This is a genomic window from Novosphingobium sp. NFX11 (assembly GCF_057376415.1).
Genome location: NZ_CP080384.1, coordinates 2,718,898 through 2,775,717 on the forward strand (window position 1 = coordinate 2,718,898; position 56,820 = coordinate 2,775,717).

Consider the following 56,820-nt stretch of genomic DNA (forward strand, 5'->3'; position numbering starts at 1 on the left):
TCATTCAACAGCAATGAACCGCACAGCGCGTTGCGAAAAATGGCGCGGCAATTTTGCAACGCAGCATGGCAACCGGGCTCGGAGTCGCGCGAAAAGGGGGCTTGCGGGTTCACCAAGAAACCGGAGCATCAGCAAAGGTTAAAGAGGTTATTACGGACTTCGTTAAAGAGGTTAAGGCTTCCTTCCACTGCACTGCAGCAAGCATATTTGGCGAGACTGGCGAAATGTCCGTGTTTGCCGTGCCCCGGCGCGTTCCCGTAGTGTCGAGGCCGCATGCCATCGCACGATTTTTGCATCAGGTTTTGCCGAACCTGTGCCAGCGACGTTCAACCAGGCAAGCTTTTACGGGGGCAATGATTCTGTCGTCCCGGTTCGGACACGACACTTCCGGAACGCGCCTCGCCCACTTGATCGGTGATGGTGCCTTGCCCGACGACGCTGCCCCCGGATAGCCAACGACTTTTCTTTATCGGTGAAGTGCTTGTCTGATCGGCACGATAACAACGCTTGAGCCGTTCATGAAGCGCGCGAACCTTGCCTCGGCTACCTCGAGCAGTAAACTGCTTGCCCTGGTCCGTGGCGTGATCGCGGGCGTAGGGCTCGCGCATCCTCAGGTTTGCTTCGCAATCACGCCCCTTTTTTCAGCAGCACGGTTCGGAGCATCGATAGAGCCACTTCCCCGCGCTGGTTGGTCAACTCGTGCCGGAACACGACGATCCCTTGTCCGGGCCGCGACCTGCTCTCGCGCATCTCGACCACTTCGCTCGCGCAGGTCAGGGTATCGCCGATGAAGGTCGGCTTGGGCGTAACCACTTTGTCGAAGCCCAGGTTGGCGACGAGCGTGCCGACTGTCGTGTCCGCGATCGACAGGCCCACCGCCAGGCTGAAGGTGAAGGTCGAATTGACCAGGATCTGCCCGAACTCGCTGGCTTTCGCGGCCTCAGCGTCGAGGTGCAGGGGCTGCATGTTGTGGGTCATCGCTGAGAACAGCAGGTTGTCGGTCTCGGTGACGGTACGGCTCGGCTGATGCGTCAGGCGGTCACCGACCTGCCATTCATCGAAAAAACGTCCGGCCATCTTATTCGGCCTCCTCGATCTGCACGAGTAGGGCATCGACCTGCACCTGCTGGCCGGGGCTCGCCGCGAGCGCCCTGACGATGCCATCGAACGGCGCGGTCAAGGTGTGCTCCATCTTCATGGCTTCGAGGGTCAGGAGTTTCTGTCCCTTGGTCACCGTCTGGCCCTGTTTTACCTCGACGGCGATGACCTTGCCCGGCATGGGTGCAACGATCGCGCCGGAACTGTCTGCCGCGCCATGCGCGCCGTCGCGTCGCCATGGCGCCAGCAGCCAGGCCTGCCCCTGTTCGGTGACGAGGACGCTGCTGGCAGGCTCGTCGCTCCCATCGTCAATCTCGAGCTCGATCTTCTCGCCATCGAGCAGGAACCACGCGGTTCGCCGCGGCGGCGCGTTCAGCCGCAGGCCCGGCGCGATGCCGGCCGGAACGAGTGACGAAGCGGCCGCACGAAGGGTATCGGCCGAAGGCACCGGCGGCTGCGCCAGAGCCTCGCCGTCGCGCCCGATCAGACCGGTATCGACTTTGCCCGCCGCGAAGTCGGGGTGCTGCAGTGCTTTGACGAGGAACGAGGCATTGGTACGTACCGGCCAGACGGCAGTGTCCTCGAGCATCGCGCCGAGCCGTTCCCGCGCCTCGTCGCGGTCGTCGCCCCAGGCGATGATCTTGGCAATCATGGGATCGTAGAAGGGCGAGACTTCGGCGCCTTGCGTGACGCCGGTATCGATACGCCCTGTTTCCTTGGCTCCCTCGACCTCGCCGAACTGCAGCAATTCGAGGCGGCCGATGCTGGGGAGGAAGCCCTTGGCGGGGTCTTCGGCGTAGAGCCGCGCTTCCATCGCCCAGCCGTCGATCGTCAGGTCATGCTGCGCCAGCGGCAGCGGTTCGCCGCTCGCCACCCGCAATTGCCATTCGACGAGATCGACCCCGGTGATCGCCTCGGTGACCGGGTGCTCCACCTGCAGTCGGGTGTTCATCTCCATGAACCAGATGCGGTCGGCCGAGAGTGCGCCAGAGCCGTCGGCAATGAACTCGATGGTCCCGGCGCCGACATAGTCGACCGCCTTTGCAGCGCGCACGGCGGCGGCGCACAGCGCCTCGCGCGTGGCTGCGTCCATTCCGGGAGCGGGGGCTTCCTCGATAACCTTCTGGTGGCGGCGCTGGAGCGAACAGTCGCGCTCGAACAAGTGGACGACGTTGCCGTGCCGGTCGCCGAAGACCTGCACCTCGATGTGGCGGGGCGAGGCGATGTATTTCTCGATCAGCACGCGGTCATTGCCGAACGAAGCGGCCGCCTCGCGCTTGCAAGAGGCGAGCGCATCGGCGAATGCGTCGGCACTCTCGACGAGACGCATGCCCTTGCCGCCGCCGCCAGCGACCGCCTTGATGAGCACCGGGTAGCCAACCTTGTCGGCCTCCTGGCGTAGCAAGTCGGGTTCCTGGTTCGCGCCCATGTAGCCCGGCGTCACCGGAACTCCGGCCTCGGCCATGAGCGTCTTGGCGGCGTCCTTGAGGCCCATAGCCGTGATCGAGGACGGGTTCGGCCCGACCCAGACCAGCCCAGCGTCGATGACGGCCTGCGCGAACTCTGCGTTCTCGGATAGGAAGCCGTAACCCGGGTGAATGGCCTCGGCCCCGGTCGCCTTCGCGGCGGCGAGAATTTTCTCGCCCACAAGATAGCTCTCGCGCGTGGGTGAGGGACCGATGTGGACGGCCTCGTCGGCCTCGCGAACATGGAGCGCCTGTGCATCGGCGTCGGAAAAACCGCGATGGTGCGGATGCCCATGGCCCGCGCGGTACGGATGATGCGGCAGGCGATCTCGCCGCGATTGGCGATGAGCAGAGAAGTGATCATGGGTGACGCTCCGGGAAGCCGTGGCGGGTATGGAGCGCTGCCAACAGCGGCTCGATTGCGTTGACGAAGCCGCCTTCGGCAAAGGCCAGCGCAGGCAGGTTTTGGTTGTCTTTGCCCAGTACCGCGACGACTTCGCTGCGGGGGCGCGCCCATCCGACGCGCACGACCTCGATGTTCGCGGCGCGATCAGGGAACAGCGAAAGCAGGCCCTCCACCGTGACGCTGTCCTTGCAGTAGAAGCGGCGCCCTTCGTAGGCCGGATCCGGCCAGTCGAAGTCGAGCACGAACAGGGTATCCCTGCTCACATCCGGAACACCCCGAAGCGGGGCGCCTCCTCGATCGGGGCTTCGAGACAGACCGACAGCGCCAGGCCCAGCACGTCACGGGTTTGCACGGGGTCGATCACCCCGTCGTCCCACAGCCGCGCCGTGGCGTAGTAGGGGTTGCCTTCGTCCTCGTACTTCTGCCGGATCGGGGCCTTGAAGGCCTCGGCATCCTCGGGGCTCCAGTTGGCGGCATCGCGATGGACCGTCGCCAGTACCGACGCCGCCTGCTCGCCGCCCATCACCGAGATGCGCGCATTGGGCCAGGTAAACAGGAAACGCGGGTCGTAGGCGCGCCCGCACATCCCGTAATTACCTGCTCCGAACGAGCCGCCGATCAAGACCGTCAGCTTGGGCACTTGCGCGGTGGCGACAGCGGTGACCAGCTTGGCGCCGTGCTTGGCGATGCCCTCAGCCTCGTACTTGCCGCCGACCATGAAGCCCGAGATGTTCTGCAGGAACAGCAGCGGGATGCCGCGCTGGCAGGCCAGTTCAATGAAATGTGCACCCTTCTGCGCGCTCTCGGAGAACAGCACGCCGTTGTTGGCGAGGATCGCCACGGGAAGTCCGTGGATGTGCGCGAAACCGCAAACCAGCGTAGAGCCGTAGAGCGCCTTGAACTCGTGGAACTCGGAGCCGTCGACGATGCGGGCGATAACCTCGTGGACATCGTACGGCGCGCGCACGTCCTCGGGAACGATCGAATAGAGTTCCTCGGCCGCGTATCTGGGCGGCCGGGGGCCTGCACCGCAAGGCCATGGCGATGCGCGGGTCCAAGGTGGCTGGCGATGTCTCGCACGATGGTCAGCGCATGCTCGTCATCCTGCGCCAGATGATCGGTGACGCCCGACTTGCGCGAATGGAGATCACCTCCGCCCAAATCCTCGGCAGTGATGACCTCTCCCGTCGCGGCCTGCACCAGCGGCGGTCCGGCGAGGAAGATCGTTCCCTGATCCTTCACAATCACGCTCTCGTCGCTCATCGCAGGGACATAGGCACCGCCTGCGGTGCAACTGCCCATGACGCTGGCGATCTGCGGGATGCCCCGCGCGCTCATCTGCGCCTGGTTGAAGAAGAAGCGCCCGAAGTGGTCGCGGTCGGGGAAGACCTCTGCCTGGTTGGGCAAGTTGGCGCCGCCGCTGTCGACGAGGTAAATGCAGGGCAGACGATTGGTCGCCGCGATCTCCTGCGCGCGGATGTGCTTCTTGACGGTCAGCGGAAAATAGGTGCCGCCTTTCACCGTCGCGTCGTTGGCGAAGATCATGCATTGCCGTCCCGACACACGGCCGATTCCGGCAATGATCCCGGCACCGGGCACCTCGTCCCCATAAAGACCATTGGCGGCAAGCTGGCCGATTTCGAGAAAGGGCGAGCCGGGATCGAGGAGCCGCTCGACACGGTCGCGCGGCAGCAGCTTGCCCCGGCTCAGGTGCCGCTCACGTGCCCTTGCGTCACCCCCAAGTGCCGCTTTCGCCACCCGTTCGTGCAACTCGGCGGCGAGCGCGCGATTGTGCGCGTCGCGTGCCCGGGCCTCAGGGCTGTCGAGATTCAGGGTGGTCTGCAGGACCGGCGCGCTCATGCCTCTTCCTTCCGTGCGGGCGGCGCCAGTTTGCCTTGGGCCTGCCTTGTCGATTTGCCGCATCTATCTAGACAGCCGTAAAGAAAAGCGGAAATTGAAAGTTTCCGCACCTCGTCATAGACAGTATCTATGATTGATCAGTATCTCCTGCGCTACTTCCTGGCCGTGGCAGAGACCGGCAACTTCAGCCGCGCGGCCAGGCGCGTGAGCGTGACTCAGCCTACCTTGTCTGTAGGGATCGCCAAGCTGGAACGCGAACTGGGCGCGAGGCTGTTTGACCGCGACCGCCAGCGCGTGGCCCTGACCCCCGCCGGCAGCCGCTTTCTCGTACGCGCCCGCCGCATCGCCGCCGAGTACGAGCATGCTCTTGTCGAACTCAGTGAAGTCACCGATCCCACCTTGCTGCGCATTGGCGTGCTCAACACGATTCCCACGCGCCTCGTTGAAGGCTGGCTCACCGCGCACCGCGCGCTAGGTTCAGGCGAGACGCTAGAGATACTCGACGGGTCTGAGCGCGACATCGCCGAGCGGCTAGAGCGCGGCCGCATCGACCTGGCGCTAAGCGTGATCCGCCCGCACCACCCCCGATCTCGCACCCGAAGTGCTTTCCCGCGAACGCTACATGATGGTCCTGCCGCCCGATCATCCGCTGGCGGACGAGAGTGAAGTGCAGGCCGAACAGCTCGCCCGCGACCGCATGGTCCTGCGACGCCACTGCGAGGCCCTGCCCGAGATCAACCGCTTCTTCGTGGAGCGCGGCGTGAGACCGCGTTTCGTCCTCAAGACCACAAGCGACGAGCGAGTGCTGGCCGTTGTGCGTAGCGGTGCCGGGATCGGCATGATGCCCGAAAGCTTCGCCGCGGGTCCCGAGCGCTTCGTGCCGGTGCGCGACTTCAAACTTGTCCGCGAGATCGGACTGCTGCACGCCGCAGCGGCATGCGTGGAACAAGGCAGAGCAAGCCCGCTCATTGCGATGGTCAGAGCCCATTACGGCACAACTGATCTGAGGAGGTCAATCTGATCGCCAGCTATCGACCGTCTGCCGCACGGCACAGACCACCACCTTTGGGCTGTACCGCCGGATACCGCCACCTTGCCAAAAAGCTCTGCTAGGCTCCTCTACGAAAGCTGTAGGCGCGGATCTACGACAGTCCGTACCGACGTTCCAGGGCCGGAGAGATTGGCGATCGCTGCGGCCACGGAGCCGAGCCCGATACGCTCGCCAAGCCACGGTGCCACGTCGATCCGGCCCTCGGCTATTCTGCGCATCGCGAGGTCCATGTCCTGCGGCTCCTCGCCGCCGGCGAACTGGATGTTGAGCCGCTTGTTCTGGGCGGCGAAGACGTAGAGCGGCTCGGGCTCCATGCAGTAGCCGCCCATGACGAGGCGGCCGTCGAACGGCATGCTCTCGATGATCCGCTGCAACATGCCGGGCACGCCGACGTTCTCGTAGACGAGATTGACGCGCCGCCCGCCGAGATCGGGCAGCGGCCCGTAGGGATCGACTTCGCGCGGGTCGATGGCGATGTGCGCGCCCGCCTTCAGGGCCAGGTCGCGCCGGTCGGCGTGGAAGTCGGCCGCGACGATCGGCGCCGCTCCCGCCAGAGCAAGACCCGCGACAACGCCGAGCCCGATCGCCCCGCAGCCCAGCACCAGCGCCACGTCGTCCTTTCCGGGGCGGCCGCGCCGCGCATGTTCGAGGCCCACGGCAAGCGGTTCGATTAAGGCGGCATGATCATCCGGCAGACCCTCGGGCACCTCGAGCAGGAAGTCCTCGTCGAGCAGCATCAGTTCTCCGCACCCGCCCGGACAATCGTGGCTGAAACCGACAACGGCGTGCGCTCCGCCCTGCCGCATGATCGGCACCGACGTCACCCGCCGTCCAGGCGCGACCGGGCGGCGGCTACCGGCGCCGTAGTCGATGACCTCGCCGACGAACTCGTGACCCGGCACGAAGGGACGCGTCTCGTCGAGCCCCGCATAGGGCCCGCCCATGCGGCGCGACAGCTCGATGACGTGACGACCACCGGTCAGGAAGTGGGCATCCGATGCGCACAATCCGCAGGAATGCGTGCGTACCAGCGCCTGCCCCCGGCCCGGTTCCGGGTCGGGCAATTCGCGCACATGCACCGCGCCGTTCTCGATACAGGCCGCCTTCATGCCGCCATCGCCTCGCGCAGCGCCGGCATCGTCGCGGCAAGCAGCCTCAGGTTCTTCCACCCCTCCTCAGGCGCGAGGCCGCCAAGCAGGGGCTGGAAGCCGATGTTGCCACCTTCTGCCGCGCCCACCTTGTCGAGCAGCATCTGCGGCGTCCACGCCGCGAAGAGCCCGGCGTGCCGCAGCTTGGCGGGATCGGTGAGACCCTTGAAGGGCGAGTTGGAGCCGTCGCCCTCGGCTTCGGCCCACTTCGCGTATTCGGTGATCACGTGAACGGCATGCGGCGCGATGGCGTCCCAGCCCTGGTCCGGGTCCTCGCACAAGTGGATTGCCATCGGCATGCCGGGACGCGGGCGGAAATACCGGCGCGGGGCATGGCCGAGCCGCGCGCACTCGGCGAGGTAGATGTCGACGAGGTCACCCTTCATCGGCCCGAACCCGACCCCGAACTTCGCCGCCCGCCTGGCCGACGCCGGCACGCCGCCACCGACGAGGATGATGTCCTCCGGCTCCTGCACCGGCAGCGGGCGCACGAAGATCGGCCGCGCGCCGTTGCCGTCGTCATGCTCGAAGCGCTCGCCCTTCAGCGCGCGCAGGATGATCTCCAGCCCCTCGTCCATCCGCTTCGCCCGGTCCTTGAGCGACTGGCGGAACATCGCGAATTCGTGCGGCACGTAGCCCGCGCCGAAGATTACTCCCAGCCGCCCGTTCGACATGTTGTCGAGCACCGCGATCTGCTCGGCCAGTTCGAGCGGATCGTGCAGCGGCAGGATCACCGCGCCGAGCAGAAAGCGGATGCGCCTGGTCACCGCCGCCATGCCGCCCGCGAGGACGAAAGGCTGCGGCAGATAGCCGTCCTGCGAGCCGTGATGCTGCATCAGGCCGATCTGGTCGGCGCCGATTTCGTCCGCGAAGGCAGCCATCTCGATCGCGGCGCGGTAGAGCTGCGGCGTCGGGCTCGCCCACTGCGGCGAGCGCATGTCGAACGAGACGGAGATCGTGAAGTCCTTCATCATGCCGCTCCCTGCCGGCCGTGAGCGAGCGCCGCGTAGGAAGGGTCGGACCCGTCCCGGCGCGCGCGGTCATGGCGGTACATCTCGGTGACGTCGCGCACGCAATCGTAGTCGGTGACGGTATCGCGGCGGTCGATGCGCCAAAGCCCGCCGCGCCGCGACCAGCGGTCGCAATAGCGCGACCACACTTCCATCTGCACCAGCCTGCCTTCGCGCTCCATCCGCAGCGTCGCCGTGACGTAGGCCTCGCTTCCGGCCCGGTCACCATCCACCTCGATCAACACGTTGGTGACCTGGTGCGAATGCGCGAGGAGCCCGCCGTGCGCCGCGCAGATCCAGTCGATCGCCTCGCGGCCACTGCCCTTGAAGCCCCGCTCACCGTAGTCCACGGTCGCATCCTCGTGGAACACCGCATGGCCCAGCGCCGTATCGAGCCGGTCGACGCTGCGACAATAGCGATAGAGCTGTTCAGTGATAGCCTGCTTGTCCGCCAGTTCGCGCATGTCGCTCACCCTTTCGCATGCGTGGAAAAAGTCGCGGAAATCCGGCGAGATCCGCTCGCGCCGCTCGGCGGCCGATGACGCTGACATGCCCGCCACGTCGTCCGCCTCGCCCCAGTTGCAGACGGGGCCGAACGGCAGGCGCGCGAGGCCGAGCCGGGCCACCTCGTCGGCATCGGCAAGGCCGTCAGGCACAGCCATGCCGCGCGCCGCCATGAGTTCGCGATGCGCCGGAGTATCCGTCCGGCCAAGCACGAAGCTGAGCACATCGACACCGTGCGGCTCCAGTTCGGCCCAAAGCGCCTCGCACAGCACGAGATCGAACGCCTTGGTCGCCGCATAGACGCCGATGCCGGGCAGCCCGCCGTAGCAGGCGCCCGAGCCCACCACCATCAGCCCGCCCCGTCCGCGTGCGCGCATCGGAGCGGCGAAGGCGTGGAGCGCGCGGGTCACCGTCACCACATTGCGTGCGACCAGTGCATCCCAGCTGGCAACCTCCGCATCGAGGAACATCGCGCCGTTGGGATCGGCGCCCGCATTGAGGATCAGCAAGCCCACCTCGCGTCCGGCAGCGATCTCCTGCAACTGCTCGGCCGCATCCACGGCGGCCAGATCGATCGAGGCGGTCACGCATTCCACCCTTGCGCGCAGTTCATCCGCCAGCGCCTCCAGTGGACCTGCGCGCCGGGCGACGAGGATGAGGTTCATCCCCTTGTCCGCCAGTTGGCGCGCAAAGGCCGCGCCGGTCCCTTCCGATGCCCCGGCAATGAGTGCCCAGGGACCATAACGCGCGGTGAACGTCGCCTGCTCCATGCCATCGTCTCCCTTGCGACACGCCCGGCATTTGCGCTGGCGTCCGACAGTCAAATTCAGTAAATACAGAATATGCCGAACATCAAGCTGTCACAGCAGGACGAAGCCTTTCTTGACGCCATGGCGATGTTGATGGCCCCCTGGGGCTGGCCCCGGCCGGTCGGGCGCATCTACGCCTATCTGCTTCTGCGCGAGGAACCCGCAACGCTCGACGAGATCGCCGCCGATCTCGGTATGAGCAAGAGCAATGCCAGCGTGGCCGCACGCACGCTCGAGCATTGCGGCAACGCGCGAAGGCAGGGCGAGCCGGGAAGTCGCCGCATCTACTACTCGGTGCCGTCCGAGTTCAGTGGCCCGTTCGTCGAGAAGGCGCAGTTGCTCGATCGGCAGGTGCGCCTGTTCGCCGATCAACGCGAGCGCGACATTGCCGCACCGGTCGCCGAACGCTTTGCGCGCATCGGTGCATTCTATACCGCGATGCGCGAGGCGATCGAGCACGTGGTCAGCGATGCGCAGCCGGCTCGGACCGAGGAAGCCGCAACACTCGTGCGGTAGGCAAGCCGCGTCAGCCCCCGACCCCGGATCCGGCTCCGGCCTCGATCCGTGCCGCAAGGGCAGGCACGTCGGCAAGCGCACGCAGCGCATCGTTCAGGTGCGTGCACCCTTGCGGCCCCCTTAGCTGGGCCAGCACCTCCTCGCGGATCTGTGCAAGGTTGCGGCCCACCAGTCGCTGCGTGTTCGCGATCGCCCCGGGGCATTCGGAGAACGGCAGGATGCGCGCCTCCGGCTTGAGCGAGAGCAGTTCCAGCGTGGCTGCATCGGCGCGGGCGGTAAGGCGGTACTCGTGAATCGCCACGCGGCTGCCGTCGCGCCGCCTTGCGCTGTCCTGGAAAGCCGAATCGATGACGATCACGCCCGCATCGGCGTCCCGTGTCACGTCGATGCGCCGGGCGCGGCGAAAGCCCGGCCCTTCGTCCTCGGCCAGATCATGCCAGCCGAGCGGGTCGCCCGGATTGCGCAAGTCGCCTGCATCCGCGTTGGCGACTTTTTCCGGATCGACGTCGTCCGTCATGCCGCTGTTGCCCTCCTGCAAGCCCCAGCACACGTTGACGCGCTGCGCCATCATCTGTGCGTGCCTTTCCTCGCCCAGCTTGTCGCGCAGGCGATCGGCCCAGTCGGGATGCCACTGCGACCACGCGAAGGAGCTGACCAGCGCCGTGCCGGACAGATCGTCGAGGACGATGTAGAGCGGATGCGCGGCCGCGACCATCCCGGGCATAATCTCGCGCAGCAGTCCGCGCAGATGCCCGCCCGCCCGCGCACCGACGAGTTGCCCGATCGCATCGCTGGAGGGCTGCGCGGTGATCGCGGTGATCGTCTTGTCCTCGGTCATGCGCGCTTCGTAGCGCCCCTCGGCAAGGGTCAGCCCGTCCTCTCCGGCCAGCGGCGTCCACAAGTCGCGCGCGGCGCCGATGAAGCGGCGCTGGCCGTCAAGACCATCGGGCCACGAGACGTCGATGCTGGTAGTGCGCCGAACGGAACCCGCCGTGCGCAGCGGGGCGGGATTGGCCGTGCAGCGCGGCGGCGGCGGAAGCGTGATCGTATCCATCACAGGGAACGCTGCACCCTACCGGGCCCGCGATCAAGCCCCGGGAGCACGCTCCGGCGCCACCCGCACCAGCAGCTTGCCGACATGGTCATGCCCCGAAAACACGCTGGAAAAGGCCGCAGGCGCCGCCTCGATGCCTTCCTCGATGGCCTGCGCAAATCGGATGCGCCCCTCCTTCATCCACTGGGCGATATCCTCCAGACCCTTCTGTCCGGCCAGCATTCCGGCAAAGCCCCTGATCTCGAGTCCCTTGTTCATGATCAGGCGATAGAAGCCAGGCAGGCGGTCGGGGCCGGGTCCTTCCATGCCGACCCCGTAATAGGCGATGAACCCGCACATCGGCATGCGCGCGCCGCGCTTGAGGAGCGGCAGGACAGTCATCGTCACATCGCCGCCGACATTGTCGAGGTAGACGTCCGCCCCTCCGGCATCGCCGCCTGAAGCTGCCGGGCAAAATCCGGTGCCTTGTAGTCGGCTACCGCGTCGAAGCCGAGGTCGAGCAGCGCGGCGCACTTGGCCGCGCCGCCCGCGATGCCCACCGCCCGGCCGCCGAGCACTTTGACGATCTGCCCCGCTATCGAGCCCACAGCGCCCGCCGCCGCCGAGATCACCACTGTCTCGCCCGCCTTGACCCGGCCGACATTGACGATCCCCTCGTAAGCGGTCTGCCCCGGCCCTCCGAGCGCACCGAGCGCGGTCGATACCGGCGCCAGTGCGGGATCGAGCTTACGCGGTGGCCCGCGATAGTCACTCTGGTCCGGTGCCAGCACCGCATATTCCTGCCAGCCCGAGCGGCCTTCCACCACATCGCCCGGCGCGTAGTCAGGATGGTTCGAGGCGGCGACCTCACTCACTACCGGTCCGACCATGGGCTGTCCCAGCTCCATGCGCCCCGCTCCCGTCAGCACCGTCTTATCGACCGAGAAGCGCAGCAGCGGGTCCACCGCGATGTAAAGCGTCTTCAGCAGGATCTCCCGCTCGCCCGGCCGAGGCACCGGCACCTCCTCGACACGGAAGTCGGAGGGCCGGGGATTGCCCCTCGCGTAAGCGGCCAGCACCACCTGCTTCATCGTGGCCGCCATCTCAACCACCCGCCTTGCGCCCGGCGGATAGCCCACCGTCGACGGGAAGGTTCACGCCGGTGATATTGGACGCGAGGTCGGAGGCAAGGAACAGGGCGGCCGAGGCGGTATCGCGCGGGTCGATCGCCTTGCCCAGCGGGTGGGCCCTGCCCATCCCTTCGAGGATGCGGTCGCGATGCTGGCTGTCGGGGTCCATGCCGGCGTAACGGGTCAGCATCCCGGCCGGGCACACGGCGTTGACGCGAATACCCTTGTCCGCCACCTCGATGGCGAGCGCCCGGGTCAGCTGGACGATCGCGCCCTTGGTCGCGCCGTAGAGCACGCCGCCATACCCCATCAGCCCGGCGACGGATGCGGTGGAAACGATCACGCCGCCCTCGCCCAACCCCGCTTCCCGCTGCTTATCGAACTGCCGGATAGCCGCCTGACAGCCGTAGACGACGCCGTTGATGTTGACGTCCTCGACCCGCTTCATTTCCTCGGGTTCGCATTCGACGAGTGAGCGCAGGCCCTTGCCGGGGATCGGGCTGATGGTGACGCCGGCGTTGTTGTAGATGATGTCGAGCCGCCCGAAGCGCTCCACGGCTTGCGCCACGGCGGCATCGACGCTGGCCGGATCGGCGACATTGCAGGTGACCGACAGCGCCTCGCCGCCCGCCGCTTTTGCAAGCGCCGCGGTTTCCTCGGCGTTGTCGCCGTCGATATCGGCGGCGACAACCTTCGCGCCATGCTCGCAGAACAGCAGCACTGCCGCGCGGCCGAGACCCGAGCCCGCGCCGGTGATGAGGGCGACTTTGCCCTGGACCAGTCCTTCCATCGTCCTTGCTCCCGTTCCCTCAGCCACCGATGTTGAAGGTGGTCATCATCTGGAATTCGCGCAGGCCCTCGACCCCGCGTTCGCGGCCGAGGCCGCTCATCTTGATGCCGCCGCCGCTGGCGTAGCTCGACATCACCGCGCCGTTGACGTTGACCGCCCCGCTGCGGATCTTCAGACCCACCTCCAGCGCCTTGACCTTGTCCGCCCCGTGCACCCAGCCCGAGAGGCCGAAGCGGCTGTCATTGGCCATCTCCACCGCGTGATCGAGATCACGGTAGCCGATCACGCCGACCACCGGCCCGAAGATCTCCTCCTGCGCGGCGGGGTTGGAATTGTCCGGCAGGTCGAGCACCGTTGGCTCCCAGTAAAAGCCCTTGGCGATACCCTCCGGCCGCTTGCCGCCGCACACCACGCGGCCGCCCGCTTCCACCGCAGCTTGGGTGAAGTGCGCGCAGCGGTCGCGCTGGGCGGCGCTGATGACCGGGCCGAGCTGGGTTGCTGGATCGCTCGCCGGCCCGATCTTCACGTCCGCAAGCAATTTGGCCATGGCGTCGACGACTTCGGCCTTGGTCTCCTGCGGCACGAAAACCCGCGTCCCCAGCACACAGCCCTGTCCCGCGTGCGAAGTGCAGACCGAGAGCGCTGCAGAGGGTGCACGCGCAACCGCGTCGGGCAGGTAGATCTGCGCCGACTTGCCTCCCAGCTCCAGCACCAGCCGCTTGAGCGTTGGCGCTGCCTGCTCGGCCACCTTGGCCCCCACGGTGCATGAGCCGGTGAACGAGACCATATCGACGCGCGGATCGGTGGTCATCGCAAGCCCGCCCGCGAGGCCCGGCTCGACGATCACGTTCATGACCCCGGGCGGAAGGCCCGCTTCTTCGGCCGCTTCGGCGAATATCATGGATGAGATGGGAGTCAGCGGATTGGGCCGCAGGACCACCGTGTCACCCGCCATGAGCGCGGGAACGACTTTCCAGAACGCGGTATAGAACGGCACGTTGTAGGCCGAAATCGCCGAGACCACGCCCAGCGGCGACCAGCGCTTGAGGCTCTGCACGACGAAGTGCGGATTGACCCGCTCGTGGATCGGCAGGGGGTTTTCCTCCTGCTGCGGAAGGCGCAGGAACAGGTCGATGATCTCGTCGGTCATGCGCAGCGGCGCGTGGACCTGCGCGCCCATGACCGTCGCCGAGACCGGGCATCCCGCTTCCTCGATGGCGCATGTCTTTAGGAAATCCGCCCGTTTGCGCATCGCCTCCCCGAAGCGCGTCATGATTTTCGCGCGCTCCGTCATCGACAGGCCCGACCATGCGCCGGAATCGAAGGCCTGCCGCGCGGCGCCGATCGCCGCGTCGGCCTGCGCTGCTGAAACGCCGACCACTTCGGCGACCACCGATTCGTCGGACGGGTTCTGCACCTCGAACCGCTCGCCTTCGCCGCGCACGAAGCTGCCGCCGATATACCCTGCGTATTCCAAGCCCACTCTCCCGAACTTATTCGAATTAACGAATTATTGTTCGCATTAGAGACTAGCCGACACGCGGAGAGGCGTCAATCGCGCCACCCTCGCGCTTGTCGCAGGAGGCGCGGACGACTTGTAACCGCTAGGGCTCGTCCCTAGACCATGCCGGAACCCGCGAGTGTCCGTTCGAGACGCTCCACCGGCAACAACTGAGGAACCCGCACGAAATGGCCTACACCGATTTCCTGAAGCAGCAGTGCTACATCGACGGCGCGTGGGTCGATGCGGATTCGGGTGCTTCCTTCGAGGTCACCGACCCCGGCACCGGCAAGGTGCTGGGCACCGTTCCGAAGATGGGCGCCGACGAAACCGCCCGCGCGATCGACGCTGCCGAGGCCGCCCTCCCCGCCTGGCGCGCCAAGACCGCCGGTGAGCGCGCGAAGCTCATGCGCAAGCTGTTCGAACTGATGCTCCAGCACCAGGACGATCTGGGCGAACTGCTCAGCCGCGAGCAGGGCAAGCCGCTCGCCGAAGGCAAAGGCGAGATCGCCTATGGCGCCAGCTTCATCGAGTGGTTCGCCGAAGAGGGCAAGCGCGCTTACGGCGACGTGATCCCCGGCCATGCCGCCGACCGCCGCATCGTCGTGATCAAGCAGGGCGTCGGCGTCGTCGCTGCGATCACGCCGTGGAACTTCCCCAATGCGATGATCACCCGCAAGCTCGGCCCGGCGCTGGCTGCAGGCTGCACCATCGTCATCAAGCCCGCCTCGGCCACCCCCTATTCGGCGCTGGCGATCGCGCAGCTGTGCGAGATGGCGGGCATACCCAAGGGCGTCGTCAACGTCGTCACCGGCAGTGCAGGGCAGATCGGCTCGACCCTGACCGCCAGCCCCAAGGTCGCCAAGCTGACTTTCACGGGCTCGACCGAGATCGGCCGCGACCTGCTGCGCGAATGCGCCGAGACGATCAAGAAGTGCTCGATGGAACTGGGCGGCAACGCGCCGTTCCTGGTGTTCGACGATGCCGATGTCGATGCCGCGATCGAAGGCGCGATGATCTCGAAGTTCCGCAACGGTGGCCAGACTTGCGTGTGCACCAACCGCTTCTACGTGCAGGACGGCGTCTATGACGAGTTCGTGACCAAGCTGGCCGCGCGCGTCAGCGGCATGAAGGTGGGCTACGGCCTCGACGCAGGCACCGAAGTCGGCCCGCTGATCGACGAAAAGGCGGTCGAGAAGGTCGAGGAACACCTCAAGGACGCGGTCGACGGCGGCGCCAAGGTGCTCGCGGGCGGCCAGCGCAATCCGCTTGGCGGCAGCTTCTTCAACCCCACAGTTGTGGCAGGCGTGAAGCCCGACATGAAGCTGGCCCGCGAGGAGACCTTCGGGCCGCTCGCAGGCGTGATCCGCTTCACCGACGAGGCCGACGCCATCCGTATGGCCAACGACACCGAGTTCGGCCTCGCCAGCTACTTCTACGCCCGCGACCTGTCGCGCGTGTGGCGTGTCGCAGAGGCGCTGGAAGCGGGCATGGTCGGCATCAACACCGGCCTCATCTCCACCGAGGTCGCGCCGTTCGGCGGCGTCAAGCAATCGGGCCTGGGCCGCGAAGGATCGCACTACGGCCTCGATGACTACATGGAGGTCAAGTACCTCTGCATGGGCATCACGCCGGCCTGAGGCCGGCGGGCGGTATCAAGGTGGCCTGAACGACTTCGACAAACTCAGCCTGAGCGGGATTGGAAGTTTACACGACCTTCGCTCACCCTGAGCTTGTCGAAGGGTCAGGCTCCAGCCTTGGCCCCCTTGCACAACCTGAAAGAGCGCGCCTGGACGACTTGCGTCATCGGCATGCCGAGCGGCGTACGCAGGGTATTGTCGTGGTCGACCAGAAGTGAACCGCGCCGCTCGCCGTCATTGAACATCATGGTCACGGGCATGTTGTCCCCGCCCCACTTGTCCTTGCCGTACTTTACCATGACCCAGACCTGGATGCCTTCGTAACGCGCACCGCCCGCGCAACTGTAGCAGACATCGACCGGGAGCGGCCCCGCCTTGCCCGCGGCCGTTTCGAGGAAGACCCCCGCCACGCTCGCGATCACGCGCGGCTGCCGAGCACAGTCGCCGCCCGGCGCGTACCTGCCATAGAGGCCCTTGGGAACCGGCATCGACTGGCTCAGTGCCGGCGTGGCGAGCAGCAATGCGACCAAGACGGATGAACGGCGCAGCATCGACGAATCCCCCTTCACGACACGGAAACCTGCGACCATCATCCCCGGTCGGCACACGGCTGTCATCCGGAATACTCCCAAGGGCATTTCTGGACGATCGCCAGGCTCCCCGCACTCCCCCTGTGCCCTGCGTGCCAAGGCGCCTGCCAAAGCTCGTACCAACGGCAAAAGCGTGAAGGGAAGCGATGAAGATCTGCCGCTATCAGCTGCGATGTAATGAGCCGGTCCGTCTCGGCGTCGTGCGAGGCGATGCGGTCCACGACGTCACCGCCGTCACCGAAGACCTTCCCGCATTGCGCGCCCGGGTGGCCCCGCCGGCGAGGACAGCGATGCAAACGCGCCGGCAGCATACTGCGTCGTCACATTGGACCGCCCTAGGCTATGGACATAAGGCCCAAGCGCAAAGCCGGGTCCCGGCGAATACTCACTTGAATGCTCCTTATGGCGCACCTGAAGAGCAACGGCTCGAAAGGCGTCAGGCTTCCTGAACCTGCTTTGCGAGATAGGCCTCTGCGACGTCCATGGCGCGATCGATCGTCACATCCATGTCCAGATATTGATAAGTGCCGAGTCGGCCAACGAAAGTGACCCCGTGCTCCTGCGCGGCGCGCGCCTCGTACTGTTCAAGCAGCTGCGTCTCGGCCACCATCCGGATGGGGTAATAAGGAATGTCATCGGGGCCGCAAGCGCGGCTGTACTCGCGGAAGACCACGGTCTTTTCGAACTGAGCGGCGGTCCACGGCGCGAAGTGCTTGTGCTCAGAGATCCGCGTGAAGGGAACGTGCTCGTCTGGGTAGTTGATGACCGCGGTGCCCTGATAATCGCCTTCGGCCCGCTCGGAAACGAAGTCCAGCGTGCGGTATCCCAGCCGACCCAGGTCATAGTTGTAATAGCGGTCAAGCGGACCGGAATAAAACGTATGCGCGAAAGCTTCGGTCAGGTCTTCGGACCGTGCACCGAGACGGACCTCGATCAGTTCATGCGTGAGGATGCTTTCGACGATCGGGGTGTAGCCGTGCTTCGGCATACCCTGGTGCGGATGGCTGAAATAGTTGTCGTCATAGTTGAAACGCAGCGGCAAACGCTTGAGAATGGAGGCAGGCAGTTCGCTCGGCTCGCAGCCCCATTGCTTGCGTGTATAGCCCTTGAAGAACGCCTCGTAGAGCTCATCCCCGACGAAACGCTGCGCCTGCTCCTCGAAAGTCTGTGGGTCGGCGATGTCCATGCGGGCCCGCGATTCAATGAAGGCCTTCGCCTCGGCCGGTGAGAACGCCTTACCGAAAAACTGATTGATCGTGTGCAGGTTGATGGGCAGCGAATAGATCTGACCCTGGACATTGGCCTTCACGCGGTTGACGTAGGGCATCATCTCGCCGTGAGCCGTGATGAAGCGCCATACCCGCTCGATCCCGGTATGGAAGATGTGCGGGCCGTACTTGTGAACCAAGACACCCGTTTCCGCATCCGGCTCGGTGTGGCAGTTCCCCGCCAGATGAGGTCGTTCGTCGATGACCAGGCTGGGAATGCCCTTTTCGGCCAGCAGCCGGGCAATGGTCGCGCCAGAGAAGCCCGCGCCAACGATGCAAACTCTCATTTTGTCTTCCTCTAAATCATTGCACGACGAATACGTCGCGGTTCAATTTGGGCTGTAGACTGCAGGCCCGCATGCTCCGGTCAGCCGGACGTCAGCGGACGGAACGAATTCTCGTGATATTCGATACCTTCGTGGATGTCGGGGAATTTGAGCAGTCGGCCATCGGCAACTACGTAGACCACGCTGCAGTTCTCGCGGATAAAGTGCATTTCGTGGGTGATGATGACCATCGACTTGTTCCGCCGCTTGTTCAGCAGCTCATTCCGACTTTTTCCTGGAAGCGCTGGTCGCCCACCGCGATCACTTCGTCGATAATCAGGCAATCGAAGTCGATCGCCATGGAGATCGCGAAGGCCAAGCGCGCCCGCATGCCCGCCGAATAAGATTTGACCGGCTCGAACAGGAAGTGACCCAGCTCAGAGAAGTCCTGGATATAGGGCAGCAGTTCGCGGTGGTTGTGCCCGTATACCCGCGATATGAATTTGAGGTTGTCGTATCCGGTGAGGGTAGACTGGAAGCCGCCGACGAAGCCGAGCGGCCAGGACACGCTCATTTCCCGTTCGACGGTGCCCGAAGTGGGCTGCTCGGCGCCGCTGACGATACGCATCAGCGTCGATTTGCCAGCACCGTTGGGGCCAAGAACACCGACTTTCTCGCCTGGTTCGATCACCATCGACACCTTGTCCAGTACCCGGTGCGAGCCCCGACGTGTCTGATAGACCTTGGTAATGTCGCGCAGCGTAATCATTCTGGCGTAATCGACCGGCTGATCTTGCGCAGCTGCAACAGGCCCACCACGGTCAGTACCGCGTTAAAGCAGACTGTGTAGAATACATCGTAGTGGGCATGGAACTTGGACCCGAAGAAGCCCTCGCGCACGATTTCAAGCCCGCTGACGGTGGGCAGCAGCAATGCCAGATGCTGCACGCTGGTAGGCAGCGAGATCGACCTGGAAAGCGGCACCCGACAGCGGCACCAGCAGATACTGGCCGGGATGCCAGAGCTTCTCGATGGATTCGAAATCCTCAGAAAGAGCGCCCAGGAAGATCGCCAGCGCCATGCCGAACCAGGCCAGCAGGAACCATCCGCCGATCAGCTCCGCGATATTCTCCGGCCAGGTAATGTCACTGGTGAAGAAACCGAACAGAATGCACAGCACCGCGAAGGAGGTCGTCGCACCGACCATCTCGAGGATGAGGCGCGACAGGTAGATGTCGAAGGGCTTGATGTTGCGGTGGTACATCAGCGACAGGTTCGGCTGGATCGAGCCCATGCACCTGAAGGTCATGTTGCGCCACAGCAGGATGCTGGAATAGCCGGTGATCGCGAACGCGACGATCGGCAGGTTGGAGCTGTGCACCGCCTTGAGCGCGGACCAGATCGCCGCGACGCCGGCAGTGAACAGCATCGGCTCAACGAACAACCACAGGAAGCCGATGTTATGCCGACCATACCTGGTCAGCACCTCGCGCATGAGAAGGGCATATATAACGCGCCCTTCTACCCGCAAGGAGCCCGCGAGATCGCTCATTCAACGTGATCCCTCAAACTGGCTAGCAGCATGGAAAGGATGCCCCAGGCGATCAACCCGAGCGCGAATGCGGCGAAAATGCCACGAAAGCGGTGTGGCTCGGAAGCATCGTCAGACAAGTTCGGCTCGACGATCCTCTCGACATAGGCCTGTTTACGCAGACCTTCGAGGCGGGCTTCCTCCAACGCGCTGAGGGAAGCGGTCAACTGCTTGCCGGAGAACTGCTCGTCGAACAGCAACCGCTGATATTCGACCGCAGCGCGGGAGAGCGAGCCCTTGCCGCCAGCAGCGCGCTGCATCTCGGCATCGATCGACTTCTGCAGCCCCCAATGCGATCCTGCAGCGGAGCGATTTCCGAGCTGCCGGGTGCCAGGGTGCGCAATTGCTGAAGTTGGATGCGCGAAGCGATCAACTGGTCCTGCAGCTTCGATACCATCTGGATCTGCACTTCGGCCTGCTTTTCGGGATCCACGATGCCGACGCGGTCGCGATAGGCAGCCAGCGCTTCTGACGCCTGGCGTGCCTGCGAGCGCGAGCGCTCGACCTCCCGTTGCGCCACGTCGAGCAAATCGGTGCGCGCGCGCTGGTTGAGCTGGTTCACCAGCTTTTCCGCCTGTTCCAGCAGGCCGGCATTGAACCGGCGGGCATCTTCCGGATTAAAGGCACGCACGGTCAACGTCGTGATCGAGGTCGATGTCTCATACTGTACGCCGACCTTTTTGCCCGCGTAACGATATAGCGCCTCGAACGAATGATCATAACCCAGCGGATCGAAGCGATCGAACATGGCCACATCGTGGGAGCCGTAGGACTTGGCCAGCGCGCCATTGCGGTTCAACTCGCGCATCGCGTCCCGCGAGGCCAGATAGTCGTTCGCGGCGAAGACCTCGTCCCCGCTGCCGCTCGAAAAGCCTACCGTCTTCAGCAGCACGCCGAAGCCGCTGGGTTCGGGCTTGTTGGGACTGCGCACGATGAACCGCGATTCGGAGACGTAGACGTCACTCGCAAAAACGCCAAAATACAGCAGCGCGATCACAGTGGGCAGGGTCACGCACAGGTGAAACAAGGGGCCCAGCCCCTGGCCTTCTTCACGAGCGGCTTCAGCTTGTCTTCCATAGACTGGTCAAATTTTCCCGAGAAAGGCGATGGTCGGCCGCATTAGGCAAAAGGACATCAGAAACCTGCGGCCTTGACCGTCACGATCGGATACACTGCAGCGCCGATGATGTTCACGAATTTCTGAAGGTCGGCAACGGGCGCGTTGGTCACGTACACGACGTCGCGATCCTTCATGGCAAAATGTTGCGCGGCAAAGAAGGAAACGGGATCGCGAAGGTCCACCCGGTAGATGACCGGAACCCGACCGTCGGCATCAACCGTTACCCCGGTCGAGGCCAGGCTGCCAAGCGCTTCCGGCTTTTCCAGGCGGAAGATGAAGACGCCGCGCGGATTGGCCCGGTCGTCCCGTAGGCCGCCCATTCGCCCCAACGCCTGGGCCAAGCTGATGCCACGTGCCTCGAACTTGATTTCTTCGTTACGGCCGGTTGCTCCGAGCGCCGTGAAGCTGGCAGGCTGATAGCTGACAGTTACCACGTCGCCGGGCCGCAGGTAAATGTTCTGTCCCGGCGTTGCGATCAGCGCGTCCAACGGCATTTCGGCGCCTTTGCCGTCGCGCATAAGCTGCACGCTGACTTTGTCGACAGGCTGGCGCGAACCGCCAGCTGCAGCCAGCGCATCGAGCAACCGCTCCCCCTGCGAAGTCAACGGCATGCGGGTGCTGGCCGCCACTTCGCCCACGACGGTGACGACAGAGGACGTGCCCTTGGCGATGTTGACCACCACCTGCGGCTCGTGCGCCTTGCCGCGCAGCCGCCGGACGATCTCGGCCGAGACTTGCGCAGGGGTCCTGCCCAGAACGTTGATGCGCCCTGCAAAGGGAACTTCTATCTGACCCTGCCCATCGACCTGCATATCCGGCAGGGCAACTCCGCGCTGGCCACTTCCTGCATTGAGGCCCATGCTCGCGCCCGCCATCGAAGGCGTGACGAAAAGAACAGCAGGCGGGGCCTCGAACATGGTCAGTTGCAGGACGTCACCCGGACCGATCAACGCGCCGTAAGCCTGGCCGGAACCGAACACGTCCAAGAAGTTCGTCCCTGCCGCAGGCACGCTCACTTGCCGGGCCACGCCGTCGTTCACATCGACCAGCAAAGCCCCGCGCCCTTCGCTCGGGACCGCCGCCACGCTGCCATAGCGCGGACCATCATGGCTGAAGAAGTTGGATGCACATCCGGTGGTCGATGTTGCAATCAGCAGGGCAGCAACGAGAGCACCGCGCCGACGCCAAAACACCAGACCCGGTTCTTCGTTGACGTCATATACACAATTGGTCACGGTCAAACCGTTGCAACTCCTGAGATCAATTCTGGTCTCCCGCTTAGCTGAGCGCTATCGGGCCTACAAGTGCCCGGCTTGAACCACTGCGTCGAGCAAAGCACTGCTTTCTTGGTGCAAACGATCTGTGAACATGGAACACTTCTCTCAGCCACTCCCCCACCTTGCCCAACCGTACCGGAAAAGAAGCTGCATCGCCTTCTGGAAGCGACGGAATGCATCGTATCGGTCGCCCCAAAGGGATGGCGGTGGTCGTGTGACGACACCAGCCCTCGATTGGAGACCGAAACCGGGGCGACACTACGGTTGGACGGCCTGTTCGACACCTTCTTCGAAAGTTACTGGCACCGGTTCACCACACTACGCAGCGTTCAATTGCAAGGCCGCGTCCGGGGGCGATGCAGTTGCGCATCGTAAGGCGCCAGGCCGAGGACGGCCAGGAGCAGGTTCTCACCCGATGGCAGGCGCAACCGGGCTTGGCAGCGCAGGACTTTCTGCTCACCATCCCCCTCTCAAATCCTGAGGCGGGCGAAAGCTACCTCCTTGTCGAAGTGGACGCCCAGCCTGGCGCCGCGATTGAAACGCTGGCATGGCAAGCCGATGCCCCGCCCCGACGCAATGTGAAGATCGGCGTCGCGATAACCACCTTCAACCGCGAACCTTTCGTCAAGGCGAACCTGACCAGGCTGGCCGGACGGCTCGGCCAAGGCCGCATTATCGTGGTCAATCACGGCTTGCCGGGCCTGTCCGAACGAGATCGGAGCGACAGGCCACGCAGATGGGACCGTACGCTTCATCGATCAGGAGAACAGCGGCGGCGCAGGCGGCTTCACCCGCGGCATGGTAGAGCATCGCGGCGCCGGCGACATCACCCACGTCTTGCTGATGGATGACGACATCGATCTGCCGGCCGATTTGGTCGAAAGGATGGAGGCCATCCTGGCTTACGCCGACAAGCCATTGTGCCTGGGCGGCGCGATGTTCGACTACAACGACCGCCGCAAGTTGTTCACCGCCGGAGATTATCTGGTTCCCGGCAGCTTCGGCATAGGCCACATAGTGCCGCCACAAGGTTGCGACATTGGCGAACCGGAAGGCGTGGATTTCCTGGCGCGCCTTCATACGCCGGATTTCAATGGCTGGTGGTGCTTTGCCTTTCCCACCGCGGCGATGGACGATGCCGGCCTGCCAATGCCCTGTTTCATCCGGGGCGACGATGTGGAGTACGGTTACCGGCTCAAGCGGAGGGGCCTGCCGACAGTACCTTGGCCCGGCGTGGCCGTCTGGCATATGCCGTTTGCCGCCAAGTCGGCACCGTGGCACATGTTCTATGATCGCCGCAACAGCCTCTTCACCAACGCCATTCACCGCCGGATCGGCAGACGCAAGGCCATCGACAAACTGCTCGGCGGCTTCCTCCATCACCTGCTTCGTTACGATTACGACCGTGTCCGGGCAATGACGATGGGAGTCGAGGCCTTCAATGCCGGGGCCGGGACAATGGCCAAGTGGACGCACCTGGACCATGCCGCCCTGATCGCTGCAACGACGACGGGCGAAACTGCACCCACAGTCACCACATCGGACTTGTTGCCCCTGAAAACCCGCAAGCTCACCGGGGCACGCAAGTCCATGGCGATGGCCCGCAGGCTGGCCACCGATCTGTTTTGGCCATGCCGCGATCGCAGCCCCCGACGACTGCCAGTCAACGAGATCTGGCGACCGGATCTTGCCGATCGCCCTGCGGTCGTCATCGAAACTCCACCGGACGAAGCGCCGCAACGCATCTACCGGTATCGCTGGATCGCGACATGCCGCGCGACGCTGCAATGTCTATGCGCCTTGACCATACTGGCGTGGCGGTTTCAGGCCCGGTCGAGCCAGGCGGAGATGGCATCCTGGCTGCGCCATGACAACGAACCAGCCGCACTGCAAACCAGCGCGACGCGTCAGCATTAACTATGGCATTTGCGCTGCAACACGGATAAGCGAAGCACCTGTTTCGTAAGGATTTGCGACATGCGTGCATCTTTGGCCGTAGTCACGGCCTTGGCCGTATTTGCCGTCTCGACCGCCGCCCATGGTCAGCAAGGTGCCGCGCTGAGAGCAGACGGAACGCTGGTATATGCATCGGTCCAGAACAGCGGGGACGATAGGCAGGTCGGCGGCAATTACGCCGCCATGCAATTTTCGGACGATACGAGTTCGGCATTCTACGGTTGCTACAAGAACCGCAAGACAGACAAACGCAAGGGCGGCATTATTGTCCGGGCCGGTGACGACTTGTGCGAAATTCAGGCCAATGGCTGGGATGGTACCACTTACAACACAAGCGGCACCATCAATTTCTCTGTCGATGATGCGCCATCGCGCGGCACGCTTCCGACCAGTTTCGCCGTGTGGCTGGGCGGTACAGGCGGGTCCGGCATATCGCGCAATCATCTGGGCCTGCTGATCGACAGCCGGGCGAATGCGTATTTCCGCAATGGCAATGTCGGGATCGGGTCGATCTTCGGCTATGATCCGCCAGCAACTTACGACAAGTCCCATGCACCACCGTTCCCGCTGACGATCGGGGCGCAGCAGAGCGGCACGTCATTCGCCGCCTTCAAAGTCGGCAGTACCGCCGGTGGCGCCCGCATCAACGTGAGCGAAGGTCACTCATCCATAGATCCGGTCTACGGGTTCTGGGGCGATGCCGAAACAGGGATCGGTAACCCAGAACCGGGCGTCGTCAACATCTACGCTACCGGGCGCGAAGTGGCGCGCATCGCCCGGGATGGTGCAATGCATGTCGCGGGCGCCGCTGACGTGGATGCCGTGCGCCTGCGGCCTACGCAGTTCGTCACCCTGCCCGCCTGCGACGAGCGTCATACCGGCACGATGGCCTACATAACCGATGCGCTCACCCCGATAACCGCCTGGCATCAGCCTGTGAGCACCGGCGGCGGCAAGTACCGCGCCTTCATCGCCTGCAATGGCGAGGGATGGCATGCGTTCGACGGATGAACCGACATGACCGAAAAATGTCAGATACATGACATCGCTTTTCTTGCTGATCCGGGACACCATCCCGCGACCCGCGCTATATACAAGTTCCGGACCATGCGCTTAATGGCTCGAGCCGTGCGTATTGTGTCGTATGCTATCTCTTTTGGTGCTGTATTTCGGGGGTAAATAAATTCACCATGAGCGTTTCCATGGACGTGGTGCTGACTACACACAACGATTCCGAATTTTTGCGGGAAGCAATTCTTTCGATTGTCTGCGGCGCTGAAGGTGCAAACCTTCTGAAGCGGATCGTCATCGTCGATGATGCATCCCGCCCTGCGGAGGCCGCCCATGCTGCGGCCCTGGTCGAGGAATTGAAGACCTATCATCAGGACATCGTTCTCATCCGTAATACGGCGAACTGCGGCCTGTCTCATTCGCGCAACCGCGGCCTGAGGTTCTGCAGCGCGGACTATGTCACGTTCCTCGACGCCGACGACATCAAGCCGGTGGGCTGGGGCGTTATTGTCAAAAAGCTGATTGAGGAACACGATCCCGAATATCTGTTCACGGCCTCGACCCTGATCGATGATCGCTACACATTCTCGCCGTTCTACGACGAGGATTATTTCCGGCGTCTCTTCAAGGGCGACGTCGTCAAGGAATTTACCGGCCACACCCGGTTCCTGCCGCTGGTTCTCGAACCGCAGATCGGCAACAAGTATTTCAAGTTGGAAACGGTCAACAAGTACCTGTTCCCGATCGGGCGCAAATACGAAGATCTCTATATGATCGCCCGCATGACCGTGGAACTTGGCCGTGTGGTGGGTGCCAACGTCGTCACCCACTTCTACAACACCACCGAACGATCGACCCGCGTGACGATGACCCCCAAGCTCAAGGGCGACATCGTCGGCAACCTCTCCGGTCTGCTATCGATCTACGGCCACTATTTCGAAAAGCATCACGACGCCCTGATCCGGCGCCGCGGGCAGGAAGGCGCGATCGCAGACCGCGAGATCGACCGTCAGCTCCGAACACTGGATATCGAGCGTCAGTTTGCGTTTGCTGCGCTAAAATGCGCGTTCGGCCGCATGATCGAATGGTCGATCAATACGGTCGGCATCAGTGACGTGGACGAGTTTGCCGATCGCGTCGGCCGAGTATTCCGGCAGATGTCCTGCAATCCCCCCGTCGCAGAGGTGCTGGGCGATGTCGCCCGGCGCAAGACTCTCGAACGTTTCGATGATCTGGTGAACGCCCTCATCCGTGGCGACCGCGGCCATCTCGGCCAGATCTACGCATAAGGGCTCGACCATGACCTCCAAGATTCAGAAGCTGGCCCGCAACATGGGCGCCAATCTTCGCAGCCTGGGACTGAAGTCGCTGGATATCGCCGACGACGGCGGCGAAATCTGGCGTCGGCTCGACACCCTGTCGCAAACCATGCGGGTATCGCCTGTTGGCGAACGTGCGGTAGCCTATTACCGAACCCTCGCGCGCACCGACTGGCTGCGCCCGGTTATCTCTGACGCCGCTGGACGATTCCTGTCGACTTATCGGCCGGTGATCCTGATGCCTGCACCGCAGGACGGCCTGATCGTCGATATCGGCGCAGGTTGCGGTCTCTTCGCCGTAATGGCGGCGCTACTGCACCCCGGGAAGAAGGTCTGGGCCTTCGAGCCGGACCCCAAGCTGTTCCAGACAGCCGTTGAAGCCGTTGCCGCGCTGGGCATCACCAATGTCGAACTGGTCAATCAAGCCGTCCTGCCGGGTAGCTGGTCGTCGTCTTCGACGCACCTTCACACCTACAAGGACAACATCTTCCGCACGGTCCAGCCCGATAGTTCCGCGGGCACGGTGCCGATCGCCGGCACGGGCATTGCCGATCTGCCGTTCGGTGCCGATACCCGGATAGCGATCCTGAAGATCGTGGCCCCCGGCATGTTCCTCGAACTGGCAAGCGAATTGCTCGCCCACACCGACGTGCTTCTGGGTGAGGTGTGGAAGGTCGATTTCGCCGCCGAGGATCACCCCGTCCTCTCGCCCCTGCTCGACCAGCTGTCGATCGGGTGTGTCCGCGATGCAGAATCGGGCGTCCTGTACCGGACGGCTGCCGCCCAGCGCGCGACGCGGACCAAGGCCATCTGGGCACCGGCCATCCGCCCGGCGGGAGCCAACCCGCTCATTTCTGTCGTAATCCCGGTCTACAACATCGGCGACCTGGCCGAGCCTTGCGTGGAATCGATTATCAGGTCGATCGATCGACCCACCGAAATCCTTGTCATTAACGACGGCGCGACGCAGACCGAGACGCTCCATTCCCTGGAGAGGATTTCCCGGATGGCGCACACCCGCGTGATCGACAAGCCGAATGGCGGCTGCGCCTCGGCCCGCAATCTCGGCCTGGAGATCGCACAGGGCAGCTTCATCACGCTTATTGACGGCGACGATTTTGTCGAAGAAAGTTTCTTGCCGCTGCTTAGCGAGGCGATGTATGCCGAGGCGACTAACATTGCCGAGGTCGGCTTTGCCGATTACAGCAGCATTACCGGCGAAGTTACAGACAATGTCGAGTTCTACAGCGAGCAGGCTGCCACGAAGGGACTGATCGGCTACGACACGAACATGTGGGGGCTGCTGCGACGGCAGCCGGCGATCTGGCGGCGTCTCTACCGGACGGAATGGCTGCGCCAGAACAACCTCTTTTTCCCCGAGCGGATCAAGGCCTATGACGACATGGAATTCCAGTTCCTGTCACTCTACCTGAACGGCGGCGTTTCCTACGCGAACGCTCGCGGTTATTATTACCGCAAAGATCGCCCCGGGCAGGACGTTAAGGCATCCGACACACGCCACTTCGGAACTTTCCAGATGCTGGTGACGATAGAGAACTTCCTGCGCAACCGCAGGGCTTCGCGCGATCATTTCATTCTGTTTGACCTTTTTACGCTCGACTGCCTGAGCTGGTCCTACTCGCTGATCCATCCGCAGTTGCAGGCTCCTTTCCTGCAGGCCTCACGCACGTTCATGATGGGTGGAAAGTCCTTCGACCGGGCTGCCAACGTACATTGGGAAATCAGTCAGCAGACCGGATCCACGCTCAGCAATTTCGCGCGTGACTTCATGGCAGATTTGCCCGATCGCAGGGCGTTGGAAAATTACGTCCAAAATGCAGCCAATTATGCAGATCACGTGTACGACTATCACTATGCTCTTGAAGTGAGCGGATAATCGCGATCAGGAGACATGGCATGATTTACGGTGAATTCGGCATTGGCTATCATTATTGGCACGAGCCGAGCCGAACCGTTTTCTGTGCGCCTCCTAAGTGCGGGTGCTCGGCCATGAAGCAGGCATTGCTCATGGCCGGCAACCCCCATCTGGATGTCCTTTTCGCCGGGGAAACCAGCCGGTTGCACAATTTCTCCCACTACGCGATGGTCAAGCGCAAGTCGCAAATCTCGGGCGCCGCGCGGCGGGTATTCATCGCCCGCGATCCCGCCAGACGTGTATTGAGCGGCTTCCTGTCCAAGTTCGTATTATATCCCGAATCCACTATCACGCAGGCCATCTGCGACGTCGGAGAATTGTCCGCCGACGACATGACCTTCCGCATCTTCGTGAAGACGTTGGCCAATGTCCCGGATGTCTATCTGGATCCGCATTTCCGATCGCAGGAAGATTTTCTCGTCATGCCTTTGGAGGACTACGAAGTGATCTCACTCGATAGTCCAAGCCGCATTACCTATTCGCAACTGCTGGATGAGATTCAGCCGGGGTCGGCGGAGCGCTATCTGGCGCTTCAGCAGGCACAGGAGGCATCAAAGATGGGGCCTGTTACTGATCAGGGGCGTGCAATCATTCCAGGCAGACTGGCGGATGCGCCTGTGAAGCATCTGCGCTACCTGCGATTCAACGGTAGCTCTCTTCCGGCAGAGGAATTGATCTTCGACGGTTTCGAAAATCTCGTACGTCAGAGATATGAGTTCGACTGGCAAATAAATGCAATGGCCACAGTACATCCTGCATACCCCAAAGCCCTTCCGACAACCGATTGACGTTGACGCAGCTGCCGGAGGCAAATCATAAATTCAAATCACCATAGCCGTGCGAGAAGCGCCGGCCGGATCGTCGGTCAAGCCAGCTGGGCTCTTACGACGCCGATTGCCGCCGCAGTCCGGCAGGGAATTCAAGTCTGAAGTTCGTCGGTGCGCTTTTCCACCGGCGTGCGCGTGCCGACCGGCAGCCATGGCTGTCCAATATAAGCGGCGAGCCTGTCGCGCACCGCCCAAAGCCAGTTCACGCGGCGCTCGGCAATACCCGGCAGGCTCAGAAGGTCGCCGCCAAGCCACGGCAGGAATGGATTGCGCCGGGCGTAGGACCATATCTCCACCCGTTCCCCGGGTCGCGCCGAGGCGCCCCGAGCGTGGAAGCCCACAGTATCGGCGACCACCAGCGTGTTGCCGCCCACTGCCAGCCCTTCGGGTGCAGGCAGGCGCATCGCCGTGCGTTCACGCTCGGACACACGAGGTGAGCCACGCGCGGAAAGCCTGTCGATCTCACGCAAATCGCTCAGCGAGCGATCATGTTCCCAGGCTAATCGCTCGCGGGTAAAGCGATGCGATCCGCGCACGAAAGTAAACGGCCCCTCGTCCTCGGCCACGGGGTTGAGGAATAGCCATGCTTTCAGCGAGGAATGAAAGCTGTCGGCGTGGAGAGTCTCCTGCGGATCGGCTTCGTTCCCGCCATCGTGGCTCACAATAGTCTGGATGTAATGTAGCGGGGTGGTACGGAAACCGGCGACGTAATGGAATAGCGCCACCACGTCCGCGCGCTCCAGCAGCGTGCGAAGGGCCGGAATCGCAGCAAGCATGGCCGGGTCGATCGCCATACGGCGGGTGATAGCGTCCCCCTGCCGCATTTCGCGCGCAGGGGCGCGGTAGGCCAGAAGCGCAGCACGCAAAGCCGGGAATTCAAGCGCCGGAACGATCTCGGGTATTACCACGAAGCCGTCGCGGTCGAACGCTTCGCGCCATTCGGGCGGGACCTTTCCGGCAAGCCGTCGCCGTCGCCATGCGCAAAGCCGCGCTGCCAGCTTCACGCGCGCCAGATGCAAGCCTCGCGCATTGAGGCGACGCGATCCGATGAGAGGGTTATCCAGAAAGCTTTTTGCGCCGGTGAACAATTGAAGCGCCCAAATCGGAGCGAACAGCACCTTGCCGATAGTCATATTCCGGTCTTTGACGGACATGATGCAGGAGTTGCGCCAACCCGCGCACAGATGCAACCCGAAAGACACATGGCCTTTCTCCGATCCTGGTAGCCGGTACGCGCGGAAGCTAGCCCTTCACCACCGAGTCAATCGCCAGCAGCCGGGTCCACAATCCCTCGAACTGGTCGAGCGGCAGGGCGTTTGGCCCATCTGACAACGCCGCATCCGGATCGGGGTGAGTCTCCATGAACACGCCCGCGACACCCGCAGCCACCGCCGCGCGCGCCAATAGCGGCACGTATTCGCGCTGACCGCCCGAACGTTCTCCAAGGCCGCCCGGCTGCTGCACGGAATGAGTCGCGTCGAATACGACAGGACATCCAGTGTCAGCCATGATCGAAAGGCCCCGCATGTCGGAAACCAGCGTGTTGTAACCAAATGAAGTCCCGCGCTCGCACAAGAGAAAAGCGTCCGGCTCATGCCCCGCCGCCATCGCCGCATTGCGCGCCTTGGCTACGACCTGTTTCATGTCTGCGGGCGCCATGAACTGCGCCTTCTTGATGTTTACTGGCTTGCCTGAGACCGCCACCGACGCGATGAAATCGGTCTGACGGGCCAGAAATGCAGGGGTCTGAAGCACATCGACCACTTGCGCCACGGCCGCGACTTGCCCGGGTTCATGGACATCGGTGATCACCGGCAGGCCGGTTGAGGCACGAACCTTTTCGAGGATGCGAAGGCCCTCGTCCATGCCGAGTCCCCGGAATGACTTGTCCGAACTGCGGTTGGCCTTGTCGAACGAGCTCTTGAATATCAGCAGAATGCCAAGGCGTCGGGCTACAGCGGCAAGCGTTTCGGCGACGAAAAGCGTCGTTTCCTCGCTTTCGATGACACATGGTCCCGCAATCGCGAATAAAGGTGTCGTTTGAGTGATCGAGTGTCCGCAAAGAATCATGGATGCAGCCTTATCTGCCGAATTCACAGGTTAAAATGTTGAAACCCGATGGTTTTGCAACGACCGGTGGCTCTACGGCAAGGCCATGAGCATCAGCCCTTTTCCTTGGCCGGGAACGAACCAGCTGGCAATCCCTTCCATGCTCGAATAGGAGTGAAGATTGATCCGGGTTTCATCTGTGTATCAGTAGCGCGTGCAAGCGTCTGCATAACATAAATAGCAATTTCATAGGGCGGTATGAAAAGTGCACTATTTCAGACGCGGCATGCCGCGTCGGCTCTCAAGACATTGGACATCGAGCTGGAAGCGCTCGAAGCGCTAAAGGTGTCGCTGCAATCTCCCGAGCTTGGCCGGGCGGTGGAGTTGGCCATCCAGGCACTTGCCTCCACGAGGGGGCGAGTAATCGTCACTGGCATGGGCAAAAGCGGCCATATCGCACGCAAGATTGCCGCGACAATGCGTTCTACGGGCACTTCTGCGCTCTATCTCCATCCCGGTGAGGCGAGCCACGGCGACCTTGGCGTCATCACCAAACAGGATGTGGTACTGGCTATCACTTGGTCAGGTGAGACCGCTGAACTGGGCGACATCCTTCATTACTGCAACCGTTATGGTGTAACGCTGATCGTCGCCACCTCCCATCCGGACAGCACTGCAGGCCGCGCAGCCGACATCTGCCTCGCCATGCCCCCTGTGCGCGAGGCGTGCCCGAACGAACTGGCGCCGACGTCTTCCACCACCCTGCAACTGGTGCTCGGTGATGCGCTGGCGGTGGCGCTGATCGAGGCACGCGGCTTCAGTCCCTCCGATTTCCGAGTATTTCATCCCGGCGGCAAACTGGGAGTCCAGTTGAGCACGGTGGGCGAAATCATGGGTGTCGGCGAAGCGATCCCGCGTGTAGGCCGCCATGCCTCGCTAACCAGCGCGACGCTGGAAATGAGCCGTAAGCGTTATGGCTGCACCGCCGTCGTGGATGAGGAGGATCGTCTGGTCGGCGCCTTTACCGATGGCGATCTCAGGCGCTGCATTGCGGTTTATGACCTGTCCGACAACATCGGCCTGCATATGTCTGTGAACCCGCTTGCCGTCCGGCCCGACACCCTCGCCTCCACGGCTCTCCAGATCCTCAACGAAAATGCGATTTCGGTGCTTTTCGTTGAAGACCGCGGCAAGCTGGTGGGCATAGTCCACATGCACGACATCGTGCGCGCGGGCGTAGTCTGACATCCGCTCTCCAAGCAGCACCAGTTGTCCGATGCCCCATGCCCCCGCCCTCATAGTCGTTCCTGCGCGCTACGGTTCCACACGCCTGCGGGGAAGCCCCTGCTTCAGATTGCGGGGCGCACTCTGGTCGAACGTGTCGTCGCCGTCGCCCGGGAAGCCGCCGCACGCGCAGGGGATTGCGAAGTGGTTGTGGCGACCGACGACGAACGCATAGCCGAGCATGCCCGCTTGATCGGCGCAGAGGCGGTGATGACACCCCATACATGCGATTCCGGCTCATCGCGCGCCTGTGCTGCAGCACTATTGCAGCCGAAGAAACCCGAACTGGTCATCAACCTGCAGGGGGATGCGCCCTTCGTGCCGCCTTCCGTGGTGGCAGGGCTGGTGACGACGCTGCGAACCGGCGAAGCCGATGTCGCCACCCCGGTCTACCAGCTCGACTGGACCCGGCTCGATCGCCTGCGGGCACACAAGCAGGCCGCACCTTTTAGCGGCACGACTTGCGTTCGCGCGGCGGACGGACGGGCCTTGTGGTTCTCCAAGACGATCCTCCCTGCGATCCGCGACGAAGCCGACCTTCGGGCTGCGGGACCATACTCCCCGTGTGGCAGCATTTGGGGCTCTATGGCTATCGCATCGCCGCGCTGGAGTGGTTCGATGCATCGCCCCGCGGCGCCTATGAAGCGCTGGAAGGGCTGGAACAGCTCCGCTTCCTCGAAGCGGGGCGCATGATCGCGACGGTGGAAGTCGAACCGCCTAGCCATGCCATGTCGGGCATCGACACGCCCGAGGATCTCGCGCTGGCGGAAGAAACCATTGCACGGCTAGGCGATCCCTTCCCGGCCTGATAGCGCGGGCGGCATGTTCGTAATCGTTCGCCATGGCAACACTTTCGAAAGCGGCGAGCTGCCGCGGCGCATCGGCGCGCGTACGGACTTGCCCCTGACCGCTGCGGGACTGGCCCAGGCCGAAGCGCTCGGCACTCACTTCGCGGCGCAGGGCATGGCTTTTGCGCGGGTTCTCGTATCGCCGCTGGCGCGCACCCGGCAGACGGCAGCGGCGATCCTGCGTCACCTGCCAGGCGCACCGAAAGCCGAACCCGCGCAGTGGCTGCGCGAGATCGACCACGGCCCCGACGAAGACGCTACCGAACAGGCTGTGCAGGCCCGCATCGGCGCCGAAGTCCTTGCCGCCTGGGACGAGCAGGCGGTGCCCCCTCCCGGCTGGCAGGTCGATGCCGAGGCGAGGATTGCCGCCTGGCGCGCGCTATTCGCATCCGCTCGCAAGCCGGTGCTGCTGGTCACCAGCAATGGCGCGGCGCGTTTCGCACTCGTCGCAGCAGGGCTCGCCAGCGGGTCGGACATGAAGCTGCCCACCGGGAGTTATGGCGTGATCCACCGGGGAGAGGCCGGAACGGGGACAGTCACCCTGACCCTCGCCGAATGGGGACGCCGCCCGTGAGACTTCCCGAGCCTCTTTTGCGCGCACCGCCGTTTCCCTGGGAAAACGCCGCCGTGTCTCATCCCGCATCGTCGTCGCCCTCGCTCGATGATCCCGCCACGCTGTTCGCGACCTTGCGCGAAGCGCGGGTGGGCGGACGGTTCTGGGCCGATCCGGCGGGTCTAGACGCACCGATCGAGACGATCGTTCGACCAAAAAAAATAAATGAAATCAATAATTTACAATACGATGACGCGCTGTGGATCGCCCCTTCGGCCTCTCGCGACTGGGCACGCGCTTTGGCGGGCAGGACATCGCGCGGCGACGTCGATCCCTGGTCCGTGCTGCCCAGTGCCGGGCGCCTCGTCGCCCACGGGGACGACGAGTGGGTCGCCCTTGCCCGGATAGCCAAGGTCGCCGTTGATGTGCTGTCCCCCGGCCGCTTCGGCGCGCCCGGAGACGATGCCGCCACGCTCGACCGCCGCGCTGCCGAGGCGCTAACGGCGGCGACCTGGCGCGATCCTTTCACCGGGGAGCCATGCACTTTAGACGCCGTGGTCGAACTGCTGGCGCTATGGCGCGCGACACTGGAAGCCAATCGCCCGATCGTCGCAGCTTGCGGCATAGCCTGGTGGAAGCGCACGGAAATCCGACGTTTTCTCTGGCATCCAGGGCACCGTCTGGCGATCGTGCCCTCCCCCACGCGGGCACTGCGGATCGCCCGCAAGGCCGGCGGAGCGGTGGCGATCTGGCCTTCGCGCGTTTCCCCCACCCTCATCGCCGCCGCGCGTGAACAGGGCGTGCCGCTGGTGCGGGTGGAGGACGGCTTCGTGCGCTCGGTCGGGCTCGGCGTCGACCTCGTACCGCCCTCCTCGGTCGTGGTGGACGCATCGGGCATCCATTTCGATCCCCGTGACCCCAGCGATCTGGAAGCGGTACTCAACGGCACCCAGATGCACCCTAGAGTGCTTCAACGGGCACGGAGCCTACGCGAAGCGATCGTCAGGGCGGGCATCAGCAAGTATTCCGCCGATACCGCCGCCCCCGCGCCCGAACGCCTGCCCGGACGACGCCTGATCCTCGTGCCCGGGCAGGTGGAGGACGACATGTCCGTGCGAGCGGGCGGAGGCGGCCTTGCCTCCAATCTCGAACTGCTACGCCGGACGCGCGCGCTGGAGCCCGATGCCGAGATCTGGTTCCGGCCGCACCCCGACGTCGATGCCGGACACCGCAAGGGCAAGGTGCCCGATGCCGAGATCCTTGCCCATGCCGATCGCATCGTGCGCGGCGGCGGCATGGCCCCGCTCCTCGATGCGGTGGACGCCGTGCACGTCCTCACCTCGCTCACCGGTTTCGAGGCGCTGATGCGCGGCCGCGAGGTGACCTGCCACGGCTCGCCGTTCTACGCGGGCTGGGGGCTGACCCGCGACCTTGGCGAAGTGCCTGCCCGGCGCACGGCGCGGCTCTCGCTCGATGCGCTGGTGGCGGGCGTGCTGATCCTCTATCCGCGCTATCTCGATCCGGTCACCGGCCTGCCCTGCCCGCCCGAAGTGCTCGTATCGCGCATGGCGGCGGTAGGAGCGGGGAGCGCCGCCACCAACCGCCTGCACTGGATCGCGCCCCTGCGCCGCTGGCAGGGCAAGCTGATGAAGATCTTCCGATGACCGTCATCCTCGACATCTCGCGCCTGATCTCTCGGCTGCGCTATTCCACCCCTCAGGCGTGGACCGGGTGGAGATGGCCTATGCGCGTGGCCTGCTGGCGCGCCATGGCGAGGCGCTTGCCTTTGCCGCCGTCCACCCCACCGGACGCTACGGCCGCCTGCCGCGCCGCGCCGCGCTGGCCTACCTCGACGAACTGGAGCGGCGCTGGGCGAGCGAAGCGGATGCCCCGCGCCAGCGGTCGCTCGCCTCGGTGCTGCCGCAACTGGCGGCGCTGATGCCCACGGGCGGGGGTGTCGGCTCTGGCGAGCGGGCGGTCTATGTCCAGGCTTCTCCCCATCACCTGACCAACGCGGCGAAAGTCCATCGCATCCTCGCGCGGGAACGGGCGAAGTTCCTGTGCCTCGTGCACGATCTCATCCCCATCGAATTTCCGGAATATGCCCGCCCGTCCGGCGCGGCGCTGCATCGGCGGCGGATGGAGACCGTCGCCTCCGCCTGCGGTGCCAGCAGCGGCGCGGCGATCGTCAATTCCGCCGCAACCGGCCGCGCCCTGCAGCCCTGGCTGACGCCGGGCACCGCGATCCACGTCGCCCTGCTCGGCACCGAGAGCCTGCCTGCCGCCGGGCCGGAGCCATCGGAACGCCCCTACTTCGTGTGCCTGGGCACCATCGAGCCGCGCAAGAACCACCTGCTGCTGCTGCACCTGTGGCGACACCTCGCCGAGACACTGCCTTCTAAGAAAGTCCCACGCCTGATCGTGATCGGCCGGCGGGGGTGGGAGAACGAGCAGGTCGTCGACATGCTCGAACGCTGCCCCCGCCTCGTCGACCATGTCGAGGAACTGGGCGGCTGCCCCGACGCGCGGCTTGCGGCGCTGCTGCGGGGCAGCCGCGCGTTGCTCATGCCGTCATTCGCCGAAGGCTACGGGATGCCGGTGGCCGAAGCGCTATCCGTCGGCACTCCAGTGATCTGCAGCGACCTTGCCGCGCTGCGCGAAGTAGGCGGCGCGGTGCCCGACTATCTCGACCCACTCGACGGGCCAGGCTGGCAGGCTGTGGTGCTCGACCATGCCGCGCAAGGGCCGATGCACCGGGCACAGCAGGCACGGCTGCCGCACTGGCACAATCCCACCTGGGCGGAGCACATGGACATCGTGGCGGACGCGATCGCGCAACTGCAGGCGTGAGAGCGAAGGCCACGGTCGGCGGGCCATGACTACCCGCCCCGGCTCAGCCCGCTCCGGTGGCTGCCTTGCCGCGCTTCGCGGCCTCGCGCTCGATGGCGTTGCGGATGTCCTTGACGAAGCGCGAATGGCGCACTGCGCCGAGAAACGCGTTCTGGATCAGATTACCCCAGAAACGGCACGGACGCTTGATCTGGATGAGCAGGATATAGCGATCGTCCTCGCTCTCGTTCCAGACTTCATGGTTGAACATGTCGTCGAACAGGAACGACTGGCCATCCTCCCAGTGCATGACATGGAGGTTTTCGCCCTCCTCTATGTGCATGCGGCACTTCTCGGCCTCGCGTGGGGCCTTGAGCGCGAGGTGATAGGTCAGCATGCCCTTGGTCATGCCCCAGTGTCGCGGGATATGCCCGCCCGCTTCCATGACCGAGAAATTGGCGGTGACAAGGCCCGGCACTTTCTCGATCAGCGCCGCCGTCACCGGCGCGCGGGCGGCATTGCTCGGCATGCGATAGCCATAGCCCTTGAGGAAGAACGCCCGCCAGCGTCTGTCGGCCGCGATGCGGCCGTGGTCGAAGGAAATGTCGCCGAGCGAGGGGATGTCCTCGGCACGGATACGGATCGCCTCGTCGCGGATCGCCTGCCAGTTGCCCTCCAGTTCGGCGATCCAGGGAAAGAACGCCTTGTCCTGCACCGCCGCGTCGGGGATCAGCGAATTGCGCATGATCACCGCATCGATCTTCGGCCGCAGTTCCTTGCCGATCTGGAACAGCGACTTGCCCAGGAAGGGAACTTTCCAGCCGCGCGAATTGAGGGTCTGCTGCCACTTGTTCACGAGCAGCGTCCTAGGCTTCCCGCTTGAGCGAGCGGATCCGCGATGCGAAGATCCGGTCCCAGAACAGCGCCGAGATGGCGAAGTTGCCGTCCTCGTCCACGTAATGGTGGCGCATGTGGTGGCGCTTGAACATGCCGCCAATACGGCCGCGCATCTGCCACTGGTGGCAGGCGAAGTGCACCGCGTCGTACAACACATAGCCGGTCATGAATCCCAGCAGCAGCCAGGTTCCCTTCGCCCCCATGAGTGCGAGGCAGGCCAGCCAGATGAGCGAACCCACCGACACGCTTACCGGCAGGGGCATCAGGCCGCGCAGAGGATCGTTGGGGCTGGCGTGGTGGTTGCCGTGGATCAGGTAGACGAACCAGCGCACCATCGGCACGTCGGATTCCCAGTGGAACAGCCAGCGATGCATCGCGTATTCGAACAGCGTCCACACGAACAGGCCCGCCGCGATCAATCCTGCGGTAGCTAAAGGCTCAGGGCCATGGCGCCCGGCCCCCTGCCACCCGACCAGCGCGATCAGCGGCAGTATCACCGACCAGCTCAGCACGAAGGTTCGTGGTGAGATGAGCGTAAGACTTTCCAGGCGTTCACTTTTGAACAGCCGGATGCGTGACGGACTGGAAACCGGAGTGGGCATTGGCTCCGATGCTGGACAGTAGGAGGGTTTACCTGTCAAGTCGAAACGCCTCCAGACGCGGTGAACATATGGCAAGAATTGGACGAGTATCGCGCATGGCGCTCAAGCAATGACGGAGTCCACGGCCCAAACCCTTGGCAGCAGATCGATGCACATCCTCGTCACCGGGGCTTCGGGCGGGCTGGGCGGGGCGGTGGCGCGGTTTCACGCAGCACCCGGCGCGCGGTTAAGCCTTTGGGGGCGCGACCATGCACGCCTGGAAGCGGTGGCGCAGACCTGTAGGACGGCAGGAGCGCGAGTCCTGGTTCGCAGCCTCGACATCGCCGATGTCCCGGCCACCCTCGCCGCGTTGCGGGAAGAGGACGCCGCAGATCCCTTCGATATGGTGCTTTTCTGTTCGGGCCGGGGCGACGTCCGCGCAGCGGATGCCCGCATCGAGGATGCCGCGATGGTTGCGCATCTGGGCACCGTCAACTTCACCGCCCCCGCCGCCATGGCGGCCGCGATCGCCGAACGGATGACCGCGCGAGGACATGGCCGCATCGTCTTGGTCGGCAGCGCGGCGGCGTTTCACGCCCTGCCGTTCGCAGCCGCCTATTCGGGGACCAAGGCAGGCCTCGCGCGGTTCGCCGACGCGCTGCGGCTTGCCGCAAAGCCGCATGGGGTCAGCGTCACCCTCGTGTCGCCGGGGTTCATCGACACGGCGGCAGGCCGCAAGGTGCCTGGCCCCAAGCCGATGCTGATGGCACCCGAGGCGGTCGCGGCGAGGATCGCGCGCGCTGCGGCTACGGGCAAGGCGCATCTTGTGCTGCCTTGGCCCTTCGTGGCCCTGCGCTGGTTCGACCGCCTGCTCCCGCGTCCCTTGCGAGACCGGGTGCTGGCCGGGCTCACGCCTCCTGAAAAGGGCTGATTGCCTGGACGGCGACAGGCCCCAGCACGGCATCGAGCACTGCATGGTGCAACTGCGCCGGGGAGATGTCGATGCAGCGGTTGTCGCCGGGCACGATGCGGCCCCGACCGTCCACGCGGACCATGACGTAGGGGGTATGCCGCGGTCCGCCGGGCACCGACGCACCGGGAATGCTCGGCCGGTGATCGCCGAAGAACACCAGCAGCGCGGGGCGTCCAAGCGCGGCGAGGCCGTCGGTCAGTGCCTCCAGCATGGCGTCGCCCCGGCGCACCAGCCGCATGTAGCCCGCGACCAGATCGGGGCTGCCGCCGCCATGGGCGTCGGGCGCCCAAGGGCCGTGATTCTCGATCGTGACCGCATAGATGAGGCTCGGCTGCGTGGCCGCCTTCGCCCGAGCCAAGATAACCTCGGTCATCGCCGCGTCGGTGACATAGCGCCCTTCGCCTGGCCCCGGAGGTGCGAAATGATCCTCACCCACCAGTTCGGCAAAGCCCCCGGCCGGCATGATCGCGTCGCGCCCGTAGAAGCGCATGTCGTGAGGATGGACGAACAGCGCCCGCCATCCCGGCAGGCGTGAGGGCAGCGCGTATGTTCCCTCTCCCGTCGCGGTCAGGAACGGATCGTAGCGCCGAAAGCCCAATGCTGCGTCATCGCGGCCGAACAACACGCCGTACTCGGTCCGCATGGTATAGGCGCCGAAGCCGCTGACATTGAGGTTGCCCCACTGCATTGCGTGAGCCCTAGCCGCCTGCAAGCCGGGGAGCGCCAGCGCCGGATCGCCGAACAATTCGGTGGGATCAGCGAAACTCTCGCACTGGATTACGACGACAAGTTCGGGAGCATCGTCCGGAGCCTGACGATGCGGCTGCGGACACGGCTCCGGGTCGGGCTGTGCCCACCAGCGCCGCCAGTAGAGCAGCACGGCGGGCAGCAAACCGAAGCGCCCGGTGTCCGCTTCAGCATCAGGTATTCTCGCTAAGGTGCTCTGGGGCGAACGCGGCAGCGAGAGCGCCAGAGCGGCCAGTTCCGCCGCCATCAGAAGCAGCCCTGCCAGATGCGCCACCGGATCGGCCCGAGAGAGTGAGGCGACCACGCCCAGCAGCGACGCCGCCACCAGAGCGGCCGTTACCCGCTGCCACAGACGCACAGCCGACAGATAAAACTGTGGATGACGGAACACCGCGCCGACCAGCGCAAGGTCCGAAAACAGCAATGGCTCACCCAGCATCGCGTGCTTGGCGTTGGAGGCGAGAACCAGCAGCGCCTGGACCGCGAGAGCCAGCGCCATGGCCACCGCAGTGTTACCGCAGAGCGTCAGGAACAGCCCGTGAAGTACGCCCGTCATACAGGCGAGCAGCCACAGTCCCCGAGCCCGCCTGATCCCGCGCGGCCGCACAAGCCCGTCGAGCACGGCCGATCCGGCCCAGGTGCCGAGCAGCGTGAGGGCGAATGTCGCGATACCTGTCGTCACCGTCCTGCCGTGTCGTGAGGCCTGCGGGCGAAGCGGCCTGCGGGCGGAGAAAGGCGTGATAGCGGCCCGCCCCTGACGAGGAAAGGCCCTCGCCTTCAGGATGTTCCCCGTATTTTTCCAAGGTTGTGCGCGCACGCCTTCGTCTACATCAGCGACGCCCGGGCAGGCTTGCCGCAGGACGCCGGGCGCATTAACGCCTTGGGCAAACGCGGCAAAAAGGGCTGATCCGGACAAGCCAAGCCGCGTACATGAGCCACTCCACGGAGCTATTTTTCCCGGATGCCGCACGTTTCCCCTCCTCCGGTTACCGCGTCCGGTTCCCGCACGGTACTCCTGCTGCAAGGCCTGATGGGGCCATTGTTCCGTCGCCTGGGACAGGAACTGATGCGCGCCGGCCACACCGTCCACAAGGTCAACTTCAACGGTGGCGACCGGGCGTTCTGGCGGCTGCCGGGCGGTATCGAGTATCGTGGCATGCTGGAGGAATGGCCCGCCTTCTTCGCGCGGCTGCTGCACGAAAAGGCGGTCACCGACGTCGTCCTGTTCGGCGACTGTCGCGATCATCACATGCCTGCGATCCGCATCGCCCGGGAGCAGGGCGTTCCGGTCCACGTCTTCGAGGAAGGCTATATCCGGCCTGACTGGGTCACGCTGGAACTGGGCGGGGTCAACGGCCATTCGCAGCTGCCGCGCGACCCGGCCTGGTATCGCGAAACCGCAGCCGCCCTGCCGCCGGTCCCGCCCCATGCGCAAGTCCCGTCCTCCTTCCGGCGCCGCGCGCTGGAGGGGCTCGCCTACAATGCCGCCGACGTGCTCACCCGGTGGCATTATCCGGGCTGGAGCAACCATCGTCCATGGCACCCCGTGGTCGAGGGCATGGGCTGGTGGCGCAAGCTGCGTCACCGCAAGGAACGCGAGGCCGCATCAGCCGAACTGATGGAGCGGCTCGCGCATTCGGGCGCGCCCTACTATCTGTTCCCGCTGCAGCTCGATTCCGATGCGCAGATCCGCCTGCACTCGCCCTTCGCCGGGATCCTGCCCGCGATCCATCAGGTGATCGCGTCCTTCGCCGCCCACGCACCGCACGATACGCGCCTGGTGGTCAAGGAGCACCCGCTCGACAACGGCGTGCGCGACTGGCGGCAGGAGACGATCGACCTCGCCAGACGCTTCGGGGTGGAGGACCGCGTCGATTACCTCGCCACGGGCGACATTGTGCCCGTGACGCGCGGCGCGCGCGGGGTGGTCACCATCAACAGCACCAGCGGCACCTTCGCGCTGGCCGCCGGCGTGCCGGTGGTGGTGCTGGGCCATGCCGTCTACGACATTGCCGAGATCACCTATCAAGGCGGCATCGATGCCTTCTGGAACGATCCGGTTCCACCCTCCCCGGAGACTTTCGCCGCCTTTCGCCGCGTGCTGATCGAACGGTGCCTGATCCCGGGCGGCTTCTTCTCCGACGAAGCGCTGGACAAGGTCGTGCGTCATGCCGTGGCCCGGCTGGAGGGACGCCCGATCACTCCCGAATAGAGGCCCCTAGCATCGTGATCGGAATCGCTGCCCGATGTCTTTCCGGACGATCGCGATGGCTTGCCGGACTCCCGGCAGTTGCCCCCGCCTCGCTTCCTCCTAACTGTCCGCGCAAACGGAGAGGAGCGAAGGGCAACCATGAAAATCTGCCGCTATCAGATGCGGAGCGCCGAGCCGATCGGAGCCGGACCGATCCGCGTCGGCGTCGTGCGCGGCGATCGGGTCCATGACGTCACTGCGGTCACCGACACCCTGCCCTCACTTCGCTGGCCCTTGCCGCCCGGGGACCAGTTCATCGCGCATCTGGACACTTTGCGCCCACAGATAGAAGCGCTTTCCGACAGCGTCGAGAGCCTGCCGCTTGACGAGGTCCTGTTGAAAAGCCCGGTCGCCAACCCCGGCAAGTTCGTCTGCGGAGCGGGCAACTTCGAAGAAGTCCTGGCCGCCGGCGGGCACCCGCGCCGCCTCGGCCTGCTGTTCAAGATGACCAGCGCGGCCGCCGGACCTGCCGACGGCGTGGTGCTCCGATGGCCCGAACGCACGACCTTTCACGAAATGGAAATCGCCATCGTCATCGGCAGGCAGGGCACCGAAATCCCTGCCGCCGAAGCGCTGGACTACGTCGCCGGCTATTGCATCGGCCTCGACATGACAATGCAGGGCAGCGAATTTCCCAGCTTCGGCAAAAGCTTCGATACCTACGGAGTGATGGGCCCGTGGCTCACCACCCGCGACGAGATCACCGATCCCGATTGCCTAAACTTTAGCCTGACGGTCAATGGCGAGGACCGGCAGGTGGACAATACACGCCGCCTCGTCCTCGGCATCGCCGATCTCGTCGAACATGCCGCCTCGGTGATGACGCTGCATCCGGGCGATGTGATCTTCTCCGGCACGCCGCCGCGCTCGGTCGGGCCGGTGGTACCGGGAGACACGATGCACGCCTGGGTGGAAGGGCTCGGCGCGATGACCGTTGCGGTCACCGGCGGGCCGGGGCGCAGGACACCACTCGACGGAATGGTGCCCTGACGCCGCTACGTCACGCCATCAGCGTCTCGATCTCGTCGATCGTCGCCTTGAAGTCCGCCACCAGCCCGCGATAGGGATCGGGCGCAGTCATATCGAGCCCGGCCTTCTTGAGGATATCCACCGGATCGGCCGAGCCTCCGCTGCGCAGCACGTCGAGGTAGCGTTCGCGCTCGGCCTTGCCGCCGTTCAGGATCGAGTGCGCGAACCACGTCCCCGCCGAGATGGAGGTGGCGTACTGGTAGACGTAGAACGTGCTGTAGAAGTGCGGGATATAGGCCCACTCGATCGCGTAGGGCGCATCGATCACGAAGTTCGGGCCATGGTAGCGCTTGAGCAGGTCGAGGTAGACGCGCGTCAGGCTCTCGCCCGAGAGGCCCTCTCCGGCTTCGGCCATCTCGTGCATCTTCAGCTCGAATTCGGCGAACATGGCCTGGCGGAAGAAGGTACCGCGCATGCCCTCCAGCCGCATGCCGAGGTAGTAGATCTTCTCGTCCTTCGTCTTCGCCTGCTTCAGCATGTACTCGGTCAGCAGCACCTCGTTGCAGGTGGAGGCGATCTCGGCGGTGAAGATCGGGTAGTCGGACAGCTCGTAAGGCTGCACCGAGATCGGCCAGCAGCGAATGCATCGCGTGCCCCCACTCATGCGCATACGTGGACAACCCCTCGTAGTTCTCGCCAAGGTTCAGCAGCAGGTAGGGATGCACGCCATAGGCCGAGCCGTTCATGTAGGCGCCCGGACGCTTGCCGGGACGCGGCCAGGGGTCCATCCACTTCGCCGCCGTCGCCGCGCCAAGGCGCTTGACGTAGTCGGGGCCCAGCGGCTCCACCGCCTTCAGGGTGATGTTGCGCATGTCGGTCAGGGTGAACTTGCGCTCCAGGCTGACCAGCGGCGGGTAGATGTCGTAATAATGCATGTTCGGCAGCTTCAGCATCTTGCGGCGCAGCTCGAACGAGCGGTGGAGCTGCGGCAGACCGGCATTCGTCTCAGCCACCAGCGTGCGGTAGACGCCCTCGGGCACCGCGCCGGGTGCCAGCGCCATGGCGAGGCAGCTCTTGTAGCTGCGGGCGCGGGCCTCGAACACATCGCCCTTGAGCTTGGCCGCCATCGCCGCGCCGAGCGAGCTTTCGAACTTGCCCATCTGACCGAAGAAGCCATCCATCACCGTCTTGCGGTCATCGCGGTTCGGCGCGTCACGGGTCAGGGTGTACCCCTGCGCGTCGAGCACCTGCTTGCGCCCGTCCGACAGGGTGACCTCGGGCCAGGGGATGTCGGAGGAGAACAACTGCTCGCGGATCGTCTGCGGGCCTGACAACGGGGAAGAGACCGCCGCCAGCAAAGCCTCTCCCCTGGCATCGAGGGTGTGTTCGGCCTCGCGCAGGGTCTTGCGCAGGCCGAAGGCGAAACGGGTAGCGAGCGTCTTGTCAGCGGCGATCAAGCCTTCGACCTTGTCCTTGCCCAGCTTCAGTGTTTCCGGCGCGGTCCACGCGGTCGCCTCGCCGAAGGCAGCGTAGAGGTCCATGACCTGCGCGTTGCGCTCCTGATTGGCGGAGACGCGCACGTCCTCGTCCGCCTTGAGCGAGGCATAGACGTAGACGCGGGCGAAAGTCTTCGACACTTCGGAGATATCCTCCAGCGCCTTGAGCATGGCGGGCGCGTCGGTGCCGAAGCTGTCCTTGTAGGCGGCAAGGCGCGGCAGCGCGGCCGCGACCTGCTTGCGCGCGGCGTCCCAAGCGTCGGGGCCGGGGTAAAGGTCGGTGAGGTCCCACTGCGCGGCTGCGGTGTCGGCCGCATGCGCCGCGCCTGCCAGCACGGAGGGAGTGCCGAAGCGAGAGGAAGCGCGGCAGCGAGGCCGAGTGCGCCGCGACGGTCGGTTTCGATCATGGATGTGTCCCTTGCATCCCGCGCCCAGAAAAGCGCTGGGGTCGATCGGCCGAAGCTATCGGCTTGGCCCATCGTTGCAAGAGAAACGCCGACGCTGATCGAACAGCGTCGGCGGTTGGTCGAAGGGTACGTATGACCGCTTCTTCTTCCTGCTGCATCCCCGTGGAGACGGGGACCGATCTGATAACCGTGCAACACGAAAATTCAGGAGATGGGTTCCCGCCTTCGCGGGAATGACTGAAAGAAAGAATGTAAGCACCGCACAAGAATGCGACGCTCTTTCAGATCAGCCCAGCGCGGCCTTCAGCGCATCGGCGAGATCGGTGCGCTCCCAGGGGAACAGGTCACCCTCGGGCTGGCGGCCGAAGTGGCCATAAGCGGCGGTCGGGCCGTAGATCGGCTTGTTGAGGCCAAGCCCGACGCGGATGCCGCGCGGGGTCAGGCCGCCCAGCTTCTCGGCCGAGACCTTGGCGATCGCGGCTTCCAGCACGGCGTCATCGACGGTGCCGGTGCCATGGGTATCGACGTACAGCGAGAGCGGCGCGGAAACGCCGATCGCGTAGGACACCTGGATCGTGCAGCGCGTGGCGAGGCCGGCTGCGACCACGTTCTTCGCCAGATAGCGCGTCACGTAGGCGGCCGAGCGGTCCACCTTCGTCGGGTCCTTACCCGAGAACGCGCCGCCACCGTGCGGCGAAGCGCCGCCGTAGGTGTCGACGATGATCTTGCGGCCGGTGAGGCCCGCGTCGCCATCAGGGCCGCCGATCTCGAACGAGCCGGTCGGGTTGATGTGGAACACCGTCTTGTCGGTGACGAAGCCCTCGGGGAGAAGCTGGGTCACGACCGTCTTCACATAGCCCTTGAGTTCGGCTTCCTGCTCACCCTTGTCGTAGCCCGGCGCGTGCTGGGTCGAGACGACGACGGCAGTAGCCTCCACCGGCACGCCGTTCTCGAAGCGCAGCGTGACCTGGCTCTTTGCGTCGGGCTCCAGGAACGGCGCGGCGCCCGAGTGGCGGTCTTCTGCCAGCTTGTGCAGGATCTTGTGGCTGTAATCGAGCGTCGCGGGCATCAGGTCGGGCGTCTCGTCGCAGGCGAAGCCGAACATGATGCCCTGATCGCCGGCGCCTTCGTCCTTGTTGCCCGCTGCATCGACGCCCTGCGCGATGTGCGCGGACTGCGCGTGCAGGCGGTTGATGAACTCGAAGGTTTCCCAGTGGAAACCGTCCTGCGCATATCCGATCTTCTTGACGACAGCGCGCACGGTCTTCTCGATTTCCTCGAGCGCGCCTTCGGCCCACTCGCCGTTCTCGAAGATGCCCTTGCAGCGGATTTCGCCTGCGAGGACAACGAGTTGGGTGGTCGTCAACGTCTCGCACGCGACGCGCGCTTCGGGGTCCTTCGACAGGAACAGATCGACGATGGCGTCGGAAATCTGGTCGGAAACCTTGTCCGGATGGCCTTCGGAGACGCTTTCGGACGTGAAGACGTAGTTGCTGCGCATGTGATCCCTTGGGATATAAAGGAAGCTTTATGTGAGTGCGGGGTCTAGACCCGACGGCGCCCGAGTGCAACCACGCAAAGCGCAACCGCCATCATGAGTGCGGCAAGCGCGAGCGGAAGAACGTTGCCGAGTTGGGCAAAGAGCGTGGGTTCATGGGCCTGCGGGATCAGCCCGTCGAGACGACCGGCGCGATGGCGCGGCACGAAGGCCCGCACGATCCCGTCGGCATCGATCACCGCACTGATCCCCGTAGTGGTCGAGCGCAGCACCGGCAGTCCCTCCTCGATCGCACGAAGCCGTGCCTGCGCGAGATGCTGGGGCGGCCCCCAGGCGCCGAACCAGCCGTCGTTCGAGGGGTTGAAGATGTAGTCGGGCCGGTTGGCGGGATCGACGACCTCGCCGCTGAAGACGATCTCGTAGCAGATCTGCATTCCGGCCTTGCCGTAGGAACCGAAGTCGACAGTGCGCGGCCCCGGTCCCGGCAGGAAGTCGAGTTGCCCGGCGACCAGACGGCTGAGACCGATCGGCCCGAGCAGAGAGCGCATCGGCAGATACTCGCCAAATGGCACGAGGTGGGCCTTGGAATACCCTGCCAGGATCGCCCCGTTTCCGTCGATCGCCGTAACCGAATTGCGCGCCGCCTTCTCCTCCTCGCCCTCCATGACGAGGTCGACGGCGCCGGTCATCAGCAGGCCGTAAGGCCCGACCACACGGCCGAGGCGGCGTCGGGCGATCTCCGGATCACCGGCATACGTGTAGATGCGGTAGAGATAGCTCGGATAGCCATCGCGCAGAAAATCGCCGAGCCCCGATTCAGGCCAGAACACCGCGCGCCGGTCCCCCGGCGTGCGCGGCAGCGAGAGCGACGCGAGCCGCTGGAAATTGCGCTCGAAATAGCGCGGGTCGTCGATGAACTCCTGCCGGATGTCGGGCTGGACCAGCGTGTAGCGCGCCGGGCCGGGCTGCGCAGCCGGAGCAGGTGCATACATGGCAAAACCAAGCCCGCCCGCCAGCACCGCGACGGCTATGGGCGAGAACACCTTGCCGGAGGGCAGCCGGGCCATGATGCCGGGCACGCCGGACAACAGGACCAGCACGCCCGAGAGGCCATACGTCCCGATCCACGGCGCCAGAATGCCAAGCCCCCGGCTTTCGAACCCGCCCAGCAGCGCGATGCCCAGCGGATTCCAGGCGAAACCGGAGAACAGCCAGGCGCAGATCCACTCCGTGACGATCCAGGTCGCGGCGAAAGCGAGGGCAAGCGCGGCAAAACCGCGCGAACCTTCGCGGCGGTCGGGCCGGGCCACCAGCCAGGCCGCCAACGCCGCCACTGCGGGGAACAGCGCGAGGTAGAGCGCCAGCAGTACCACCGCGAACATGCCCAGCCAAGCGGGCATGTTCGCCTGATAAGTGAAGGCGGTCGCGATCCAGTTGTTGCCGAGAGTGAAGTGGCCGAGCCCGAAACACCAGCTCAGCAGGAAGACCTGCCGCCCCGTCCTTGCCCGAACCACCAGTTCGAGCAGCCAGGCGACGGCAATCAGCGTCAGCGGCCAGAGCGCGAGGGGCTGGAAGCCGCAGGCCGCGAGGGCACCGGCGGCAATGGCCGCCAGTGCGCGCACACCCGGCCGCGGGGGCACGGCCAGAGCAAGGGTTCTGAGGAAGGGCGAAGCGTACCGGTCGGACTGCATCGCCATGGGCTTGTAAGCCCGGCCCGGCGCGACGCAAGGGACCAGTTACGATCCCGTGCACGCGCGCCGGGGAAGGAGGATCAGCCTTCGACGGCCTCGGGAGCAGCTTCGTCTCCGGCGGCAGCCTTGCGGGTGCGGCGACGACGGGGCTTTTCCTCGGCGGCAGGTTCGGCCTCAGCGGCCGGAGCTTCGACCGGGGCGGCCTTGGGGGCGCGCTTGCGGGTCGGCTTGGCCGAGATCGCGGGCGGGAGGGCCGCTGCGTCGAACCCGGCGGGCTCTTCCTGAGCAACCGGAGCAGAAACAGCTTCGACGGGAGCCTCTTCGGCCTCGCCCTGCGCCTCGTCGCCTTCGTCGCGACGGGAGCCGCGCGGCTTGCGCTGCTTCAGGCCACGCGAAGCGCGGTTGTCGCGCACGAAGGGGTTCTCGGGCGGTTCGTAGAGGTTGGACCCCACTTCGGCCACCTCGTCGGTAGCCTCGACGGCGGGCGGCGCAGCCTGCTCGGGAGCGCGCTGTTCGTGGCGCGGCTCATTGCGCGGCTCGTACTGGCGCTGGTCGTTGCGTTGTTCGTTCCGGGGCTCATACTGACGCTGTTCACGCTCGGGGCGCGGAGCGCGTTCGACCGGAGCTGGCGGCGCTTCGCCGTAGGGATCGTCGTACGAACCGTAATCGTCGCCGTAATCGTTCTGGCGATGATCGTCGCGGCGCGGCTGATTCGGCTGGCGAGCGTCTTCCTGGCGCTGCTTCTGGTCGGCGATGACGCGGAAGTAGTGATCCGCGAACTGGAGGTAGTATTCCTCCGTCACGCGGTCGCCATTAAGATGGGCGTCGTGCGCCATCTTCCGATACTTTTCCAGAAGCTGCGGCGCATTGCCACGTGCCCTGCTGTCGATCCGGTTGGTCTGCTGGCCGCCCTGCTGACGGTTGTTACCGCGGCCGCGCCGACGGTTGTTACCACGATTGTTGTTATTCAAGGGATGACTTTCCTCAAAACCCCGGGCTTTAAAACCCTGGCACGCTCCGGTCCCGATCAACCGGACTGCCGTACGTCACATGATCCCGACCGGCCCCCGGCCGCCGCGATTTTCCCCATCTGCCCTGTCGGTTGCGTTGACGCCGCCGACCGCTTGCAAATGCTGGAGGCGAACCGGGTATGGGAAATCATCGTCCATCGGCCGGTTCGCAGTAATCATTAGGGATTGTAGAGGACGATTCCAAGCGGAAACTTACGCCCCAAGTACGTTTGTCCCCGAAAACGCGACGACCCGGTCGCGCCCGCCCAGATCACGATGAACCCGGGACGACAGCCCGGCAGCCGCGCCGATCGCCGCCACGGCGTCGGCTTGTCGCCAGCCGATCTCGACCATCGCCACGCCGCCTGGGGCCATGAGGCCGGGAAGCTGGGGCACGAGGACGCGGTAGTCGTCCAGCCCCTCCGGCCCCGAGAACAGCGCGCCCGCAGGCTCGAAGGCACGGACCGAAGTGTCGAGTTCGGCCGCATCCTCGACGTAAGGCGGGTTGGTGAGGATCAGGTCGAAGCGGCCGAGATCAGCCGACCAGCCGGGCTTTGTCCAGTCAGCCACCAGCAGCCGGGCGGTCGGGGCATGGCGATCGGCATTGACCTGCGCCACCGCCAGCGTCTCGGCCGAACGGTCGATCGCGACACCATGCGCCTCCGGCCATACCGACAGCGCCGCCAGCAGCAGCGCGCCGGTCCCGGTGCCGAGATCGAGGATGCGGGTGGGCGAGCGCGCGGGCAAAGCCTCGCGGGCGGCCTCGATCAGTGTTTCGGTATCGCCGCGCGGGATCAGCGTCGCCGGGGTGACCGCGAGTTCGAGGCCGTAGAACTCGGCCGTGCCGGTGATGTAGGCGGCCGGCTCATGCGCGGCACGCCGCTCGATCAGCGCAGCGAAACCTTCCGGCGCGGGATCGCGCATGCGGCCGAGCAGAAGCTGCGAACGGGTGACGCCCAGCGCATGGGCCATCAGCACTTCGGCGTCGAGGCGGGCAGTATCGCTGGTTTCCGAAAGGCGTGAAGCCGCGTCGCGGATGGCTTCGACTACGGTAGTGCCGTCAACCATCCATCGCCGCCAGACGCTTGGCCTCGTCCTCGGCGATCAGCGCATCGACCAGTTCCGCCAGCCCCGGCCCTTCGAGCACTTCGGGCAGGCGGTGGAGCGTCAGGTTGATGCGGTGGTCGGTGACGCGCCCTTGCGGGAAGTTGTAGGTGCGGATCCGCTCCGAGCGGTCGCCCGAGCCGACCATGGCCTTGCGCGCCTCGGCCTCGGCGCCCTGCGCCTCGTCGCGCATCTTCTCGTAGAGGCGCGCGCGCAGGACCTGCATCGCTTTGGCCTTGTTCTTGTGCTGGCTGCGCTCGTCCTGGCAGGTGACGACGATGCCCGATGGCAGGTGCGTGATGCGCACCGCCGAGATCGGTGGTGTTGACGTGCTGCCCGCCCGCGCCCGAGGCGCGGTAGATGTCGATCTTGAGATCCTTGTCCTCGATCGCCACGTCGACCTCGGTGGGTTCGGGCAGGACCGCGACGGTGGCCGCCGAGGTGTGGATGCGCCCGCCCGATTCGGTGACGGGCACGCGCTGGACGCGGTGGACGCCGCTTTCGAACTTCAGCTTGGCGAAGACGCCCGAGCCGGTGACGTTGGCGACGACTTCCTTGAAGCCGCCGACATCGCTGGCATTGGCGCTGACCATCTCGACCCGCCAGCCCTGCTCGGCGGCGTATTTCTCGTACATGCGGTAGAGGTCGGCGGCGAACAGCGCGGCCTCGTCACCGCCGGTGCCGGCGCGGATTTCCAGCATCGCCGGCCGCACGTCGGCGGCATCCCGAGGAGCATGGCGATGGCGAGGCGGCGCTCGGCGTCGGGCAGCTCCGCCTTGAGGCGTGCGGCTTCTTCGGCTGCAAGGGCGCGCATTTCGGGGTCGGGGTCTTCGAGGCCAAGCAGCGATTCGAGTTCGCCGCGCATCGAGACGACTTCGGCAGCGGCGCGCGCGACGGGTTCAAGCTCTGCGTAGTCGCGGCTTGCAGCGACGAAGGCTTCCCCTCAAGCGTACCGGAGGCAAGGCGCGCCTCCAGTTCGGCCAGACGGCCGCCGAGCTGGGCGAGGCGGATGTCGGAGATCGCCATCAGCGCGCGCCTTCCGGAGCTTCGACAAGCTCAGCCTGAGCGGAAACAGGGGAAGCGTGCCTGAAAATCATCGAACCCTCGCACCAACCCCGCTCAGGCTGAGCCTGTCGAAGCCCTCCGCGAAGTTGTGGCCATGCTCTCATCACGGCTGGATGGTCACCAGCACTTGCTCCACCGCCAGACGCGCCGGGGTGGTTTCACCCGCACGCAAGTTGGCGGTGGGCACGCCGTCCTTGACCACGAACGAAACGATCGCCTTCGCGTTCGACTTCACCGCCTTATCGAAACGCTTGCGCGGGCTGCCGGTGGCGATGATCTCGGCATCGATTCCCTGGTGGCGCAGCGCGGTCAGCGTCTTGAGCGCGAAGTGCAGCGCCGCATCGTCCTCGACCGCGAGCATCGCCGTCAGCGGCGCTTCGGTGGTCTGGCCCGCGTCGGCCACCAGCATGGCAAGGCGCTCGATCCCCGCCGCCCAGCCGACCGCCGGGGTCTCGGGACCGCCGAGCGCGGCCATCAGGCCATCGTAGCGGCCGCCGCCCAGTACGGTGCCCTGCGCGCCCAGCCGGTCGGTCACGAACTCGAAGGCGGTGTGGCGATAGTAATCCAGCCCACGCACCAGCGCCTCGGCGCGGGTCCAGGCTACGCCTGCCGCATCGAGCCCAGACGTCACCGCGCCGAAGAAGTCCTGCGCCTCGGCCGAGAGGTAGTCGTCGATCTTGGGCGCATCGGCGGTGAAGGGCTTGTCGCGCGGGTCCTTGGAATCGAGGATGCGCAGCGGGTTGCGCTCGAGGCGGTCTTGCAGATCCTCAGACAATACATCCTTGTGGCCGCGGAAGTATTCGACCAGCGCCGCGCGCCAGGCCTCGCGGCTCTCGCCGTCGCCCAGCGTGTTGATCTGCAGAGTCACGCCGTCCGCGATGCCCAGTTCCTTGAGCAGCTGGTCGGCCATGACGAGGAGTTCGACGTCGGCCATCGGCTCGGCCGCGCCGATCACTTCGGCGTCGATCTGGTGGAACTGGCGGTAGCGGCCCTTCTGCGGGCGCTCGTAGCGGAACAGCGGCCCGTGCGTCGCGACCTTGAGCGGCGCGAACTGCTTCCAGCCGTCGGTCAGGTAGGCGCGGGCGATGCCGGCGGTGAATTCGGGGCGTAGCGTCAGCGATTCGCCGCCGCGATCCTCGAACGAGTACATCTCCTTGGAGACCACGTCGGTCGTCTCGCCGAGCGAGCGCGAGAACACGGCGGTCTTCTCGAACACCGGCATTTCCACGCGGCGAAAGCGGTAGAGCTTGCGCACGCGCTCGAAGGTCTCGACGACGTGAGCGAAAGCCTCGGCATCGGCGCCGAAGATGTCCTGGGTTCCGCGAATGGCCTGTGGTGTGGTGTTCATGCCGCGCGCGTCTAGCCGCAATGGCGCACTTCGTGAAGTGGTCCTGCCATTTTGAAAGGATTGGATGGTTGCCAAATGCGGTAACAAGCGCAAAGACCTACGCAATGAAGAATCTGCTCAAGGGCGCGACCCTCCTCACCTCCCTGCTGCTGTCGACTTCCGTTTTCGCGCAGGATGCCAACCGCTCCACGCCGATGGCCCCGCCGCTTCCGCCGGAAATGCCCGCCGCGAAGGACGTGCCTTATGCCGGCACGATCGGCCTGAACATCGATGCGACCGACATTTCGCGCGGCATCTACCGCGTCACCCAAACGATCCCGGTCGCGGTCGGCGCGCGCGACCTGATCCTGCTGCAGGCGGGCTGGCTGCCGGGCAACCACTCGGAAACCGGACCTTACGGCCTCCTCGCCGACATCCACTTCTATGCGGACGGCCCCAATGGCACTCGGGAAATCGCCTGGGTGCGTGACACCGTCGCGGTCAACGCCTTCCACCTCGCGCTGCCGGAGGGGACGAAGACCGTCACCGCGAAGTTCGTCCACACCTCCCCGCTGCAGACCAGCGAGGGGCGGATCACGATGACGCAGGAGATGCTCAACCTGCAGTGGGAGAAGATGAGCCTCTACCCGGCGGGCTACTACACGCGCGGCATCCCGTACAAGCCGACGGTCACCTTCCCCGGGGCTGGCAGGTGTTCACCGCGCTCGACGGCTTCCAGCGGACCGGCGACACCGTCACCTGGAACACCATCGATTTCGAGCGCCTCGTCGATTCGCCGATCTTCGCCGGCATCCATTCGCAGCGCTGGGACCTGGGCCAGAACGTCTTCATGGACGTCGTCGCCGACGAACCGGACCTCCTCGCGATCAAGCCCGAGAACCTGCAGACCTACCGCAACCTCGTGAAGGAGGCGACGACCACCTTCGGCTCGAAGCACTTCGACCATTACGACTTCCTGCTCGCCCTCACCGACCGCATGGGCGGTATCGGCCTCGAGCACCACCGGTCCAGCGAGAACCAGCAGGAGCCCAAGTCGTGGACCGACTGGGCCGGGATGGACTGGGACCGCAACGTCATCGCGCATGAATTCGTGCACAGCTGGAACGGCAAGTTCCGCCGCGGCGCCGATGCCTGGACGCCGGACTACCAACAGCCGATGCAGAACACGATGCTGTGGGTCTACGAGGGTCAGACCCAGTTCTGGGGCTATGTCCTCGCCGCCCGCTCGGGCGTGCAGTCGCGCGATATGGTCATGGCGATGTTCGCTACCGCTGCGGGCAAGTATGCCGAAGGCACTCCCGGCCGGTCGTGGCGCTCGGTCGAGGACACCGTCAACGCGCCGCAGCTGATGCGCCGCCGCCCGCTGCCCTACACCTCGCTCACCCGCTCGGAAGACTACTACGTCGAGGGCGCGCTGACTTGGCTTGAAGCCGACCAGATCATCCGCAAGGGCACGGGCGGCGCCAAGGGGCTCGACGATTTCGCCAAGGCCTTCTTTGGCGTGCGCGACGGCGACTGGGGCGAAGTGACTTACGACTTCGACGAAGTCGTGAAGGTGCTGAACGGCGTATACGCCTACGACTGGGCCGGCTTCCTGCGCACGCGCCTCTACGACACCAACCAGCCCGCACCGCTGAACGGCGTGCAGATGGCCGGCTACAAACTGGTGTGGAAGGACAAGCCCAACGCCTACGAAAAGGGAATCGCCGAGGAGCGCAAGACGCTCGACCTCACCTACTCGCTCGGCGTGACGCTGAACAAGGACGGCGACGTCACCGCGACCTTGTGGGACGGCCCGGCCTACAATGCGGGCATCGTCAACTCGACGAAGATCGTCGCGGTGGGCGGCCGTGCCTATTCGTCCGACGTGATGAAGGATGCGATCACCGCCGCGAAGACCGCGAAGGCGCCTATCAGCCTGCTGATCAAGCGCGGCGAGCGGTATCAGACGGTGGCGATCGACTACCACGGCGGCTTGCGCCACCCCTGGCTGGAGAGCACCACACCGGGCAAGGTCAACGGCTTCGACAAGCTGCTCACCGCGCGCGCCAAGTAACGAACCTGTCTTAAAACGATTGTCGCCCCGGCTCGTCCGGGGCGATTACGTCCGTATTCGCGCAATCATCGCAGTATCGTCCGAAATGGCTGTTGCGACGCAATAAACGCGACGCTAAGCCCGCGCCCAACGTGTGGCCCGCCACGCAGACGAACAGTGCGAAAATAAAGAAGGAACATTATGCGCATCGACATGATCCCCGTCGGCGACAACGCGCCGAAGAGCCTGAACGTCATCATCGAAGTTCCCGTCGGCGGCGAGCCGGTCAAGTACGAGTTCGACAAGGCCTCCGGCGCGCTCTTCGTCGACCGCATCCTGCACACGCCGATGCGCTACCCGGCGAACTACGGCTTCGTGCCGCACACCCTCTCGCCCGATGGTGACCCGCTCGACGCGCTGGTCGTCGCTCGCTCGCCGTTTATCCCGGGCTGCGTGGTCAAGGTGCGCCCGATCGCCGTCCTCAACCTCGAGGACGAGCATGGCGGCGACGAGAAGCTGCTCTGCGTGCCGATCAACTCGACCTTCCCTTACTATTCGCACGTAAACGAGAAGGAAGATCTGCCCGACATCGTCTACCAGCAGGTCGAGCACTTCTTCACCCACTACAAGGACCTAGAAAAGGAAAAGTGGGTTCGCGTCGGCACCTGGGGCAACGCCGCCGATGCCGCCCGCATCGTCGAAGAGGCGATCGAGCGCTACGAGGCCTCGAAGACCGAAGCCTGAGCCAGAACGATTTACCGCGTTTTCCGAGTCATAAGGTGATCCCACCTGATTAGAAAACGCTATAGAGTTCACTTCCCATGTGGACGGGGGCCGGCAGCGCAAGCTGTCCGGCCCCTTGGCTTATGGGGAGGCTCGAATCGCTCGAACGGAGCGAAAAAACTCTCCGTCATTGCAAGGGCAGCGAAGCAATCCAGGGCCGCGTAAACCGCACTGGATTGCGTCGCTGCGCTCGCAATGACGAGGACTCAGCTCACCACGCGGCCGCCGTTGACGCCGATGGTCTGGCCGGTGACGTAGCCCGAAGCCTCGTGGCACAGCCATGCGCAGGCATTCGCGATATCGGCGGGTTCGCCCATGCGGCGTACCGGGATGGACTGGAGCAGCACTTCGGTCGGGACCTGGAAGCGCTCGCGGTTGGCCTCGGACATGATCGTGCCCATCACCGAACCGGGCGGGATGTTGTTCACGGTGATCCCGTAAGGCCCGAATTCCTGCGCCATCGAGCGCGTCATCGTCACCACCGCGCCCTTCGACGAGGAATAGCAGATCATGTTGAGTGCCCCCGTCTGCGCCGACGAGGACGAGACGTTAACGATCCGCCCCCAGCCGGCATGCTTCATGTCCTTGATGACCAGCTGCGTCATCACCATCGGCCCGCGCACGTTGATCGCGTAGACGAAGTCCCAACGCTCGTCAGTCAGTTCCTCGAACGGCGTGAAATCGGTCACGCCCGCATTGTTGACGAGGATCGAGATCGGCCCCAGCGCATCGCGGCACTTCTCCACGGCAGCGGCAGCCTGTTCGCGGTTGGAGATGTCGGCGCCCAGCGCGATGGCGGTGCCGCCCGCATCCCTGATCGCCTTCACGGTATCCGCGCAGCGCGCCTCGTCGAGATCGAGCACGCCCACCGCAATGCTGTCCTGCGCCAGCCGCCTGGAACAGGCCGCGCCGATCCCGGCTGCGGCCCCGGTGACGATGGCAACTCGGTAAGTCATGCATTCTCTCCTGAAGCTTTGCGCGCAGGCTTACCCCGAAACGCGCCCGGCAGAAGGGCGGGGCGAGGTGGCGGCGGCAGAATCCGCCCCGCGACGCGGCACACCCACATCCGGAGTTCCTTGCGCTTCGAGACCGAACAGTCAGCCGGGCCGGACCCGCGCCGCAAGCACGTGCCCTGGCGCGATTCGCCCGGCAATGGGAGAAGCAGCGGGCAAGGCGGCGCGCGCAACTTTCTCCCGCGCGCCCGCCAGCAGGGCGCGGAACGAGGGGTCGGCGCCGCCTCGAGTCTGGCCTGCCGCGCCGCCTCGCGCATCCGGCTGGG

The 56,820-nt window shown here is 64.9% G+C and carries 52 protein-coding genes and 6 pseudogenes (1 of these 58 only partly in view); 21 read left to right on the plus strand and 37 right to left on the minus strand.

Annotated features, from left to right (window positions below; translation table 11 throughout):
- Positions 1-627: 627 nt before the first annotated feature.
- The 5 genes and pseudogenes from KZO24_RS14005 to KZO24_RS14025 form a co-directional block, all read right to left on the minus strand.
- Entirely contained in the window at positions 628-1,077 is a 450-nt protein-coding gene (locus KZO24_RS14005; protein ID WP_486486442.1) for a MaoC family dehydratase, read from the minus strand.
- A gap of 1 nt (position 1,078) precedes the next feature.
- Positions 1,079-2,593, minus strand: coding sequence for an acetyl/propionyl/methylcrotonyl-CoA carboxylase subunit alpha (locus tag KZO24_RS14010; protein ID WP_486487177.1), 1,515 nt, complete (start codon positions 2,591-2,593; stop codon positions 1,079-1,081).
- Between the two features lie 66 nt (positions 2,594-2,659).
- Positions 2,660-2,928 (minus strand): annotated as a pseudogene (locus tag KZO24_RS14015) (biotin carboxylase N-terminal domain-containing protein); the annotation flags it as partial.
- Positions 2,925-3,212 carry a DUF3088 family protein gene (locus tag KZO24_RS14020; protein ID WP_486486443.1) on the minus strand — a complete coding sequence of 96 codons (288 nt, stop codon included), beginning with the start codon at positions 3,210-3,212 and terminating at the stop codon, positions 2,925-2,927. The pseudogene KZO24_RS14015 and the gene KZO24_RS14020, both read right to left, overlap by 4 nt.
- 17 nt (positions 3,213-3,229) lie before the next feature.
- A pseudogene (locus tag KZO24_RS14025) lies at positions 3,230-4,893 on the minus strand (carboxyl transferase domain-containing protein).
- A 66-nt stretch (positions 4,894-4,959) separates the two neighbouring features.
- Between KZO24_RS14025 and KZO24_RS14030 the strand changes: the two are divergent.
- Positions 4,960-5,496, plus strand: coding sequence for a LysR family transcriptional regulator (locus KZO24_RS14030; RefSeq protein WP_486486444.1), 537 nt, complete (start codon positions 4,960-4,962; stop codon positions 5,494-5,496).
- Positions 5,453-5,851 carry a LysR family transcriptional regulator substrate-binding protein gene (locus tag KZO24_RS14035; protein ID WP_486486445.1) on the plus strand — a complete coding sequence of 133 codons (399 nt, stop codon included), beginning with the start codon at positions 5,453-5,455 and terminating at the stop codon, positions 5,849-5,851. The genes KZO24_RS14030 and KZO24_RS14035 overlap by 44 nt, the downstream gene beginning before the upstream one ends.
- A 98-nt stretch (positions 5,852-5,949) precedes the next feature.
- Here KZO24_RS14035 and KZO24_RS14040 read toward each other — a convergent pair whose 3' ends face one another.
- Genes KZO24_RS14040 through KZO24_RS14050 form a run of 3 tightly spaced genes read right to left on the minus strand, consistent with a single transcriptional unit; the run spans position 5,950 to position 9,313 of the window.
- Positions 5,950-6,990 (minus strand): zinc-binding dehydrogenase, encoded by a 1,041-nt coding sequence (locus tag KZO24_RS14040; RefSeq protein WP_211150628.1) that lies wholly within the window; start codon positions 6,988-6,990, stop codon positions 5,950-5,952.
- Positions 6,987-8,003: an LLM class flavin-dependent oxidoreductase gene (locus tag KZO24_RS14045; RefSeq protein WP_486486446.1), complete on the minus strand. Its 1,017-nt coding sequence runs from the start codon at positions 8,001-8,003 to the stop codon at positions 6,987-6,989. Before KZO24_RS14045 ends, KZO24_RS14040 begins: the two co-directional genes overlap by 4 nt.
- Entirely contained in the window at positions 8,000-9,313 is a 1,314-nt protein-coding gene (locus KZO24_RS14050) for an SDR family NAD(P)-dependent oxidoreductase (RefSeq protein ID WP_486486447.1), read from the minus strand. The genes KZO24_RS14045 and KZO24_RS14050 overlap by 4 nt, the downstream gene beginning before the upstream one ends.
- Positions 9,314-9,385: 72 nt before the next feature.
- Here KZO24_RS14050 and KZO24_RS14055 point away from each other — a divergent pair, with 72 nt between their 5' ends.
- The gene (locus KZO24_RS14055) at positions 9,386-9,868 is read left to right on the plus strand and encodes a GbsR/MarR family transcriptional regulator (protein WP_486486448.1); all 483 of its coding nucleotides are present in this window, start codon (positions 9,386-9,388) and stop codon (positions 9,866-9,868) included.
- A 10-nt stretch (positions 9,869-9,878) separates the two neighbouring features.
- On the opposite strand, the gene KZO24_RS14060 is transcribed toward KZO24_RS14055, so the two are convergent.
- Genes KZO24_RS14060 through KZO24_RS14080 form a run of 5 tightly spaced genes read right to left on the minus strand, consistent with a single transcriptional unit; the run spans position 9,879 to position 14,304 of the window.
- A complete protein-coding gene (locus KZO24_RS14060) occupies positions 9,879-10,922 on the minus strand; it encodes a DUF2889 domain-containing protein (RefSeq protein WP_486486449.1) in 1,044 nt (347 codons plus the stop codon).
- Between the two features lie 33 nt (positions 10,923-10,955).
- The gene (locus KZO24_RS14065; protein WP_486486450.1) at positions 10,956-11,303 is read right to left on the minus strand and encodes a hypothetical protein; all 348 of its coding nucleotides are present in this window, start codon (positions 11,301-11,303) and stop codon (positions 10,956-10,958) included.
- A 2-nt stretch (positions 11,304-11,305) separates the two neighbouring features.
- Positions 11,306-12,004 (minus strand): hypothetical protein, encoded by a 699-nt coding sequence (locus KZO24_RS14070; RefSeq protein ID WP_486486451.1) that lies wholly within the window; start codon positions 12,002-12,004, stop codon positions 11,306-11,308.
- Between the two features lies 1 nt (position 12,005).
- The gene (locus KZO24_RS14075; RefSeq protein WP_211150635.1) at positions 12,006-12,821 is read right to left on the minus strand and encodes an SDR family NAD(P)-dependent oxidoreductase; all 816 of its coding nucleotides are present in this window, start codon (positions 12,819-12,821) and stop codon (positions 12,006-12,008) included.
- A 19-nt stretch (positions 12,822-12,840) separates the two neighbouring features.
- On the minus strand, positions 12,841-14,304 hold the full coding sequence (locus tag KZO24_RS14080) for an aldehyde dehydrogenase family protein (protein WP_375154524.1): 1,464 nt from the start codon (positions 14,302-14,304) through the stop codon (positions 12,841-12,843).
- 206 nt (positions 14,305-14,510) lie between these two features.
- On the opposite strand from KZO24_RS14080, the gene KZO24_RS14085 reads away from it, so the two are divergent.
- Positions 14,511-15,962 carry an NAD-dependent succinate-semialdehyde dehydrogenase gene (locus KZO24_RS14085; protein WP_211150637.1) on the plus strand — a complete coding sequence of 484 codons (1,452 nt, stop codon included), beginning with the start codon at positions 14,511-14,513 and terminating at the stop codon, positions 15,960-15,962.
- A 104-nt stretch (positions 15,963-16,066) separates the two neighbouring features.
- On the opposite strand, the gene KZO24_RS14090 is transcribed toward KZO24_RS14085, so the two are convergent.
- The 9 genes from KZO24_RS14090 to KZO24_RS14130 form a co-directional block, all read right to left on the minus strand.
- The gene (locus KZO24_RS14090; RefSeq protein ID WP_486486452.1) at positions 16,067-16,513 is read right to left on the minus strand and encodes a hypothetical protein; all 447 of its coding nucleotides are present in this window, start codon (positions 16,511-16,513) and stop codon (positions 16,067-16,069) included.
- 475 nt (positions 16,514-16,988) lie between these two features.
- Complete coding sequence (locus KZO24_RS14095; RefSeq protein WP_486486453.1) at positions 16,989-18,107, minus strand: UDP-galactopyranose/dTDP-fucopyranose mutase family protein; 1,119 nt, start codon at positions 18,105-18,107, stop codon at positions 16,989-16,991.
- Between the two features lie 80 nt (positions 18,108-18,187).
- A complete protein-coding gene (locus KZO24_RS14100; protein ID WP_486486454.1) occupies positions 18,188-18,337 on the minus strand; it encodes a hypothetical protein in 150 nt (49 codons plus the stop codon).
- 20 nt (positions 18,338-18,357) lie between these two features.
- Positions 18,358-18,855: an ABC transporter ATP-binding protein gene (locus tag KZO24_RS14105; protein WP_486486455.1), complete on the minus strand. Its 498-nt coding sequence runs from the start codon at positions 18,853-18,855 to the stop codon at positions 18,358-18,360.
- Positions 18,852-19,019, minus strand: a complete 168-nt coding sequence (locus KZO24_RS14110; protein WP_486486456.1) for a hypothetical protein — start codon at positions 19,017-19,019, stop codon at positions 18,852-18,854. The genes KZO24_RS14105 and KZO24_RS14110 overlap by 4 nt, the downstream gene beginning before the upstream one ends.
- Positions 18,991-19,638, minus strand: coding sequence for an ABC transporter permease (locus tag KZO24_RS14115; protein ID WP_486486457.1), 648 nt, complete (start codon positions 19,636-19,638; stop codon positions 18,991-18,993). Before KZO24_RS14115 ends, KZO24_RS14110 begins: the two co-directional genes overlap by 29 nt.
- On the minus strand, positions 19,635-19,877 hold the full coding sequence (locus tag KZO24_RS14120; protein WP_486486458.1) for a hypothetical protein: 243 nt from the start codon (positions 19,875-19,877) through the stop codon (positions 19,635-19,637). Before KZO24_RS14120 ends, KZO24_RS14115 begins: the two co-directional genes overlap by 4 nt.
- Positions 19,841-20,674 (minus strand): KpsE/RkpR family capsule polysaccharide export protein, encoded by an 834-nt coding sequence (locus KZO24_RS14125; RefSeq protein WP_486486459.1) that lies wholly within the window; start codon positions 20,672-20,674, stop codon positions 19,841-19,843. The genes KZO24_RS14120 and KZO24_RS14125 overlap by 37 nt, the downstream gene beginning before the upstream one ends.
- A gap of 137 nt (positions 20,675-20,811) precedes the next feature.
- Positions 20,812-22,032, minus strand: a complete 1,221-nt coding sequence (locus KZO24_RS14130) for a polysaccharide biosynthesis/export family protein (RefSeq protein WP_486487178.1) — start codon at positions 22,030-22,032, stop codon at positions 20,812-20,814.
- A 398-nt stretch (positions 22,033-22,430) separates the two neighbouring features.
- Between KZO24_RS14130 and KZO24_RS14135 the strand changes: the two genes are divergently transcribed.
- From KZO24_RS14135 to KZO24_RS14160, 6 genes are all read left to right on the plus strand, one after another.
- Positions 22,431-22,925: a hypothetical protein gene (locus KZO24_RS14135; RefSeq protein ID WP_486486460.1), complete on the plus strand. Its 495-nt coding sequence runs from the start codon at positions 22,431-22,433 to the stop codon at positions 22,923-22,925.
- Positions 22,828-23,991, plus strand: a complete 1,164-nt coding sequence (locus KZO24_RS14140; protein ID WP_486487179.1) for a glycosyltransferase — start codon at positions 22,828-22,830, stop codon at positions 23,989-23,991. Before KZO24_RS14135 ends, KZO24_RS14140 begins: the two co-directional genes overlap by 98 nt.
- A 9-nt stretch (positions 23,992-24,000) precedes the next feature.
- Complete coding sequence (locus tag KZO24_RS14145; RefSeq protein ID WP_486486461.1) at positions 24,001-25,041, plus strand: hypothetical protein; 1,041 nt, start codon at positions 24,001-24,003, stop codon at positions 25,039-25,041.
- 191 nt (positions 25,042-25,232) lie between these two features.
- Positions 25,233-26,330, plus strand: coding sequence for a glycosyltransferase family 2 protein (locus tag KZO24_RS14150; RefSeq protein ID WP_486486462.1), 1,098 nt, complete (start codon positions 25,233-25,235; stop codon positions 26,328-26,330).
- A 10-nt stretch (positions 26,331-26,340) separates the two neighbouring features.
- Positions 26,341-28,257 carry a glycosyltransferase gene (locus tag KZO24_RS14155; RefSeq protein ID WP_486486463.1) on the plus strand — a complete coding sequence of 639 codons (1,917 nt, stop codon included), beginning with the start codon at positions 26,341-26,343 and terminating at the stop codon, positions 28,255-28,257.
- Positions 28,258-28,277: 20 nt separating this feature from the next.
- Entirely contained in the window at positions 28,278-29,084 is an 807-nt protein-coding gene (locus KZO24_RS14160; RefSeq protein ID WP_486486464.1) for a sulfotransferase family 2 domain-containing protein, read from the plus strand.
- 131 nt (positions 29,085-29,215) lie between these two features.
- Here KZO24_RS14160 and KZO24_RS14165 read toward each other — a convergent pair whose 3' ends face one another.
- Entirely contained in the window at positions 29,216-30,256 is a 1,041-nt protein-coding gene (locus KZO24_RS14165; protein ID WP_486486465.1) for a phytanoyl-CoA dioxygenase family protein, read from the minus strand.
- Positions 30,257-30,365: 109 nt separating this feature from the next.
- Entirely contained in the window at positions 30,366-31,193 is an 828-nt protein-coding gene (gene kdsA / locus KZO24_RS14170) for a 3-deoxy-8-phosphooctulonate synthase (protein ID WP_486487180.1), read from the minus strand.
- Positions 31,194-31,430: 237 nt separating this feature from the next.
- Here kdsA and KZO24_RS14175 point away from each other — a divergent pair, with 237 nt between their 5' ends.
- The 5 genes and pseudogenes from KZO24_RS14175 to KZO24_RS14195 all read left to right on the plus strand — a co-directional run bounded on the left by KZO24_RS14175 (position 31,431) and on the right by KZO24_RS14195 (position 36,707).
- Positions 31,431-32,417: a KpsF/GutQ family sugar-phosphate isomerase gene (locus KZO24_RS14175; protein WP_486486466.1), complete on the plus strand. Its 987-nt coding sequence runs from the start codon at positions 31,431-31,433 to the stop codon at positions 32,415-32,417.
- A 31-nt stretch (positions 32,418-32,448) separates the two neighbouring features.
- Positions 32,449-33,265 (plus strand): annotated as a pseudogene (locus tag KZO24_RS14180) (3-deoxy-manno-octulosonate cytidylyltransferase).
- A 13-nt stretch (positions 33,266-33,278) separates the two neighbouring features.
- Positions 33,279-33,878 carry a histidine phosphatase family protein gene (locus KZO24_RS14185; protein ID WP_486486467.1) on the plus strand — a complete coding sequence of 200 codons (600 nt, stop codon included), beginning with the start codon at positions 33,279-33,281 and terminating at the stop codon, positions 33,876-33,878.
- Positions 33,879-33,931: 53 nt separating this feature from the next.
- Entirely contained in the window at positions 33,932-35,521 is a 1,590-nt protein-coding gene (locus KZO24_RS14190) for a capsular polysaccharide export protein, LipB/KpsS family (protein ID WP_486486468.1), read from the plus strand.
- A 73-nt stretch (positions 35,522-35,594) separates the two neighbouring features.
- Positions 35,595-36,707, plus strand: a complete 1,113-nt coding sequence (locus tag KZO24_RS14195) for a glycosyltransferase family 4 protein (RefSeq protein WP_486486469.1) — start codon at positions 35,595-35,597, stop codon at positions 36,705-36,707.
- A gap of 43 nt (positions 36,708-36,750) precedes the next feature.
- Here the strand turns inward: KZO24_RS14195 and KZO24_RS14200 are convergent, their stop codons facing one another.
- On the minus strand, positions 36,751-37,542 hold the full coding sequence (locus KZO24_RS14200; protein ID WP_486486470.1) for an aspartyl/asparaginyl beta-hydroxylase domain-containing protein: 792 nt from the start codon (positions 37,540-37,542) through the stop codon (positions 36,751-36,753).
- Positions 37,543-37,552: 10 nt separating this feature from the next.
- A complete protein-coding gene (locus KZO24_RS14205; protein WP_486486471.1) occupies positions 37,553-38,095 on the minus strand; it encodes a sterol desaturase family protein in 543 nt (180 codons plus the stop codon).
- Between the two features lie 199 nt (positions 38,096-38,294).
- On the opposite strand from KZO24_RS14205, the gene KZO24_RS14210 reads away from it, so the two are divergent.
- The gene (locus KZO24_RS14210; RefSeq protein WP_486486472.1) at positions 38,295-39,095 is read left to right on the plus strand and encodes an SDR family NAD(P)-dependent oxidoreductase; all 801 of its coding nucleotides are present in this window, start codon (positions 38,295-38,297) and stop codon (positions 39,093-39,095) included.
- Here KZO24_RS14210 and KZO24_RS14215 read toward each other — a convergent pair.
- Positions 39,073-40,566, minus strand: a complete 1,494-nt coding sequence (locus tag KZO24_RS14215) for an LTA synthase family protein (protein WP_486486473.1) — start codon at positions 40,564-40,566, stop codon at positions 39,073-39,075. The two genes, KZO24_RS14210 and KZO24_RS14215, sit on opposite strands and share 23 nt — an antisense overlap.
- A 384-nt stretch (positions 40,567-40,950) precedes the next feature.
- Here KZO24_RS14215 and KZO24_RS14220 point away from each other — a divergent pair, with 384 nt between their 5' ends.
- Together KZO24_RS14220 and KZO24_RS14225 are read left to right on the plus strand one after the other, a co-directional pair.
- Entirely contained in the window at positions 40,951-42,096 is a 1,146-nt protein-coding gene (locus tag KZO24_RS14220; RefSeq protein ID WP_486486474.1) for a capsule biosynthesis protein, read from the plus strand.
- 138 nt (positions 42,097-42,234) lie between these two features.
- Positions 42,235-43,125 (plus strand): fumarylacetoacetate hydrolase family protein, encoded by an 891-nt coding sequence (locus KZO24_RS14225; RefSeq protein WP_486486475.1) that lies wholly within the window; start codon positions 42,235-42,237, stop codon positions 43,123-43,125.
- Between the two features lie 10 nt (positions 43,126-43,135).
- Here the strand turns inward: KZO24_RS14225 and KZO24_RS14230 are convergent, their stop codons facing one another.
- The 8 genes and pseudogenes from KZO24_RS14230 to hisS form a co-directional block, all read right to left on the minus strand.
- Positions 43,136-43,774 carry a M3 family metallopeptidase gene (locus KZO24_RS14230; protein WP_486487181.1) on the minus strand — a complete coding sequence of 213 codons (639 nt, stop codon included), beginning with the start codon at positions 43,772-43,774 and terminating at the stop codon, positions 43,136-43,138.
- A gap of 16 nt (positions 43,775-43,790) precedes the next feature.
- A pseudogene (locus tag KZO24_RS14235) lies at positions 43,791-44,771 on the minus strand (M3 family metallopeptidase); the annotation flags it as partial.
- 522 nt (positions 44,772-45,293) lie between these two features.
- Entirely contained in the window at positions 45,294-46,508 is a 1,215-nt protein-coding gene (metK, locus tag KZO24_RS14240; protein WP_486486476.1) for a methionine adenosyltransferase, read from the minus strand.
- A gap of 44 nt (positions 46,509-46,552) precedes the next feature.
- Entirely contained in the window at positions 46,553-48,202 is a 1,650-nt protein-coding gene (gene lnt, locus KZO24_RS14245) for an apolipoprotein N-acyltransferase (protein WP_486486477.1), read from the minus strand.
- Positions 48,203-48,276: 74 nt separating this feature from the next.
- Positions 48,277-49,227, minus strand: coding sequence for a DUF4167 domain-containing protein (locus tag KZO24_RS14250; RefSeq protein WP_486486478.1), 951 nt, complete (start codon positions 49,225-49,227; stop codon positions 48,277-48,279).
- Positions 49,228-49,419: 192 nt separating this feature from the next.
- The gene (gene prmC / locus KZO24_RS14255) at positions 49,420-50,274 is read right to left on the minus strand and encodes a peptide chain release factor N(5)-glutamine methyltransferase (protein ID WP_486486479.1); all 855 of its coding nucleotides are present in this window, start codon (positions 50,272-50,274) and stop codon (positions 49,420-49,422) included.
- Positions 50,267-51,339, minus strand: a pseudogene (gene prfA / locus KZO24_RS14260) (peptide chain release factor 1). Before prfA ends, prmC begins: the two are co-directional and overlap by 8 nt.
- Positions 51,340-51,478: 139 nt before the next feature.
- On the minus strand, positions 51,479-52,723 hold the full coding sequence (gene hisS, locus KZO24_RS14265; RefSeq protein ID WP_486486480.1) for a histidine--tRNA ligase: 1,245 nt from the start codon (positions 52,721-52,723) through the stop codon (positions 51,479-51,481).
- 218 nt (positions 52,724-52,941) lie between these two features.
- Here hisS and KZO24_RS14270 point away from each other — a divergent pair.
- The 3 genes and pseudogenes from KZO24_RS14270 to ppa all read left to right on the plus strand — a co-directional run.
- Positions 52,942-53,453: pseudogene (locus KZO24_RS14270) on the plus strand (M61 family metallopeptidase); the annotation flags it as partial.
- Between the two features lie 324 nt (positions 53,454-53,777).
- Complete coding sequence (locus tag KZO24_RS14275) at positions 53,778-54,779, plus strand: M61 family metallopeptidase (RefSeq protein ID WP_486487182.1); 1,002 nt, start codon at positions 53,778-53,780, stop codon at positions 54,777-54,779.
- Positions 54,780-54,959: 180 nt separating this feature from the next.
- Positions 54,960-55,502: an inorganic diphosphatase gene (gene ppa / locus KZO24_RS14280; protein ID WP_008832446.1), complete on the plus strand. Its 543-nt coding sequence runs from the start codon at positions 54,960-54,962 to the stop codon at positions 55,500-55,502.
- Between the two features lie 245 nt (positions 55,503-55,747).
- On the opposite strand, the gene KZO24_RS14285 is transcribed toward ppa, so the two are convergent.
- Both KZO24_RS14285 and KZO24_RS14290 read right to left on the minus strand, forming a co-directional pair.
- Positions 55,748-56,497 (minus strand): SDR family NAD(P)-dependent oxidoreductase, encoded by a 750-nt coding sequence (locus KZO24_RS14285; RefSeq protein ID WP_486486481.1) that lies wholly within the window; start codon positions 56,495-56,497, stop codon positions 55,748-55,750.
- Positions 56,494-56,820, minus strand: the end of a protein-coding gene (locus KZO24_RS14290) for a helix-turn-helix transcriptional regulator (protein WP_486486482.1). It continues 714 nt past the right edge of the window; 327 of the gene's 1,041 nt are visible here — the last part of the coding sequence; its start codon lies off the right edge, out of view; its stop codon occupies positions 56,494-56,496. The genes KZO24_RS14285 and KZO24_RS14290 overlap by 4 nt, the downstream gene beginning before the upstream one ends.

Excerpts from the sequence above, each read along its gene's own strand:
- KZO24_RS14005 (WP_486486442.1), bottom strand. The coding sequence starts at position 1,077 with ATGGCCGGACGTTTTTTCGATGAATGGCAGGTCGGTGACCGCCTGACG.
- KZO24_RS14010 (WP_486487177.1), bottom strand. The coding sequence starts at position 2,593 with ATGGGCCTCAAGGACGCCGCCAAGACGCTCATGGCCGAGGCCGGAGTT.
- KZO24_RS14030 (WP_486486444.1), top strand. The coding sequence starts at position 4,960 with ATGATTGATCAGTATCTCCTGCGCTACTTCCTGGCCGTGGCAGAGACC.
- KZO24_RS14035 (WP_486486445.1), top strand. The coding sequence starts at position 5,453 with ATGATGGTCCTGCCGCCCGATCATCCGCTGGCGGACGAGAGTGAAGTG.
- KZO24_RS14040 (WP_211150628.1), bottom strand. The coding sequence starts at position 6,990 with ATGAAGGCGGCCTGTATCGAGAACGGCGCGGTGCATGTGCGCGAATTG.
- KZO24_RS14045 (WP_486486446.1), bottom strand. The coding sequence starts at position 8,003 with ATGATGAAGGACTTCACGATCTCCGTCTCGTTCGACATGCGCTCGCCG.
- KZO24_RS14050 (WP_486486447.1), bottom strand. The coding sequence starts at position 9,313 with ATGGAGCAGGCGACGTTCACCGCGCGTTATGGTCCCTGGGCACTCATT.
- KZO24_RS14055 (WP_486486448.1), top strand. The coding sequence starts at position 9,386 with ATGCCGAACATCAAGCTGTCACAGCAGGACGAAGCCTTTCTTGACGCC.
- KZO24_RS14060 (WP_486486449.1), bottom strand. The coding sequence starts at position 10,922 with ATGGATACGATCACGCTTCCGCCGCCGCCGCGCTGCACGGCCAATCCC.
- KZO24_RS14065 (WP_486486450.1), bottom strand. The coding sequence starts at position 11,303 with ATGACTGTCCTGCCGCTCCTCAAGCGCGGCGCGCGCATGCCGATGTGC.
- KZO24_RS14070 (WP_486486451.1), bottom strand. The coding sequence starts at position 12,004 with ATGGCGGCCACGATGAAGCAGGTGGTGCTGGCCGCTTACGCGAGGGGC.
- KZO24_RS14075 (WP_211150635.1), bottom strand. The coding sequence starts at position 12,821 with ATGGAAGGACTGGTCCAGGGCAAAGTCGCCCTCATCACCGGCGCGGGC.
- KZO24_RS14085 (WP_211150637.1), top strand. The coding sequence starts at position 14,511 with ATGGCCTACACCGATTTCCTGAAGCAGCAGTGCTACATCGACGGCGCG.
- KZO24_RS14090 (WP_486486452.1), bottom strand. The coding sequence starts at position 16,513 with ATGCTGCGCCGTTCATCCGTCTTGGTCGCATTGCTGCTCGCCACGCCG.
- KZO24_RS14095 (WP_486486453.1), bottom strand. The coding sequence starts at position 18,107 with ATGAGAGTTTGCATCGTTGGCGCGGGCTTCTCTGGCGCGACCATTGCC.
- KZO24_RS14100 (WP_486486454.1), bottom strand. The coding sequence starts at position 18,337 with ATGGTCATCATCACCCACGAAATGCACTTTATCCGCGAGAACTGCAGC.
- KZO24_RS14105 (WP_486486455.1), bottom strand. The coding sequence starts at position 18,855 with ATGATTACGCTGCGCGACATTACCAAGGTCTATCAGACACGTCGGGGC.
- KZO24_RS14115 (WP_486486457.1), bottom strand. The coding sequence starts at position 19,638 with ATGAGCGATCTCGCGGGCTCCTTGCGGGTAGAAGGGCGCGTTATATAT.
- KZO24_RS14135 (WP_486486460.1), top strand. The coding sequence starts at position 22,431 with ATGCAGTTGCGCATCGTAAGGCGCCAGGCCGAGGACGGCCAGGAGCAG.
- KZO24_RS14150 (WP_486486462.1), top strand. The coding sequence starts at position 25,233 with ATGGACGTGGTGCTGACTACACACAACGATTCCGAATTTTTGCGGGAA.
- KZO24_RS14155 (WP_486486463.1), top strand. The coding sequence starts at position 26,341 with ATGACCTCCAAGATTCAGAAGCTGGCCCGCAACATGGGCGCCAATCTT.
- KZO24_RS14160 (WP_486486464.1), top strand. The coding sequence starts at position 28,278 with ATGATTTACGGTGAATTCGGCATTGGCTATCATTATTGGCACGAGCCG.
- KZO24_RS14165 (WP_486486465.1), bottom strand. The coding sequence starts at position 30,256 with ATGACTATCGGCAAGGTGCTGTTCGCTCCGATTTGGGCGCTTCAATTG.
- kdsA (WP_486487180.1), bottom strand. The coding sequence starts at position 31,193 with ATGATTCTTTGCGGACACTCGATCACTCAAACGACACCTTTATTCGCG.
- KZO24_RS14175 (WP_486486466.1), top strand. The coding sequence starts at position 31,431 with ATGAAAAGTGCACTATTTCAGACGCGGCATGCCGCGTCGGCTCTCAAG.
- KZO24_RS14185 (WP_486486467.1), top strand. The coding sequence starts at position 33,279 with ATGTTCGTAATCGTTCGCCATGGCAACACTTTCGAAAGCGGCGAGCTG.
- KZO24_RS14195 (WP_486486469.1), top strand. The coding sequence starts at position 35,595 with ATGGCCTATGCGCGTGGCCTGCTGGCGCGCCATGGCGAGGCGCTTGCC.
- KZO24_RS14210 (WP_486486472.1), top strand. The coding sequence starts at position 38,295 with ATGACGGAGTCCACGGCCCAAACCCTTGGCAGCAGATCGATGCACATC.
- KZO24_RS14220 (WP_486486474.1), top strand. The coding sequence starts at position 40,951 with ATGCGCGCCGGCCACACCGTCCACAAGGTCAACTTCAACGGTGGCGAC.
- KZO24_RS14225 (WP_486486475.1), top strand. The coding sequence starts at position 42,235 with ATGAAAATCTGCCGCTATCAGATGCGGAGCGCCGAGCCGATCGGAGCC.
- KZO24_RS14230 (WP_486487181.1), bottom strand. The coding sequence starts at position 43,774 with ATGCGCATGAGTGGGGGCACGCGATGCATTCGCTGCTGGCCGATCTCG.
- metK (WP_486486476.1), bottom strand. The coding sequence starts at position 46,508 with ATGCGCAGCAACTACGTCTTCACGTCCGAAAGCGTCTCCGAAGGCCAT.
- lnt (WP_486486477.1), bottom strand. The coding sequence starts at position 48,202 with ATGGCGATGCAGTCCGACCGGTACGCTTCGCCCTTCCTCAGAACCCTT.
- prmC (WP_486486479.1), bottom strand. The coding sequence starts at position 50,274 with ATGGTTGACGGCACTACCGTAGTCGAAGCCATCCGCGACGCGGCTTCA.
- hisS (WP_486486480.1), bottom strand. The coding sequence starts at position 52,723 with ATGAACACCACACCACAGGCCATTCGCGGAACCCAGGACATCTTCGGC.
- KZO24_RS14275 (WP_486487182.1), top strand. The coding sequence starts at position 53,778 with ATGGACTGGGACCGCAACGTCATCGCGCATGAATTCGTGCACAGCTGG.
- ppa (WP_008832446.1), top strand. The coding sequence starts at position 54,960 with ATGCGCATCGACATGATCCCCGTCGGCGACAACGCGCCGAAGAGCCTG.
- KZO24_RS14285 (WP_486486481.1), bottom strand. The coding sequence starts at position 56,497 with ATGACTTACCGAGTTGCCATCGTCACCGGGGCCGCAGCCGGGATCGGC.